The organism is Pseudomonas sp. C8002, assembly GCF_013385765.1.
Taxonomy (GTDB): Bacteria; Pseudomonadota; Gammaproteobacteria; order Pseudomonadales; family Pseudomonadaceae; genus Aquipseudomonas.
In genome coordinates, this window is sequence record NZ_JACAPJ010000041.1 from 1 (window position 1) to 57671 (window position 57671).

The 57671-nt window shown below is 60.5% G+C and carries 47 protein-coding genes (1 of these 47 running past the window's edge); 30 read left to right on the plus strand and 17 right to left on the minus strand.

Features of this window, described 5'->3' with window-relative positions:
- Window positions 1-68 precede the first annotated feature (68 nt).
- Window positions 69-707, minus strand: a complete 639-nt coding sequence (locus HX814_RS29955; protein ID WP_008430503.1) for a TetR/AcrR family transcriptional regulator — start codon at window positions 705-707, stop codon at window positions 69-71.
- 92 nt (window positions 708-799) lie between these two features.
- Between HX814_RS29955 and HX814_RS29960 the strand changes: the two genes are divergently transcribed.
- The 3 genes from HX814_RS29960 (at window position 800) to HX814_RS29970 (ending at window position 5706) form a co-directional block, all read left to right on the plus strand.
- Window positions 800-1900 carry an efflux RND transporter periplasmic adaptor subunit gene (locus tag HX814_RS29960; RefSeq protein WP_177008890.1) on the plus strand — a complete coding sequence of 367 codons (1101 nt, stop codon included), beginning with the start codon at window positions 800-802 and terminating at the stop codon, window positions 1898-1900.
- 6 nt (window positions 1901-1906) lie between these two features.
- On the plus strand, window positions 1907-4972 hold the full coding sequence (locus tag HX814_RS29965) for an efflux RND transporter permease subunit (RefSeq protein WP_134325827.1): 3066 nt from the start codon (window positions 1907-1909) through the stop codon (window positions 4970-4972).
- Window positions 4973-5514: 542 nt separating this feature from the next.
- Window positions 5515-5706 carry a hypothetical protein gene (locus HX814_RS29970; protein ID WP_008430499.1) on the plus strand — a complete coding sequence of 64 codons (192 nt, stop codon included), beginning with the start codon at window positions 5515-5517 and terminating at the stop codon, window positions 5704-5706.
- 48 nt (window positions 5707-5754) lie between these two features.
- On the opposite strand, the gene HX814_RS29975 is transcribed toward HX814_RS29970, so the two are convergent.
- Genes HX814_RS29975 through plsB form a run of 3 tightly spaced genes read right to left on the minus strand, consistent with a single transcriptional unit; the run spans window position 5755 to window position 9430 of the window.
- Window positions 5755-6444 (minus strand): DUF4197 domain-containing protein, encoded by a 690-nt coding sequence (locus HX814_RS29975; RefSeq protein ID WP_003219356.1) that lies wholly within the window; start codon window positions 6442-6444, stop codon window positions 5755-5757.
- Window positions 6445-6472: 28 nt separating this feature from the next.
- Window positions 6473-6874: a YbaY family lipoprotein gene (locus tag HX814_RS29980; protein WP_003219355.1), complete on the minus strand. Its 402-nt coding sequence runs from the start codon at window positions 6872-6874 to the stop codon at window positions 6473-6475.
- Between the two features lie 51 nt (window positions 6875-6925).
- Complete coding sequence (plsB, locus tag HX814_RS29985) at window positions 6926-9430, minus strand: glycerol-3-phosphate 1-O-acyltransferase PlsB (protein WP_177008891.1); 2505 nt, start codon at window positions 9428-9430, stop codon at window positions 6926-6928.
- A 196-nt stretch (window positions 9431-9626) separates the two neighbouring features.
- Between plsB and HX814_RS29990 the strand changes: the two genes are divergently transcribed.
- Window positions 9627-9836, plus strand: coding sequence for a cold-shock protein (locus tag HX814_RS29990; protein WP_003219353.1), 210 nt, complete (start codon window positions 9627-9629; stop codon window positions 9834-9836).
- Window positions 9837-9958: 122 nt separating this feature from the next.
- Here HX814_RS29990 and HX814_RS29995 read toward each other — a convergent pair whose 3' ends face one another.
- From HX814_RS29995 to HX814_RS30010, 4 genes are all read right to left on the minus strand, one after another.
- Window positions 9959-10336 carry a hypothetical protein gene (locus HX814_RS29995; protein WP_008430491.1) on the minus strand — a complete coding sequence of 126 codons (378 nt, stop codon included), beginning with the start codon at window positions 10334-10336 and terminating at the stop codon, window positions 9959-9961.
- A 77-nt stretch (window positions 10337-10413) separates the two neighbouring features.
- Window positions 10414-11223 (minus strand): putative RNA methyltransferase, encoded by an 810-nt coding sequence (locus HX814_RS30000; protein ID WP_102368224.1) that lies wholly within the window; start codon window positions 11221-11223, stop codon window positions 10414-10416.
- Window positions 11223-12374: a succinyl-diaminopimelate desuccinylase gene (gene dapE / locus HX814_RS30005; protein ID WP_008430488.1), complete on the minus strand. Its 1152-nt coding sequence runs from the start codon at window positions 12372-12374 to the stop codon at window positions 11223-11225. Before dapE ends, HX814_RS30000 begins: the two co-directional genes overlap by 1 nt.
- Before the next feature lie 236 nt (window positions 12375-12610).
- Complete coding sequence (locus HX814_RS30010) at window positions 12611-15202, minus strand: glycosyltransferase (RefSeq protein ID WP_003219347.1); 2592 nt, start codon at window positions 15200-15202, stop codon at window positions 12611-12613.
- A 219-nt stretch (window positions 15203-15421) separates the two neighbouring features.
- Between HX814_RS30010 and tcdA the strand changes: the two genes are divergently transcribed.
- The gene (gene tcdA / locus HX814_RS30015; protein ID WP_177008892.1) at window positions 15422-16231 is read left to right on the plus strand and encodes a tRNA cyclic N6-threonylcarbamoyladenosine(37) synthase TcdA; all 810 of its coding nucleotides are present in this window, start codon (window positions 15422-15424) and stop codon (window positions 16229-16231) included.
- A 117-nt stretch (window positions 16232-16348) separates the two neighbouring features.
- On the opposite strand, the gene HX814_RS30020 is transcribed toward tcdA, so the two are convergent.
- The 4 genes from HX814_RS30020 to HX814_RS30035 form a co-directional block, all read right to left on the minus strand.
- Window positions 16349-16762 (minus strand): SufE family protein, encoded by a 414-nt coding sequence (locus HX814_RS30020; RefSeq protein ID WP_003219344.1) that lies wholly within the window; start codon window positions 16760-16762, stop codon window positions 16349-16351.
- A complete protein-coding gene (locus tag HX814_RS30025) occupies window positions 16759-17964 on the minus strand; it encodes an aminotransferase class V-fold PLP-dependent enzyme (protein ID WP_177008893.1) in 1206 nt (401 codons plus the stop codon). The genes HX814_RS30020 and HX814_RS30025 overlap by 4 nt, the downstream gene beginning before the upstream one ends.
- A 69-nt stretch (window positions 17965-18033) precedes the next feature.
- Window positions 18034-19068, minus strand: coding sequence for a 2,3,4,5-tetrahydropyridine-2,6-dicarboxylate N-succinyltransferase (gene dapD / locus HX814_RS30030; RefSeq protein WP_003219342.1), 1035 nt, complete (start codon window positions 19066-19068; stop codon window positions 18034-18036).
- A gap of 33 nt (window positions 19069-19101) precedes the next feature.
- Window positions 19102-19464: an ArsC family reductase gene (locus HX814_RS30035; RefSeq protein WP_003219341.1), complete on the minus strand. Its 363-nt coding sequence runs from the start codon at window positions 19462-19464 to the stop codon at window positions 19102-19104.
- A 213-nt stretch (window positions 19465-19677) separates the two neighbouring features.
- Between HX814_RS30035 and HX814_RS30040 the strand changes: the two genes are divergently transcribed.
- Window positions 19678-21321, plus strand: coding sequence for a Na+/H+ antiporter (locus HX814_RS30040; protein WP_003219338.1), 1644 nt, complete (start codon window positions 19678-19680; stop codon window positions 21319-21321).
- 120 nt (window positions 21322-21441) lie between these two features.
- Here HX814_RS30040 and dapC read toward each other — a convergent pair whose 3' ends face one another.
- The 3 genes from dapC to map all read right to left on the minus strand — a co-directional run bounded on the left by dapC (window position 21442) and on the right by map (window position 26234).
- Window positions 21442-22641, minus strand: a complete 1200-nt coding sequence (gene dapC / locus HX814_RS30045; protein ID WP_008432243.1) for a succinyldiaminopimelate transaminase — start codon at window positions 22639-22641, stop codon at window positions 21442-21444.
- A gap of 46 nt (window positions 22642-22687) precedes the next feature.
- The gene (locus HX814_RS30050; protein WP_003219334.1) at window positions 22688-25390 is read right to left on the minus strand and encodes a [protein-PII] uridylyltransferase; all 2703 of its coding nucleotides are present in this window, start codon (window positions 25388-25390) and stop codon (window positions 22688-22690) included.
- A gap of 61 nt (window positions 25391-25451) precedes the next feature.
- Window positions 25452-26234, minus strand: coding sequence for a type I methionyl aminopeptidase (gene map / locus HX814_RS30055; protein ID WP_008432239.1), 783 nt, complete (start codon window positions 26232-26234; stop codon window positions 25452-25454).
- 385 nt (window positions 26235-26619) lie between these two features.
- Here map and rpsB point away from each other — a divergent pair, with 385 nt between their 5' ends.
- The 23 genes from rpsB to ispD all read left to right on the plus strand — a co-directional run bounded on the left by rpsB (window position 26620) and on the right by ispD (window position 52797).
- Window positions 26620-27357: a 30S ribosomal protein S2 gene (gene rpsB, locus HX814_RS30060; protein WP_003219330.1), complete on the plus strand. Its 738-nt coding sequence runs from the start codon at window positions 26620-26622 to the stop codon at window positions 27355-27357.
- A 192-nt stretch (window positions 27358-27549) separates the two neighbouring features.
- On the plus strand, window positions 27550-28413 hold the full coding sequence (tsf, locus tag HX814_RS30065) for a translation elongation factor Ts (RefSeq protein ID WP_008432237.1): 864 nt from the start codon (window positions 27550-27552) through the stop codon (window positions 28411-28413).
- A gap of 211 nt (window positions 28414-28624) precedes the next feature.
- Window positions 28625-29368 (plus strand): UMP kinase, encoded by a 744-nt coding sequence (pyrH, locus tag HX814_RS30070; protein ID WP_003219327.1) that lies wholly within the window; start codon window positions 28625-28627, stop codon window positions 29366-29368.
- Complete coding sequence (gene frr / locus HX814_RS30075; RefSeq protein ID WP_003219325.1) at window positions 29365-29922, plus strand: ribosome recycling factor; 558 nt, start codon at window positions 29365-29367, stop codon at window positions 29920-29922. The genes pyrH and frr overlap by 4 nt, the downstream gene beginning before the upstream one ends.
- A 17-nt stretch (window positions 29923-29939) precedes the next feature.
- A complete protein-coding gene (gene uppS / locus HX814_RS30080) occupies window positions 29940-30695 on the plus strand; it encodes a polyprenyl diphosphate synthase (protein ID WP_003219323.1) in 756 nt (251 codons plus the stop codon).
- On the plus strand, window positions 30695-31501 hold the full coding sequence (locus tag HX814_RS30085; RefSeq protein ID WP_008432232.1) for a phosphatidate cytidylyltransferase: 807 nt from the start codon (window positions 30695-30697) through the stop codon (window positions 31499-31501). The genes uppS and HX814_RS30085 overlap by 1 nt, the downstream gene beginning before the upstream one ends.
- Entirely contained in the window at window positions 31498-32688 is a 1191-nt protein-coding gene (gene ispC, locus HX814_RS30090) for a 1-deoxy-D-xylulose-5-phosphate reductoisomerase (RefSeq protein ID WP_008432230.1), read from the plus strand. The genes HX814_RS30085 and ispC overlap by 4 nt, the downstream gene beginning before the upstream one ends.
- Window positions 32689-32741: 53 nt before the next feature.
- Window positions 32742-34094 (plus strand): sigma E protease regulator RseP, encoded by a 1353-nt coding sequence (gene rseP, locus HX814_RS30095; RefSeq protein WP_177008894.1) that lies wholly within the window; start codon window positions 32742-32744, stop codon window positions 34092-34094.
- Window positions 34095-34168: 74 nt separating this feature from the next.
- Window positions 34169-36556, plus strand: coding sequence for an outer membrane protein assembly factor BamA (bamA, locus tag HX814_RS30100; protein WP_008432225.1), 2388 nt, complete (start codon window positions 34169-34171; stop codon window positions 36554-36556).
- Window positions 36557-36601: 45 nt separating this feature from the next.
- Entirely contained in the window at window positions 36602-37105 is a 504-nt protein-coding gene (locus HX814_RS30105) for an OmpH family outer membrane protein (protein ID WP_003219314.1), read from the plus strand.
- Between the two features lie 3 nt (window positions 37106-37108).
- Window positions 37109-38164, plus strand: coding sequence for a UDP-3-O-(3-hydroxymyristoyl)glucosamine N-acyltransferase (gene lpxD, locus HX814_RS30110; RefSeq protein WP_008432224.1), 1056 nt, complete (start codon window positions 37109-37111; stop codon window positions 38162-38164).
- 110 nt (window positions 38165-38274) lie between these two features.
- Window positions 38275-38715 (plus strand): 3-hydroxyacyl-ACP dehydratase FabZ, encoded by a 441-nt coding sequence (gene fabZ / locus HX814_RS30115; RefSeq protein WP_003219309.1) that lies wholly within the window; start codon window positions 38275-38277, stop codon window positions 38713-38715.
- Window positions 38712-39488 carry an acyl-ACP--UDP-N-acetylglucosamine O-acyltransferase gene (gene lpxA, locus HX814_RS30120; RefSeq protein ID WP_003219308.1) on the plus strand — a complete coding sequence of 259 codons (777 nt, stop codon included), beginning with the start codon at window positions 38712-38714 and terminating at the stop codon, window positions 39486-39488. Before fabZ ends, lpxA begins: the two co-directional genes overlap by 4 nt.
- Before the next feature lie 2 nt (window positions 39489-39490).
- Entirely contained in the window at window positions 39491-40630 is a 1140-nt protein-coding gene (gene lpxB / locus HX814_RS30125) for a lipid-A-disaccharide synthase (RefSeq protein WP_218175082.1), read from the plus strand.
- Complete coding sequence (rnhB, locus tag HX814_RS30130; RefSeq protein WP_177008895.1) at window positions 40627-41259, plus strand: ribonuclease HII; 633 nt, start codon at window positions 40627-40629, stop codon at window positions 41257-41259. Before lpxB ends, rnhB begins: the two co-directional genes overlap by 4 nt.
- Before the next feature lie 75 nt (window positions 41260-41334).
- Window positions 41335-44856, plus strand: a complete 3522-nt coding sequence (gene dnaE / locus HX814_RS30135; protein WP_177008896.1) for a DNA polymerase III subunit alpha — start codon at window positions 41335-41337, stop codon at window positions 44854-44856.
- Between the two features lie 139 nt (window positions 44857-44995).
- Window positions 44996-45943, plus strand: a complete 948-nt coding sequence (locus HX814_RS30140; RefSeq protein WP_003219302.1) for an acetyl-CoA carboxylase carboxyltransferase subunit alpha — start codon at window positions 44996-44998, stop codon at window positions 45941-45943.
- A 175-nt stretch (window positions 45944-46118) separates the two neighbouring features.
- Entirely contained in the window at window positions 46119-47438 is a 1320-nt protein-coding gene (gene tilS, locus HX814_RS30145; RefSeq protein WP_177008897.1) for a tRNA lysidine(34) synthetase TilS, read from the plus strand.
- A gap of 273 nt (window positions 47439-47711) precedes the next feature.
- Window positions 47712-49343, plus strand: a complete 1632-nt coding sequence (locus HX814_RS30150) for a CTP synthase (RefSeq protein WP_003219298.1) — start codon at window positions 47712-47714, stop codon at window positions 49341-49343.
- A gap of 5 nt (window positions 49344-49348) precedes the next feature.
- Window positions 49349-50194, plus strand: coding sequence for a 3-deoxy-8-phosphooctulonate synthase (gene kdsA, locus HX814_RS30155; RefSeq protein WP_003219295.1), 846 nt, complete (start codon window positions 49349-49351; stop codon window positions 50192-50194).
- Between the two features lie 156 nt (window positions 50195-50350).
- On the plus strand, window positions 50351-51640 hold the full coding sequence (gene eno, locus HX814_RS30160) for a phosphopyruvate hydratase (protein WP_003219294.1): 1290 nt from the start codon (window positions 50351-50353) through the stop codon (window positions 51638-51640).
- A 171-nt stretch (window positions 51641-51811) separates the two neighbouring features.
- Window positions 51812-52090, plus strand: a complete 279-nt coding sequence (ftsB, locus tag HX814_RS30165) for a cell division protein FtsB (protein ID WP_003219292.1) — start codon at window positions 51812-51814, stop codon at window positions 52088-52090.
- Window positions 52087-52797: a 2-C-methyl-D-erythritol 4-phosphate cytidylyltransferase gene (gene ispD / locus HX814_RS30170; RefSeq protein WP_008432218.1), complete on the plus strand. Its 711-nt coding sequence runs from the start codon at window positions 52087-52089 to the stop codon at window positions 52795-52797. The genes ftsB and ispD overlap by 4 nt, the downstream gene beginning before the upstream one ends.
- 3 nt (window positions 52798-52800) lie before the next feature.
- Here the strand turns inward: ispD and HX814_RS30175 are convergent, their stop codons facing one another.
- Both HX814_RS30175 and HX814_RS30180 read right to left on the minus strand, forming a co-directional pair.
- Entirely contained in the window at window positions 52801-55839 is a 3039-nt protein-coding gene (locus HX814_RS30175) for a dermonecrotic toxin domain-containing protein (RefSeq protein WP_177008898.1), read from the minus strand.
- A 69-nt stretch (window positions 55840-55908) separates the two neighbouring features.
- Window positions 55909-56805, minus strand: coding sequence for a LysR substrate-binding domain-containing protein (locus HX814_RS30180; RefSeq protein WP_003219287.1), 897 nt, complete (start codon window positions 56803-56805; stop codon window positions 55909-55911).
- A gap of 109 nt (window positions 56806-56914) precedes the next feature.
- On the opposite strand from HX814_RS30180, the gene HX814_RS30185 reads away from it, so the two are divergent.
- Window positions 56915-57671, plus strand: partial view of an S-(hydroxymethyl)glutathione dehydrogenase/class III alcohol dehydrogenase gene (locus HX814_RS30185; protein ID WP_003219285.1) — the 5' portion only. Its footprint extends 356 nt past the window's final position; 757 of the gene's 1113 nt are visible here — the first part of the coding sequence; it begins with the start codon at window positions 56915-56917; its stop codon lies beyond the right edge, outside the window.

Here is a 57671-nt window from a genome sequence, read left to right on the forward strand (position 1 = left end):
CAAAAGTGAGCCGCTGTAAGAGCGGAACCCTAAGTGGCCGTTACCTAAATAACGGATATGTACTCAGTTCAAAAAGCCCGATAAGCCCGCATAAACAGCCCCACAACCTCCTGCACATGCTCCTCGGCCGCCTCAGCGCTCAGTTGCCCCCCACACCCATACAACAAACAAAAATTCGCCGTCCCCTTGAGCAAGCAAAAAAAATGCTCCGCCGCGGTGAACGGCTTGGCAATACGCAATGCGCCACTCTGGTCGATCTTACCGAGCAGCCGCTCCATCCCCTGCAACATACGCATCGGCCCGGCCTCGAAAAAGATCTGCGACAACTTCGGATCCTGACTCCCGGAAGTCATCATCAACCGATGCAGGTTCACCGACTCCTCGCTATTGATCAGCACATGAAACCCGCGGGCGATATTGAGCAGCACCTTCTCCACCGGCACACCCTCGGGCAGCTCGAAATACATCACCGGTAACTGCTCTTCGCACTTGGCAACCACCGCCGCCGAGAACAGCGTCTCCTTGTCGGTGAAATGGCTGTACACCGTCAGCTTCGACACCCCGGCCTCCACTGCCACGGCATCCATGCTGGTACTGGCATATCCATTACTCAAAAACAGGATCTTCGCCGCATCAAGAATCGCCTGGCGTTTTGCCATGTCCTTGGGACGCCCGGGGCTATTGGTGTTCACAGGATTGTCGGACATTTTCACTTTATTACTGGACTGGTGAGTTTGGTATTAATAACATACTGGCCAGTATAATTATTCCTAGCACCATTAGCGAAAGGTCCTTCAGCATGCGCAGCTATTTCCTGCCACTCGCGTTGCCTGCCAGCTTGTTATTCCTGTTGGCTGCCTGTGGCCATGAAGAAGCGGCGCAAACCACCGTCCGCCCGGCCATGGTGGTTCAGCCAGAGCCTTCGGCGCAGGCTTCCGACAGCTACCCGGGCGAGGTGCGTGCACGCTATGAACCCGACCTGGCCTTTCGCATTGGCGGCAAAGTCAGCCGACGACTGGTGGAGGAGGGCGAGCGCGTCAAGGCCAACCAGCCCCTGGCCGAACTCGACCCTCAGGACGTACGCCTGCAACTGGAAGCCACCCGCGCCCAGGTCGCCGCTGCCGACGCCAACTTGAGCCTGGTGCGCGCCGAGCGTGACCGCTACAAGACCCTGATGGACCGTCAGATGGTCAGCCGCTCCCAGTACGACAACTCCGAAAACCTCTACCGCTCCGGTGAAGCACGCCTCAAGCAGATCAAGGCCGAATTCGACGTGGCCAATAACCAGGCCGGTTACGCCGTGTTGCGCGCACCCCAGGATGGCGTGGTCGCCAAGCGTGCAGTGGAAGTCGGCCAGGTGGTGTCGGCCGGCCAGACCGTATTCAACCTGGCCACCGATGGCGAGCGGGAGGTGTTGATCAGCCTGCCGGAGCAAAGCTTCGGGCGTTTCAAGATTGGCCAGCCGGTGTCCGTGGAACTGTGGAGCCAGCCCGACCAACGCTTCAACGGCCGCATCCGCGAACTGTCGCCGGCTGCCGATCCAAAGTCGCGAACCTTCGCCGCCCGCGTCGCGTTTACCGGCGGCAAAGTGCCTGCGGAACTGGGGCAGAGCGCTCGCGTCTTCATCCAGGCTGACGGGGTGATTCCCCTGGCGGTGCCGCTGTCTGCCCTGAGCGCGGAGAACGGCGCGTCCTACGTCTGGGTGGTGCAGCCCGACAATACCCTCAAGCGCACACCGGTGCGGATCGGCGCCTTTGGCGAGAAAACGGTGCCGGTGCTGGAAGGCTTGAACCCCACTGATTGGGTGATCGCCGCCGGTGTGCATGTACTCCATGAGGGCCAGCAAGTGCGCCCGGTGGATCGCGCCAATCGAGTGGTAAGTCTGGCGGCCAAGGAGTAGTCCCCGATGGGTTTCAATCTTTCCGAATGGGCGTTGCGTAATCGCCAGATCGTACTGTTCCTGATGATCCTGCTGGCAGTGGTCGGCACCTTGTCCTACACCAAGCTGGGACAAAGCGAAGACCCGCCGTTTACCTTCAAGGCCATGGTGATCAAGACCAACTGGCCAGGCGCTACGGCCCAGGAAGTGTCGCGCCAGGTCACCGAGCGTATTGAAAAGAAATTGATGGAGACCGGCGACTACGAGCGCATCGTCTCCTTCTCGCGGCCCGGTGAATCCCAGGTCACCTTCATGGCCCGGGATTCGATGCACTCCGCAGAGATCCCGGACCTCTGGTACCAGGTGCGCAAGAAAATCAGCGATATTCGCCAGACCCTGCCACCGGATATCCAGGGCCCGTTTTTCAACGATGAATTCGGTACGACCTTCGGCAATATCTACGCCCTGACCGGCGATGGCTTTGACTACGCCGTGCTCAAGGATTACGCCGACCGCATCCAGATTCAGCTGCAACGGGTGCCGGATGTCGGCAAGGTCGAACTGCTGGGCTTGCAGGACGAGAAGATCTGGATCGAGCTGTCCAACCTCAAGCTCGCCACCCTCGGCCTGCCGCTGGCGGCCGTGCAGCAGGCGTTGCAGGAACAGAACGCGGTGTCCACCGCCGGCTTCTTTGAAACCCCGAGCGAGCGCGTGCAGTTAAGGGTGTCCGGCAACTTCAAGACCGTTAAGGAGATTCGCGACTTCCCGATCCGCGTCGGTGATCGTACGTTCCGTATCGGTGACGTGGCCGAGATTCATCGTGGCTTCAACGATCCACCGGCACCGCGCATGCGCTACATGGGCGCCGACGCCATCGGGCTGGCCGTGGCCATGCGTGATGGTGGCGACATCCTGGTGCTGGGCAAGGCCCTGGAAGGCGAATTCGCACGCCTGCAGAAGAACCTTCCTGCCGGTATGGAACTGCGCAAGGTGTCGGACCAGCCGGCAGCGGTAAAAACCAGTGTCGGCGAATTCGTCCAGGTGCTCGCCGAGGCCCTGGCGATTGTGTTGCTGGTGAGCTTTTTCTCTCTGGGCGTGCGCACCGGCATGGTGGTCGCCCTGGCGATTCCGCTGGTGTTGGCCATGACGTTTGCCACCATGTATTACCTCGGCATCGGCCTGCACAAAATCTCCCTCGGCGCGCTGGTGCTGGCGCTGGGCTTGCTGGTGGACGATGCGATCATCGCCGTGGAAATGATGGCGATCAAAATGGAGCAAGGGTACGACCGGCTCAAGGCCGCCAGTTTCGCCTGGACCAGCACAGCCTTCCCGATGCTCACCGGCACCCTGATCACGGCCGCGGGTTTCCTGCCGATTGCCACGGCGCAATCGAGCACCGGTGAATACACCCGCTCGATCTTCCAGGTGGTGACCATTGCGCTGCTGGCCTCGTGGGTCGCCGCCGTGATGTTCGTGCCGTACCTGGGGGAAAAACTCCTGCCGGACCTGGCGAAGATTCATGCGGCCAAGCATGGCACCGACGGGCCGGATCCCTACGGCACACCCTTCTATCAGCGCGTAAGACGCCTGGTGGAATGGTGCGTGCGTCGGCGCAAGACGGTGATCGTCCTGACCTTGCTGCTGTTTATCGGCTCGGTGGCGCTGTTCCGCTTTGTGCCCCAGCAGTTCTTCCCGGCTTCCGGGCGACTGGAACTGATGGTCGACCTGAAACTGGCTGAAGGCGCGTCCCTGAGCAATACGGCTGACCAGGTCAAACGCCTTGAAGCCTTGCTCAAGGAACATGCAGGTATTGAAAACTATGTGGCCTATGTCGGTACCGGTTCGCCACGTTTCTACCTGCCGCTGGACCAGCAACTGCCGGCCGCCAGCTTTGCCCAGTTTGTGGTGTTGGCCAAGACCATCGAGGAGCGCGAAAGCTTGCGCACCTGGCTGATCGAAACCCTCAACGAACAATTCCCGGACCTGCGTTCGCGGGTTACGCGGCTTGAAAACGGCCCGCCGGTTGGCTACCCCGTGCAGTTCCGGGTAACGGGCGAGCACATCGAAGAAGTCCGGGCCCTGGCGCGGAAAGTGGCGGCCAAGGTTCGCGAAAATACCCACGTGGTCAACGTGCACCTGGACTGGGAAGAACCGAGCAAGATCGTCTACCTCAACGTTGACCAGGACCGCGCCCGTGCCCTCGGCGTGAGCACCGCCAACCTGTCGAAATTCCTCCAGAGTTCCCTCACGGGCTCCAGCGTCAGCCAGTACCGTGAAGACAACGAGTTGATCGAAATCCTGCTGCGCGGCACGGTGCATGAGCGCACCGAGCTGTCGCTGCTGCCAAGCCTGGCGGTGCCGACCGACAACGGCAAGAGCGTGGCGCTGTCGCAGATCGCGACCCTGGAATACGGCTTTGAGGAAGGCATCATCTGGCACCGTAATCGCCTGCCGACCGTGACCGTTCGCGCCGATATCTACGGCAAGGAACAACCGGCCACCCTGGTGCAGCAGATCCTGCCGACCCTCGAAGGCGTGCGCGCTGAACTGCCGGACGGCTACCTGCTGGAAGTTGGCGGCACGGTCGAGGATTCCGCCCGTGGGCAGAATTCGGTCAAGGCCGGTGTGCCGCTGTTTATCGTGGTGGTGCTGACCTTGCTGATGCTGCAATTGCGCAGCTTCTCCCGCACGGCGATGGTGTTTCTCACGGCGCCCTTGGGCCTGATCGGGGTGACACTGTTCCTGCTGGTGTTCCGCCAGCCCTTTGGGTTCGTGGCGATGCTGGGGACCATCGCGCTGTCGGGGATGATCATGCGTAACTCGGTGATCCTGGTGGACCAGATCGAGCAGGACATCAAGGCCGGCCTGGCTCCCTGGCAGGCGATTATCGAGGCGACCGTGCGGCGCTTCCGGCCGATTGTGCTGACGGCGCTGGCGGCCGTACTGGCGATGATCCCGCTGTCCCGCAGCGTGTTCTTCGGGCCGATGGCCGTGGCGATCATGGGCGGCTTGATTGTTGCGACGGCATTGACGCTGTTGTTCCTGCCCGCGCTGTATGCGGCGTGGTTTCGGGTCCGCAAGGAGGCGGTGTAAGGCTGCGAGTGGCAGGGGTGTCCTGTAAGGAAATGCCTCTGGTCATTCACACATAGACGCAAACTACGACCCTGGGCGACGGAACGTTTGCCCATGGTGCTCCACTCAGAATTGTCTGATTGACAGACGTCGTTGTCGGGGCCGCAAGCCTGCGGTCCCGATGAACAACAATGAGTTCATGGAGTGTCATATGTTTATTTTGTCTGCCCTGGCAGCTTTCAAAGGTGCTTTCCTGGGGTCACTGCTGGGCAATCTGTTGCCTGGTTCCAATAAAGAAGCTGATACGGCGCGACCGCACAAGCCCGGCCATGGACGGCCCGGTTTCAACCACGGCCATCACTCCCGACCAACGGGGCCTGTCCTGCCTGCGCGGCCCAAGCCGTATCACCAGGCGCCGGTGCATGAGGCCCACCAACCCTACCAGAGGTCATCGGCACTCTTTCCGATCCATCGATAGCCGCTGACTCGAGGCAGCCCGGGAACCACTCGGGCTGCCTTGCCACTCAGAGGGGGCTTTTGACCCTAAATATCGAGGAGTGTGTATGATTTTTCCAGTACTGGTTTCACCACTGCACCTGTTGGGGGCTGTATTTGGAATAGGGCCGAATTTCGGTCGGTCCAATGGCAATGGCCAGCCCGAGATCAACATTAATATCAAAACCGAAAACAACACCACCAACAGCAGCAACAGCAATGCCGTGGGTAGTGATTTGCCTTGCAAGTGCCGCTATTAAAAAAAACGCCCTGAATAGTTCAGGGCGTTTTTAGTTGCCGGGTATGGTCTACAGCGCGCCGAACACCTTCTTGGCCAAGCTGGTGGCAGCCGCCGCCGGGTTCTTGCGAATGGTTTCTTCCTGCTGGGCGATCATCTTGAACAGCCCGTCCAGCGCCTGTTCGGTCACGTAGCTTTCGACATTGGCGCTCTTGGCATCAATGGCGCCAAAGGTGGCGGCCTTGCCGGCGAGCGCGTTGTACTGCTGGGCCACGCCGACCTTGTCGGTAGCGGCCTTGACGATCGGCAGGAACTTGGCCCGGATCTCGTCACGGCTGCTTTTGTTCAGGTACTGGGTGGCCGAGTCCTGGCCGCCGGTGAGGATGCCCTTGGCATCGGTCACGCTCATGTTTTTCACCGCGTTTACCAGGATCGGCTGGGCCTGGGTGACAGCAGACTCGGCCGCCTTGTTCATGCTGGTTTCAAGTTGCGTGACCTGGTCACCCATGCCGAACATTTTCAACTTGTCAGCGACTTTGCCCAACTTGCCCGGCAGGCCGATCTTCACTTCGGGGTTGTTGCTGAAACCACCGGGCACACCCAGTTGTTTCACGGCAATCTGTGCGCCTTGGGTCAGTGCATCCTTGAGGCCGCCGGTGGCGTCGCCCTGGGACAGGCTGCCGAGGGACAAGGCCATGGCGTTGGCACCGAGCAGCAAGCCGGCGCACAGGGCAGTGAGGCGAAGGGAGTTACGGAGCATGGGCGCTTCCTTATGTTCGATATTTTAATCAGTGTGCAACCGCATCCACGCGCAGGCGCAGCGGTTGTGGGTCCTGGCCGTTCAACTGCACGGAGTGCCGTTCGGTGGTGATAAACAGTAGCTTGCCCTCCAGTTCGATGCGAGCGCTCACCGAGTAACTGTGGCCAGGCTTGACCTGGGTCGGGTCGTAGCTCAGGTGAAAGGGCAGCGGCACCTGGCCTTTCACCGGGCCTTTCTGCTCGGCCAGGGTCACGGCCGGGGCATCCATCAAGGACACATCCTGCAGGGTCACACTCAAGGTGGCGGCGGGCGGCAGGGCGATGCGTTGCAGGTAGAAGACTTCGCCATCGAGGCTGGCTTTGGGCGCGGGGCTCATGGTCTGGCAGGCTCCCAGCAGGGCGGTCAGGCCCAGGAGGATGATTTTTTTCATGGTGCAGCTCCTTGTCAACGGCGCCAGAAACACCCTGGCGCCTCGGTCACTCTAGTGTGTTTCTTCGGGTACCACAGGCTGGTCTGCCGCCTCTTCGCTGCGATGCAGTGCGACCTGGCGAATCGACAGGCGAATCTCCGCGGGCAATACGCGTTTGGCTGCACCTTCGGCCAGCTCACCCAGCAGCGGGTGATAGCTCAGTTTGCCGGCCTCGTCGCGACGTAGCACATCTTGCTCCAGCAGGGTCTGGATAAAATGTCGGAAAAGGCTCTTGTCGAAGAACTCCGGGGCATTCAGGCCGTGCAGGATCGACAGGCGCTGGGCCATGACCGTGCACAGGTCTTCCAGCTCTTCGGCGCTGATGCTGTTCTGGCCGCTGTTGAGCAGCAGCGAGATCGCCATGTAGAAGCGTTGCAGGGTCTGGGCGATGCTCTTGGACAGCAGGGTCAACAGCACAAACTGCCGTGAGCTCGGCGCCGGGCGCAGGTACACGTCGTTTTCAAAACGCAGCAGGCCTTGTTCGACGAAGGCGTCCAGCCACTGGTCGACCACAGCATCCAGTTCGTCCAGGGACCAGCGGATAAACAGCTCCGATTGCAGGTACGGGTAGAGCGCACGGGTATAGCGCAGGATCTGTTCGCGGCTCATCCGCGAGCTGCTCTGGAAGAAACTCGCCAGCAGCGCCGGCAGGGCAAAAATGTGCAGCACGTTGTTGCGGTAGTAGGTCATCAGGACGGCGTTCTGCTCGTCCAGGTAGAGGATCTTGCCCAGTGCATCGCTCTGTTCCGACAGCAGGTCCATGTCCTTGACGTGCTTGATCAGCGCCAGGCCGTCGCCTTCCGGCAGGGTGGTGTGGGGCGAGTAGGGCACCTTGCGCAGCAGTGCCAGGTACAGATCCAGCTGGCGCGCCATCGCCTGTTCGTCCAGGGCCAGGCGGGTGGTGGACAGCAGCGCGAGGGCCACCAGGTTCACCGGATTGATTGCCGCCGCTTCGTTCAAGTGTTGCGCCACCCGTTCGCCGAGGCGGTTGGTGGTTTCGTTGAGCCACGCCGGCTTGTAGTTCGGGCCCAGCTCCTGGGAGCGCCAGTCGGGCTGCTCGCTGTCGAGGAATTCAGCCAGCTTGATCGGTTCGCCGAAGTTCACGGCGACCTGGCCAAAGCGCTGCTTGAGGGCGCCGACCACTTTGAAAATATCGAAAATCGACTCTTTCTTCTTGCTCGCACCGCGCAGTTCGCCCAGGTAAGTGCGGCCTTCCAGCACCCGCTCATAGCCGATGTACACCGGCACGAACACGATGGGCATGCGCGAGGAACGCAGGAAGCTGCGCAGGGTGATCGCCAGCATCCCGGTCTTCGGTTGCAGCATGCGCCCGGTGCGCGAGCGTCCGCCTTCGACGAAGTATTCCACCGGGAAACCCTTGGTGAACAAGGTGTGCAGGTATTCGTTGAACACCGAGGTGTACAGCGGGTTGCCCTTGAAAGTACGGCGCATGAAAAACGCCCCGCCACGGCGCAACAGGCTGCCGATCACCGGCATGTTCAGGTTGATCCCGGCGGCGATGTGCGGCGGGGTCAAGCCATTCTTGAACAGGAGATAGGAGAGCAGCAGGTAGTCGATATGGCTGCGATGGCACGGTACATAGATCACCTCGTAGCCCTGGGCGACCTTTTGCACACCTTCGATGTTGTTGACCTTGATGCCGTCGTAGATCTTGTTCCAGAACCAGCTCAGCACCACTTCGAGGAAACGGATGGCGGTGTAGGTGTAGTCCGAGGCGATCTCGTTGCCATAGCGCAGAGCCTGGGCCTTGGCTTTCTCGGGGGTGATTTTCTCGCGTTCGGCCTCGTCGAGGATCGCCTGGCGTACCAGTGGCATGTTCACCAGGCCCTTCACCAGGTTGCGCCGGTGGGACAGGTCGGGGCCGATCACTGCGGTTTTCAGGTTGCGAAAGTGCACCCGCAGGATGCGCTGGGCCATGCGCACGGTGCGTTCGTGGCCTTTATTGTGCTCGATCAACTCACGCAGGTTGATGGGCGCGGAGAATTGCACCCGGGTCTTGCGGCCCAGGATCAGGATGCTCAGCAGCCGGCGCAGGCGGCCGGTGACAGCCCAGCTGTCGGCGAACAGCAGTTTCCAGGGGCTGGACTCGCTGTCGGGCGACTGGCCCCAGAACACGCTGACTGGAATGATCTGTGCATTCTCTTCGGCGTGTTCGGTGAGCACATCCACCAGGCGGGTCAGGGTGGGTGGGGCGCCACGCTTGTCCTGGCGCCCCAGCCAGTCGGGGTCGGGCGTCAGGTAGAAGAAGGCTGCCGGCTCCATCAGCGGGCCGACCGACACCGGCAGCACCGGGCGCGGCAGGCCGGCCTTGGTACATTCGGTATCAACCACCGCCAATTCGGTGAGGGATGGAGATTGCAGGACGTAAAACACCGGACGACTGCGGTCGAGGTTCAAGGTAAGGGACGACTGGTTGATCGTCTCTGAGCGAACCCAGAGGTACAACAGCCGGCGCAAGGTGCCAAATACCAGACGGCGAAAGGGAGAACGGGTCATACGGCTTCTGCTTTGAGTGGGGAAAAAAACCGGGCAGGTGCTCGGGGCGCTAGTGTGCAGTATTAGCCGAAAATCGGCAAAAAAGCGGCGAAGTAATCTTGAGTTGAAGCTTTTTGAGCCTGTCTTATACTCGGCAGTTCAACTGCGACGACTCAACAATAAACGTACTTATAAAAAGCATGTGGGAGCAAAACAGATGGCAACGCGCGAAACCGGCAATGTGAAGTGGTTCAACGACGCCAAGGGCTATGGCTTTATCCAGCGGGAAGATGGCAAGGATGTGTTTGTGCACTACCGCGCCATTCGCGGTGAAGGGCATCGTTCATTGGCTGAAGGCCAGCAGGTGGAATACGCCGTGGTGACGGGAGAGAAGGGCTTGCAGGCTGAGGATGTGGTGGGCCTGTAACCTTGGCGTGATCGTTCCCACGCTCTGCGTGGGAATGCTTCTTTGGACGCTCCGCGTCTGCTTTTAATCGTGACGCGGAGCGTCACAGGTTGCATTCCCACGCAGAGCGTGGGAACGATCCCTCAGGTTGTTTTCCAGGTGATCTGCTCTTCACCGTCGGCGCTGATACGAATCCAGGTATCCGCGCTTTCTTCACCTTCTTCCTCTACCCAGCTGCCCGGCGCGCAACGCACTTCGACGTTCAGCGCGGCAAAGGCTGCGCGGGCGCAGGCGATGTCGTCTTCCCACGGGGTCTGGTCGCTTTCCAGGTACAGGCTGTTCCATTTGCCTACGGCTTTCGGCAGCCAGGTGACCGGTACGCTGCCGGCTTTGCACTTGTAGGTCTGGCCGCGCTGGACCCAGTCGGTGCACGGGCCCAGGGCGGCGCCCAACCAGGCGGCGATGGCCTTGTGGTCGACGTCGGCGTCCTTGAGGTAAATCTCGATATCAGGTTGGCGCATGGATGTTCCTCGTTGCGGGATTTTGAAAATCCATTCGCGGATTCGGTGTGGGCCCCGAGGCCCACAAAAATAATGGGTTATTGAAGCACGAAATAGTCGTAGCGCATCGACACAGTGACCAGCAGCGGTTCGGCGGCTTCGATCACCCGGGCCCGGCGTTCGGCACTGGCGCGCCAGCCGTGGGGCGTCATCGCCAGCAGGTTGGCGCGATCCTTGGGATCGGCCAGGCTGAGCTTGAACTCCAGGGTTTCGCTGTGTTGCAGGCTCATGCCCTGCGGCACCAACGCCAGGTGCTTGTCGTCGGTGTACTCGCGCACTTCGTCGTACAAACGCTCACGCAGCTCCATCAGGTGGCCGCGGGTCGGGCCGACTTTCATCAAACCACCACCCGGGCTGAGCAGGCGCTTGGCCTCCAGCCAGTCCAGTGGGCTGAACACGCTGGCCAGGAACTGGCAACTGGCATCGGCCAACGGCACCCGGGCCATGCTGGCGATCAACCAGGTCACCGTGGGGTTGCGCTTGCAGGCGCGCTTGACCGCTTCCCTGGAAATATCCAGGGCATAACCATCGGCGCGCAGCAGGGCGTCGGCGATCTGTGCGGTGTAGTAACCCTCGCCACAGCCGATATCCAGCCAGCGCTGGGGTTTGCGTTCAGCGGCCAGTTCGGCCAGGCGCCTGGCCACCGGGGCGTAATGCCCGGCGTTGAGGAAGTCGCGGCGCGCTTCCACCATCGCCAGGTTGTCGCCCGGGTCACGGCTGTTCTTGTGCTGCACCGGCAACAGGTTCAGGTAACCCTGGCGCGCCCGGTCGAAACGGTGCCCGGCCGGGCAGGCTACGCCGTTGTCCACTTCCTGTAGCGGTGCGCTGCAAATGGGGCAAGCGAGCATCAGGCGAGCAACTTGATCAGGGTCTGGTAGTAGATTTCGGTCAGCACATCGAGGTCGCTGGCGAGGATGCGCTCGTTGACCTGATGGATCGTCGCGTTGACCGGGCCCAGCTCCACCACCTGAGTGCCGAGGGTCGCGATGAAGCGCCCATCGGAGGTGCCGCCGCTGGTGGACGCCTGGGTCTCGCGACCGGTGACGGCCTTGATGCTGGCGGAGACCGCATCGAGCAACGCGCCCGGTTCGGTGAGGAACGGCAGGCCCGACAGCGCCCACTCCACATGCCAGTCCAGGCCATGCTTGTCGAGAATCGCCGCGACCCGCTGCTGCAGGCCTTCGACGGTGGACTCGGTGGAGAAGCGGAAGTTGAACACCGCCGTCAGGTCGCCCGGGATCACGTTGGTGGCGCCGGTGCCGGAGTTGAGGTTGGAAATCTGGAAGCTGGTAGGCGGGAAGAAGGTGTTGCCATCGTCCCAGTGCTCGGCGGCCAGTTCGGCCAGGGCCGGAGCCGCCAGGTGGATCGGGTTCTTCGCCAGGTGCGGGTAGGCCACATGGCCTTGCACGCCGCGCACGGTCAGGGTGGCGCCGAGGGAGCCGCGACGGCCGTTCTTGACCACGTCGCCCACCAGGGTGGTGCTCGACGGTTCGCCGACGATGCACCAGTCCAGGCGCTCCTTGCGGGCTGCCAGGCGTTCGATCACGGCCTTGGTGCCGTGGTGCGCCGGGCCTTCTTCGTCACTGGTGATCAGGAATGCGACCGAACCCTTGTGGTCCGGGTAGTCGGTCACAAAGCGCTCGGAAGCGACCAGCATCGCCGCCAGGCTGCCTTTCATGTCGGCTGCGCCACGGCCGCAGAGCATGCCGTTTTCATCGATCAGCGCGTCGAACGGGTCGTTCTGCCAGGCCTTGACCGGGCCGGTCGGCACCACGTCGGTGTGGCCGGCGAAGCACAATACCGGGCCTTCGTGTTTGCCGTGGGTGGCCCAGAAGTTATCCACATCCTCGATGCGCATCGGCTCAAGCGCAAAACCGGCGTCGCCCAGGCGCTGCATCATCAGCTTCTGGCAATCGGCGTCGACCGGCGTCACCGACGGGCGGCGGATCAGGTCGATAGCGAGTTGGAGGGTCGGCGAAAGGTCGGCGTGGGCCGTCATGTAAAAACTCCAGAAGCATGTCAGGGCGCAAGGCTTATGTGGGAGGGGGCTTGTGTGGGAGCGGGCTTGCTCGCGAATACGGAGTGTCAGTCAACAATGTATGAACTGACCCGGCGCATTCGAGAGCAAGCCCGCTCCCACACAAAGCAATGGCCTGGGCCAAGTCTCACAAAATGGCCGTTATCTTATAGCAAAACGGCGGCCAGAGGCCGCCGTTTAGTGCATTGCGCAGGATTTTAAGCAGCGGCCACAGGCTCTTGCTTCGGTGCCGGTTTCGGCAGCGACGACAGGAACGCCATGATCAGCGCCGCCACATACGGCAGCGACTGCACCAGCAACATCACCACCCAGAAGCGCATGTCATTGCTCGGCAGGCCCTGCACCAGGTAAATCCCCAGTGCCGCACCCCACAACAGCAGCATGATGAACATCTCTTCCCGGGCTTCGGAAATCGCCACCCAGAAACCGTGGTTATCGGCATTCTTCGGTGTACGGAAGAACGGAATGCTGGTGGTGAAGAACCCGTACAGCACCGCCTTGGCGATGGTGTGCGACAACGCCAGCCCGGCCAGTGCCGCGCAGAACGCATCTTTCAGGTTCACACCCACCGCACGACGGTAGAGGAAGATGATCTTGCCGACCTTGAACACGAACAACGCCAGTGGCGGGATCGCGAAAATCAGCAGCGGCGGGTCAACCCGCGTCGGCACGATAATCATCGCCGCCGACCACAACAAGGCGCCCACGGTGAAGAAGATGTTCATGCCGTCGGCCACCCACGGCAACCACCCCGCGAGGAAGTGGTAGCGCTGGCCACGGGTCAGCTCGGTGTCCTTGCCGCGCAAGAGGCTCGCAGTGTGACGCTTGATGATCTGGATCGCGCCGTAGGCCCAGCGGAAACGCTGTTTCTTGAAGTCGATAAAGGTATCGGGCATCAGGCCCTTGCCGTAGCTGTCGTGGTAGTACGCCGCCGACAGGCCCTTCTCGAAGACCCGCAGGCCCAGCTCGGCATCCTCACAGATGCACCAGTCGGCCCAGCCCAGCTCTTCCAGCACCGAGCGACGGGTCATGGTCATGGTGCCGTGCTGGATGATCGCGTCACGGTCGTTGCGGGTGACCATGCCGATATGGAAGAAGCCTTTGTATTCCGCGTAGCAGAGCTTCTTGAAGGTGCTTTCGTTCTGGTCACGATAATCCTGTGGCGACTGCACCACGGCGATTTTCGGGTCGGCGAAGTGCGGCACCATGTGCTTGAGCCAGTTTGGCGACACGCAGTAATCGGAGTCGATCACCGCGATCACTTCGGCATCCTTGGCGGTGTGCGGGATCAGGTAGTTCAGTGCGCCGCCCTTGAAACCGGCCAGGGGCGAGACGTGGAAGAACTTGAAGCGCGGGCCGAGGGTTTCGCAGTAGTCGCGCACCGGCTCCCACACGGCCGGGTCCTTGGTGTTGTTGTCGATGATCAGGACTTCGTAGTCCGGATAATCGAGGGCGGCCAGGGCGTCGAGGGTCTGTTTGACCATCTCCGGCGGCTCGTTGTAGCACGGCACGTGGATCGAGACTTTCGGGCGGTAGTCCGAATCCCCTTCAACCGGCAGGAATTCACGCCGGCGTTTGTGGGTCCAGACTGCTTCGGCCAGCTCATGGGCTTCAGTCAGCAACACGATAAATACGCCCAGGGCGCCGAGTGCCAGCAGGAAGCCCACCGTCAAGCTGAACCAGGTGCTGTATTGCTGGCTGTAGTCATAACCGATCCACACCAATACCGACCCGCACAGGAACGCGATAAAGGTCAGGAACGTACGGCCGCGCTGGCGCAGGGCCGAGCCGTCGATCATCAGCAGGGTCAGGGACAGCAGCGCAAGCACCACCGAGCCGATCGCCAGCACTCGCCATTGCGGAATCGCGACCACCGGGCCATCAAAGTTGAATTTCTGCTGGCGTGCGGCGTTGAACACGCCCCAATAGGCCCCTACAGAGCCTTCGTCGCTGGCTTTCCATGGCTGGTCAAACGCTTCGATCACGAAGTAGTTGTAGCCCTGGCGGTTCAGCGTGTTAACCAGCGTGCGCAGGTAAATCGCTTGGTCGGCGGGGGAGGCGTCAGCACCGCCACGCATCCGGCCGTTGCTCGGCCAGCCAACCTCCGACAGCAACAGCGGCTTTTTCGGGAAGGTCTTCTTCAGGTCCCGTGCGCGATCGAGGACGAACTGGCCGGCCTTGTCCACCGGGATATGTTCCCAGTACGGCAGGATGTGCGCGGCGATCAGGTCGACGTGCTTGGCCAGTTGCGGGTTGTGTTCCCAGATGTGCCATTGCTCGGAGGTGGTTACGGGCACCTTGACGGCGGCCCGTACCCGATCCAGCAGCACGATCAGCGCTTCCGGAGTGATTTCCTCGCGGAACAGCGCCTCGTTGCCCACCACTACCCGCACTACGCTGCGGGAGCTGTTGGCGATTTCGATGGCGCGCTGGATCTCGCGCTCGTTGCGCTCAAGGTCCGGACTGATCCAGATCCCCAGGGTCACCCGCAGGCCGAATTCTTCCGCCAGCTTGGGGATATCCCCCAGGGTGCCGTCGACCGAGTAGGTACGGATGTTGTCCGTCAGCTTGCTCATGATCGCAAGGTCCTGACGCATTTGATCGTCGGTCGGATACTGGTCTTTCTGTGGGTACTGGCCTTGCTGGAACGGCGAGTACGAAAAACCGGAGATCTGCTCGGGCCAGTTAGGGGCATTGACCGGGCGGTTGATCAGCGCCCAGAAGCCGGTGAACAGCGCGGCGATTGCCAGCACCACCACCAGGTTGAGTCCAAATTTACGCGATGACATGGCTATTTCGGGTTCCAAAGGGTGTGGAACGAAAAGAGGTGTCGGCCTGCGCCGAACGGCGCGCATCCTACACTGGCCTTTCACCGACCGTACAGCAAGCCGGGAAAAACCGGACATTGGGCAGTGCAACTCGTCGTAAGTTCTCTTACTTGTAGCTTGTAGTTTAAAACTTGTCGCTGTGTAGCCCTATAATGCGCGCCGGTTTTTGGGGTAATGGTCATGAGTACAGAAGATCCACGGTTTACCGGCGTCGCCCGCTTGTATGGCATTGAAGGCCTGGAGCGCCTGAAGGCGGCCCATGTGGCCATCGTCGGCGTGGGCGGGGTGGGTTCGTGGGCGGCGGAAGCCATCGCTCGCTGCGGCGTGGGCGAGATTTCGCTGTTTGACCTCGATGATGTATGCGTCAGCAACAGCAACCGTCAGTTGCATGCGCTGGACAGCACGGTGGGCAAGGCCAAGGTCGAGGTCATGGCCGAGCGCCTGAAAGGCATCAACCCGGATTGCACCGTGCACGCGGTGGCGGATTTCGTGACCCGCGAGACGATGGCCGAGTACATCACGCCGAACATCGACTGTGTGATCGACTGCATCGACAGTGTGAACGCCAAGGCCGCACTGATTGCCTGGTGCAAGCGGCGCAAGATCCAGATCATCACCACCGGCGGCGCGGGCGGGCAGATTGATCCGACGTTGATTCAGGTGTGTGACTTGAACCGTACGTTCAATGACCCGCTGGCGTCGAAGGTGCGCTCCACGTTGCGTCGCGACTATGGCTTCTCCCGCACTGTGACCCGCCACTACAGCGTGCCCTGCGTGTTCTCCACCGAACAGCTGCGTTACCCGAAGCCGGACGGCAGCATCTGTTTGCAGAAGAGTTTTGTCGGGGATGGCGTGAAGCTGGACTGTGCCGGCGGGTTTGGCGCGGTGATGATGGTGACTGCGACCTTCGGCATGGTGGCCGCGACCAAGGCGGTGGACAAGATAGTGGCCGGGGTGCGCCGGCCTGCTGACAGGGTCAAGGCCCCTTAGATCTCAGTCTGGAATGAAGATCAAAATGTGGGAGCGGGCTTGCTCGCGAAAGCGGTGTATCAGTCGACATCTCCGGTGACTGACACGCCGCCTTCGCGAGCAAGCCCGCTCCCACATTTAGTTTTGTATAAGGCTCAACTCCCGCATCCGCTGAAGCACGGCATTCAACCCATTGCTGCGCGACGGCGATAACTGCCGCGACAGGCCCAGTTGTTCAAACCAGCCGGGCAAGTCGACGGCTTGCAGTTCGGCGGCAGACACACCGTTGACCCGCGCCAGCAACAACGCCACCAGCCCGCGTATCAGCCGTGCATCGCTGCTGGCGGCAAACTGCCAATGCCCATCCTGCAAGCGCCCCACCAGCCACACCAGGCTTTCACAGCCCTGCACCAGGTTGACGTCTACCTTGTCTTCGTCCGGCAAGGCGGGCAGCCGCTCGCCCCATTGCATCAGCAGGCGGGCTCGTTGCTCCCAACTGCCGACCGCCTGGAACGCTTCCAGCGCGACTACGGCCTCAGTCGGCAAGCTCATCGCAACATATCCAGGGCTTGATCCAGCGCTTCAAAAAAGCGCTCCAGGTCATCGGAGTCGTTGTACAGCGCCAATGACACCCGAATCGCCCCCGACAATCCCATCTGCTTGAGCAGCGGCATCGCACAATGATGGCCGGCGCGCACCGCAATCCCTTGTTCGGTCAGCAAGTGGGCGAGGTCGGCGTTGTGCACGCCTTCCACCACGAAGCTGGCCAGGGCGACGTGCGGCGACCCCAGCAAGCGCACGCCATTGCGCGCTTGCAAGCCACGCAACAGGTAGTCGTGCAGGGCGGCTTCGTGAGCCGTCACCGCCTGCTGGTCCAGGGAACTCAGGTAATCCAGGGTTGCCCCCAGGCCGATCACGCTGGCGATCGGCGGAGTCCCGGCTTCGAAACCGAGGGGCGCCGGGCGGAAACTGGCGCTTTGATAATCAGCCTGCTGCACCATCTCGCCCCCAAACTGCCAGTGGCGCAGGTGATGCAGGGCTTCGGTGCGGCCATACAGCACGCCGACGCCGTCCGGCCCATAGAGTTTATGGCTGGAAAACACGTAGAAGTCGCAGCCCAGGGCCTGCATATCATGGCGACCATGCACGATGCCCTGGGCGCCATCGACCACCGTCAGTGCATCGTGGGCCTTGGCCAGCGCCAGCAGTTGCGGCAACGGCTGCCAGGCGCCAAGTACGTTGGACAGTTGGCTCACCGCCAGCAGGCGGGTGCGCGGGCCGATCAGTTGGGCGGCGGCTTGCAGGTCGATCAAGCCGCCAGCGTCAAGCGGCAGTACCACCAGCGCCAGCCCGCGACGCTTGGCCAGTTGCTGCCACGGCAGCAGGTTGGCGTGGTGCTCCAGGGCGCTGATGACAATCTCGTCGCCCGGGTTGAATAGGTGCTCAAGGCCATAAGCCAGGAGGTTCAGCGCCGATGTCGCGCCGTGGGTGAAGATGATTTGCCCCTCGTCACCGACGTTCAGCCACTGTGCCACCTTGCTGCGACTGTCCTCGAAAGCCTGGGTCGCATGGGCGCCCGGCAAGTGCTGTGCACGGTGCACATTGGCTGCGCCATTGGCGTAGTAATGGCTGATGGCGTCCAGCAGGGCTTGAGGTTTTTGCGTGGTGGCGGCGTTGTCCAGATAGGTCTGGTCTTGCCGTTGCAGGGTGGCGATGGCCGGAAAATCGGCGCGCCAGGGAGAGGGCACAAGCATGGTGATCAAGACTCGTATAAACGGCCCGCACCGGTCAGGCGCGGGCCGTTAGTGGCATCGAGTCGCTGCTTAGTTGTGAGCGTGCAGCGCTGCGTTCAGTTCGATGGCCGATTTGTGGGTTTTGCACTCCACGGCACCGGTCTCGGAGTTGCGGCGGAACAGCAGGTCCGGTTGGCCGGCCAGCTCGCGGGCCTTGACCACCTTGACCAGCTGGTTCTGCTCGTCCAGCAGCGCAACCTTGGTGCCGGCGGTCACGTACAGGCCCGACTCCACGGTGTTGCGGTCGCCCAACGGGATACCGATACCGGCGTTGGCGCCGATCAGGCAGCCTTCGCCGACCTTGATCACGATGTTGCCGCCACCCGACAGGGTGCCCATGGTGGAGCAACCGCCGCCCAGGTCCGAGCCCTTGCCGACGAACACGCCAGCCGACACGCGGCCTTCGATCATGCCCGGGCCTTCGGTACCGGCGTTGAAGTTGACGAAACCTTCGTGCATCACGGTGGTGCCTTCGCCTACGTAGGCGCCCAGGCGGATCCGCGCGGCATCAGCGATACGCACGCCGCTCGGCACCACGTAGTCGGTCATCTTCGGGAACTTGTCCACCGAGAACACTTCCAGCAGGTCGCCACGCAGGCGCGCTTCCAGTTGACGCTCGGCCAGCTCATTGATGTCGATTGCGCCCTGGCTGGTCCAGGCCACGTTCGGCAACTGCGGGAACACACCGGCCAGGCTCAGGCCGTGAGGCTTGACCAGGCGATGGGACAGCAGGTGCAGCTTGAGGTAGGCCTCAGGCGTGGAGGTCAGTGCGGCGTCTTCGGCCAGCAGGGTGGCGACCAGCGGCGTGTGGCTTTCAGCCAGGCGGCTCAACAGGGCGGCTTGGGCAGCGTCGACGCCCTTGAGCGCGTCAGCCAGTTGCAGGGCCTGGGTGACGGTGAAAGTGATCGCCTGGTTGCCTTCGGTGTAACCGAGGATCGGCGCGATGGCCGCGATGATTTCAGCCGATGGATTGAGCAGCGGTTGTGCGTAAAACACTTCCAGCCAAGCACCTTGGCGGTTCTGAGTGCCGACGCCGAAGCCCAGGCTGAACAGGGAATTGGACATGCTGTTACCTCTACAAAAATGGAGTGGGCTGGCCTACTTGAGGGCCGCCGAATAGCTATCTGGCTTGAAGCCAATCAGGGTTTTGTCACCGAGATCAAGCACCGGGCGCTTGATCATCGAGGGTTGCGCGAGCATCAATTCAATGGCTTTCGCTTGGTCGAGATCGGCTTTGCGTTCGTCTTCGAGTTTGCGAAAGGTGGTGCCCGCACGGTTCAAAACCACCTGCCAACCGTGCTCATTGCACCATTGGGTCAAGTGTTCGCGGTCGATACCGGCCGTCTTGTAGTCATGAAACTCATACTGGATAGCGTGCTCATCGAGCCAGGTGCGCGCCTTTTTCATGGTGTCGCAGGCTTTGATGCCGAAAAGGTGCAACGTTTTGCTTGAAGCGGTCAAGGAATTGCCCCCCTTTGGGCTCACGCAGATTAAAGGTCACGGATTATGCCATGGCCAGCGGCTTTCGGCGCCGCTCGTCACACTTACGTTTTGCTCGTGTGCGACTTTTGTGCAAAGGCCATCGCGCAGCATAGGCGGCTAATATGGCACTTCAACGGCGAGTTGTTGCCTGATGTGTGTTGTTGCAAGTTGATTGTCTGGGAATCCCGCGTTATGCAAACCGCCTACACCGTACTTATCCTGCTGATGCTGGTCAGCGTTTCGCGCCTTGTCGGGCGTGTGATCCCACTGCCGTTGCCACTGGTGCAGATCGCCGCCGGTGCGTTGCTGGCCTGGCCGACCCTGGGGCTGCATGTCGCCCTGGACCCTGAGTTGTTTCTTTTCCTGTTTCTGCCGCCGCTGCTGTTCTCTGATGGCTGGCGCATGCCCAAGCGTGAATTGTGGCGCCTGCGCGGGCCGATCCTGACGCTGGCGGTGGGGTTGGTGCTGTTTACAGTGGTGGGTGCCGGTTACTTCATTCACTGGTTGTTGCCGAGTATTCCCCTGCCGGTGGCCTTCGCCCTGGCGGCCGTGTTGTCGCCGACGGATGCCGTGGCGGTGTCGGCCATTTCCCAGAACCGCTTGCCGACGCCACTGATGCACATGCTCCAGGGCGAGGCGTTGATGAATGATGCCTCGGGCCTGGTGACCTTCAAGTTCGCCTTGGCGGCGGCGCTGACCGGCGTGTTCTCGCTGGCGGATGCGAGCCTCACCTTTGTGCTGGTGGCCGTGGGTGGGCTGGCGGTCGGTGTGGCGTTGAGCTGGCTGGTCGGCCGCCTGCGTGCCTGGATGATCGCCCGGGGCTGGGACGACCCGGCGACGCACGTGGTGTTCATGTTGTTGCTGCCATTCGCCGCCTACGTGCTGGCGGAACGCCTTGGCGCATCGGGCATCCTGTCGGCGGTGGCTGCGGGCATGATGCAAAGCTGGCTCGACCTGCTGCCGCGCCAGACCAGCACCCGGTTGCTCAACCGCAGCGTCTGGTCGCTGCTGGAGTTTGCGTTCAACGGCTTGATCTTCCTGCTGCTGGGCCTGCAACTGCCGGACATCATCAAGGCGGTGGTCAGCCATGAGCCGACGCTGTGGCCGACCTTGTTGTATCGCTGCCTGGACGTGATCGCGATTTTCCTGGTGCTGGTGGTGTTGCGGTTTATCTGGGTGCAAAGCATCTGGCGACTGTCGGGTTTATTGCGCCGGATTCGTGGGAAAAGTGAGCTGACGCTGGTGCCCACCGCGCGGTCCTGCTGGTTGCTGACCGTCGGTGGCGTACGCGGTGCCGTGACCCTGGCGGGTGTGATGTCGGTACCGTTACTGCTTGCGCCGGGGCAGGATTTTCCCGAGCGCGACCTGCTGATCTTCATCGCCGCCGGTGTGATCCTGCTGTCGTTGGTCGCGGCCTGCATCGCTTTGCCGCTGCTGTTGCGCGGCATCGAGAAGAGCCCGGATGAGAAACGCCACAATGAAGTGCGCGAGGCCTGGAAGAAGACCGCCGTGGCTGCTATCCATGCCCTGGAAGCCGAAGAACCCGCTGAAGCTGCACCCCAGGATGCCGCCCAGGCAGCCTTGGCCACCGAGCTCAAGGCGCGGTTGATGTCGGAGTATCGTCATCAACTGGAAGTGTTCAACGATTCGGCCGAAGCCCAGGCGCTGGCGTTGCAGATGGATCAACTGGAGCGCAAGTTGCGGCTCAAGGCCCTGCGGGCGCAGCGTCTGGAACTGTATAGCCTGAGCCGTCACCATCAGATTGGTGATGATGTGCTACGGGAGGTGTTGGCGGATCTGGATATGAGCGAGGCGAATCTGGGTCATATCAAATAACACCGCGGTGCTTGCTTGTGGCGAGGGAGCTTGCTCCCGCTGGGCTGGGTAGCGGCCCCAAAAAAGCGGGAGCGCTGCGCACTCCAGCGGGAGCAAGCTCCCTCGCCACATTCAGCGCAGTTATTTATTGCGGGTAATAAAGTCGCGAATCCGCGTCGCCGCTTCCACGCACTCCGCCAGCGGCGCGACCAGCGCCAGGCGTACACGCCCGGCGCCCGGGTTGACCCCGTCCACTTCCCGCGACAGGTACGAGCCCGGTACCACGGTCACGTGTTCTTCCACGAACAAGTCCCGGCAGAACGCCGCATCGTCGCCCTTCACATTCGGCCACAGGTAGAAGCCGCCGTCCGGGTTTTGCACGTCCAGCACCGGCTTCAGGATCGCCAGCACCGCATCGAACTTCTCCCGGTACAGGTCACGGTTGGCCTGCACGTGGGCTTCGTCCTGCCAGGCAGCAATGCTCGCCAGTTGGGTTTGCACCGGCATCGCGCAACCGTGGTAGGTGCGGTACAGCAGGAAGCCCTTGAGGATATCGGCATCGCCGGCCACAAAGCCCGAACGCAGGCCCGGCAGGTTGGAGCGCTTGGACAGGCTGTGGAACACCACGCAACGCTTGAAGTCCTGGCGGCCCAGTTCCACGCAGGCGCTGAGCAGGCCTGGCGGCGGGGTTTGTTCGTCGAAGTACAGCTCGCTGTAGCACTCGTCGGCGGCGATCACGAAGTCGTATTCGTCGGCCAGGGCGATCAGCTTTTTCAGGGTGGCGACGGGAATCAGTGCACCGGTGGGGTTGCCTGGCGAGCACAGGAACAGGATCTGGCAGCGTTTCCAGATGTCCGGCGATACGGCGTCGAAATCCGGGTTGAAGCCGTTTTCATCCAGGCACGGCAGGTAATGCGGCTTGGCCCCGGCGAGGAACGCAGCCCCTTCGTAGATCTGGTAGAACGGGTTCGGGCTGACCACCAGCGCGTCGTCGCCGCGGTTTACCACGGTCTGGGTGAAGGCGAACAGCGCTTCACGGGTGCCGTTCACCGGCAGGATGTTGCGCGCCGGGTCAAGCCAGCCCTTGGGCACGCTGAAACGGCGTTCACACCAGGCGCCAATGGCTTCGCGCAGGGCGGGAATGCCCAGGGTGGTGGGGTACACCGCCATCTGGTCCAGGTTGTTGGCCAGCGCCTCGGCGACAAACTGCGGGGATTTGTGCTTCGGCTCACCGATGGACAGGGCGATGGGGCGTTTGTCCGGGTTCGGCGTGACGCTGCCCAGCAGGACGCGCAATTTCTCGAACGGGTAGGGCTGCAGCTGGTTCAGGGCGTTGTTCATCGATAAATCTCGTTCAATTCATTGGAAGCTGAAAATGGGCGGTCGGTCAGATGCTCAAGCGTGACATCTCGACGCCGGTCTCCTGATTGACGCTCAACTGCTGGACGATGGCTTCCTGCAAGCGTCGGCACAGTTCAGGGTCGGAAAGCGGCTGGTTGTCGGCATCGGTAATGAAGAACACGTCTTCCACCCGCTCGCCCAGGGTCGCAATCTTGGCGTTCTGCAACGACAGGTCGAACTCCAGGAATATCGTGCCGATCCGTGCCAGCAGGCCCGGGCGGTCCGGCGCGCTGAGTTCCAGTACCGTCACCGGGCGCTGGGCGTCGTTGTGGATGGTCACCTCGGGGGCAAAAGCAAAGTGCTTGAGCTGGCGCGGCACCCGACGCTGGATGATGGTCGGGTAGTCGTCAGGATTGCGCAGCGCGTCGGTGAGGCCTTTGCGGATCTTTTTCACCCGCTCCGGGTTGTCGCCGATGGACTCGCCTTCTGTGTCGAGCACGATGTAGGTGTCGAGGGTGAACTGGCTGCTGGAGGTGATGACCCGGGCGTCGTGAATGTTCAGGTTGAGCTGGTCCATCGCCGCCACGGTCACGGCGAAGAAGTCGTGCTGGTCGGGCGCGTAGATGAAGATCTGGGTGCCACCCTCGAACTCGCGCTGGGTGGTTTCCTTGATCAGCACCAGTGGGCCGCCATCGGCCGGCTGCTGCAGGATCGCGTCGCTGTGCCAGGCCACGTCGCCGGCGGTGTGGCGCAGGAAGTAGTCGTCTCCCAGTTGCGACCAGAGTTGCTCGACGTCGTCCGGGTCATTGCCGCCACGCACCAGAATATCCAGGGCCGCGCTTTGGGTGCGGCGGATCTGTTCTTCGCGGTCCACCGGGTTCTCGAGGCCGCGACGCAGCGCGCGCTTGGTCTCGGTGTAGAGCTGGCGCAACAGGCTGGCGCGCCAGGAGTTCCACAGCGTCGGGTTGGTGGCGTTGATGTCGGACACGGTGAGCACGTACAGGTAGTCGAGGCGGGTTTCATCGCCGACGGCCTGGGCAAAATCGTGGATCACCTGCGGGTCGGACAAGTCCTTGCGCTGGGCGGTGGTGGACATCACCAGGTGGTTCTGCACCAGCCACACGATCAGGCGGCTGTCCCACAGCGGCAACTGGTGACGCTGGCAGAACGCTTCGGCGTCCACTGCGCCAATTTCCGAGTGATCACCATGCCGGCCCTTGCCGATGTCGTGGTACAGGCCGGCGAGGTAGATCAATTCCGGCTTGGGCAGACGCGCCATGAGCTTGCTGGCCAGCGGGAATTTCTCTGACACCTGGGTGTACTGCAACTTACGCAGGTGCTTGATCAGGTTCAGGGTGTGGGCGTCCACCGTGTAGATGTGGAACAGGTCGTGCTGCATCTGCCCGACGATAAAGCCGAACTCCGGCAGGTAGCGCCCCAGGATCCCGTAGCGGTTCATGCGCCGCAGGTTGCGGTGGATGCCGATCTTGCACTTGAACAGCTCGATAAACAGGCTGGTATTGCGGATGTCGTGGCGGAAATCGTCGTCGATCAGGTGACGGTTTTCCCGCAGCAGGCGAATGGTGTCGGCGCGTACGCCCTTGATTTCCGGCTGCTGGGCCATCAACACGAAGATTTCCAGCATGGCGAACGGCGTGCGTTTGAACACGTTGTCGTTGCGTGCCTCGATATAGCCATCGTGGAGCTGGAAGCGCGCGTTGATCGGCTGCGGCGGTGCTTCGTCTTCCGGGGCCAGGATCACTTCTTCGAAGTGCTGGATGATCAGGTCGCTGAGCTGGGCAATGCTCATCACCACGCGGTAGTACTGCTGCATGAAACTTTCGATGCTGGTCTTCGCGTCTTCGCCTTCAAACCCCAGCAGGGTGGCGATGGAGCGCTGGTGGTCGAACAGCAGGCGGTCTTCGGAGCGCCCGGCCAGCATGTGCAGCGCGTAGCGCACTTTCCAGAGGAATTCCTGGGAGGAGGCCAGCAGGGCGTTTTCGCTCTCCACCAGGAAGCCTTCCCCGGCCAGGGCGCGCAGGTTCAGGGTGCCGTACTGGCGACGGGCGACCCACAAAATCGTCTGGATGTCCCGCAGCCCGCCCGGGGAGCCTTTGACGTTGGGTTCCAAGTTGTATTCGGTGTCGTTGTACTTGTGGTGCCGGGCTTTCTGCTCGGCACGCTTGGCCAGGAAGAAGTCCTTGCTCGGCCACATGTGCGCGGTGCTGGTGACTTCCAGCATGCGCTGGCGCAGGCGCTCGGGGCCGGCGATGGTGCGGCTTTCCATCAGGTTGGTGATCACCGTCAGGTCGGCGCGGGCTTCCTGGGCACACTCGTCCACCGAGCGTACGCTTTGGCCGACTTCCAGGCCGATGTCCCACAACAGCGTCAGAAAACGCTCGATGGAGTCGCGAAAGATCTCGTGATCGGCGCTGTCCAGCAAGATCAGCAGGTCGATGTCGGAGTAGGGGTGCAGTTCGCCACGGCCGTAGCCGCCGACCGCCACCAGGGCGATATCGGCGTCTTCACTCCAGCTGAACTGTTCCCAGGCCTTTTGCAGGATGTTGTCGACGAACCAGGCGCGGTCCTCGATCAGCCGGCGGATATCGCGGCCCGTGCGGAAGCGCCCGTCGAGCACCTCGCGGGCCTGACGAATGGCCTTCTTGAAGGCGGCGATGGGGCTGGCCTTCAGTGCCAGTTCCGCCTGGAACTGGCCACGGTCGAAGAGTTCGGGATCCACCTGGGGCATCGATCGGTTTTCCTTTCTATCTATGGGTCACAGCGTCGCTATTAGAAAACCGGTGCAAACATTACGCCGAAACGCGGGGAATCGTGTCGTCGGCACGCAGGGTGAAGATCTCGTAGCCGGTCTCGGTCACCAGCAGGGTGTGTTCCCACTGCGCCGAGAGCTTGCGGTCCTTGGTGATGGCGGTCCAGCCGTCGCCCAGCACCTTGGTGTCGGCCTTGCCCTGGTTGATCATCGGCTCGATGGTGAAGGTCATGCCTGCCTTGAGCTCCATGCCGGTGCCGGCGCGGCCGTAGTGCAGGATCTGTGGCTCTTCGTGGAACACCTTGCCGATGCCGTGGCCGCAGAACTCGCGCACCACCGAGAAGCCGTTCTTTTCAGCGTGCTTCTGGATGATTTCACCGATGTCACCCAGGCGGCAGCCAGGCTTGACGATCTCAATGGCCTTGTACATGCATTCCTGGGTGACTTGCGACAGGCGCTCGGCCCAGACCGGCACGGTGCCGACGTGGAACATGCGGCTGGTGTCGCCGTGGTAGCCGTCCTTGATGACGGTGACGTCGATGTTCAGGGTGTCGCCGTCCTTCAGCGGCTTGTCGCCGGGAATCCCGTGGCACACCACGTGGTTGATCGAGGTGCAGATCGACTTGGGGAAACCCTTGTAGTTCAGCGGCGCAGGGATGGCCTTTTGCACGTCGACGATATAGTCGTGGCAAATGCGGTCCAGCGCTTCGGTGGTGACGCCGGGCTTGACGTGTTCGGCAATCATTTCCAGGACGTCGGCAGCCAGTTTGCCGGCAACACGCATGCCAGCGATATCTTCGGCGGTTTTGAGGGTTACGGTCATACAGGCTCTCTCTAGCGCGACGCGCTGAAATCAATACGGTTTACGGGTGTGCGACAAAAGGTTGCAGAATTCGCACAAGCCCAAAAAACGCGATTCTAGCAGACGCAAGGGTGAAACCATGAGCGTCTGGCGATCGCTTCTGTCTATAAGGATGGGGGCATTCTGGCTCTATTCAAAGGCTTAGGCAAAAGCGACTGACGGCAAATGTGATTGCGGGTTTCGTTTTTGCAAGCTCTGTGGTATAAAATGCGCCGCTTTCCGGGGATACCCCGCAAAGCTTAAATCCACACACGTGTCGACACGATGACCTGGGTGCCGGAGGCGAATGCCGCTGGTTGGTCATTGGGATACGTGGAGGCCAAACCCGACTTATTAAGGAACTATCATGTCCCAAGTCAACATGCGCGATATGCTGAAGGCCGGTGTGCACTTCGGTCACCAGACCCGTTACTGGAACCCGAAAATGGGTAAATACATTTTCGGCGCGCGTAACAAGATCCACATCATCAACCTTGAAAAAACCCTGCCAATGTTCAACGAAGCTCTGACTTTCGTAGAGCGCCTGGCCCAGGGCAAAAACAAGATTCTGTTCGTCGGCACCAAGCGTTCCGCTGGCAAGATCGTTGCTGAAGAAGCAGCACGTTGCGGTTCGCCGTACGTCGATCACCGCTGGTTGGGCGGCATGCTGACCAACTTCAAAACCATCCGTGCTTCCATCAAGCGTCTGCGTGACCTTGAAGTGCAAGCCGAAGACGGTACTTTCGCCAAGCTGACCAAGAAAGAGGCGCTGATGCGCACTCGCGACCTGGAAAAGCTCGATCGTTCCCTGGGTGGTATCAAGGACATGGGCGGTCTGCCTGACGCACTGTTCGTTATCGACGTTGATCACGAGCGCATCGCGATCACCGAAGCCAACAAGCTGGGCATCCCGGTTATCGGCGTAGTCGATACCAACAGCAGCCCGGAAGGCGTTGACTACATCATCCCAGGCAACGATGACGCAATCCGCGCTATCCAGCTGTACATGGGTTCGATGGCTGACGCTGTAATCCGTGGTCGCAACCACGTTGCTGGCGGTACCGAGCAGTTCGTTGAAGAAGCTCCGGTAGCTGCAGCTGAGTAACTGACGCCTTGGCGTTGACTCAGTAAGCAAAAAGGGGGCTTGGCCCCCTTTTTGCCACCTCGAAAACCATTTGTCGGCAGCGCAGCTACAACATTTGTAACGTGCAGCGGCCTACAAGGGTGGTTCGGGAAGAATTGATCGCCCGTTCAATCGGGTGGAATGGTTGAAAACCTATCCAAGAGGATTTTGAAAATGGCAGAGATTACTGCAGCGTTGGTTAAAGAACTGCGTGAGCGTACCGGCGAAGGCATGATGGATTGCAAAAAGGCCTTGACCAAGGCCGGCGGCGACATCGAAAAAGCCATTGACGACATGCGTGCTTCGGGCGCCATCAAGGCTGCCAAGAAAGCAGGCAACGTCGCTGCTGAAGGCGCCATCGCAATCAAGGAAGACGGCAAATCGGCCGTTATCCTGGAAGTTAACTCGCAGACCGACTTCCTGGCCCTGCAAGACGACTTCAAGAACTTCGTCGCTGCCAGCGTTGAAAAAGCATTCGCTGACAAGCTGACCGACGCCGCTCCGCTGATCGAAGCTCAAGAAGCTGATCGTCTGGTTCTGGTGGGTAAAGTAGGCGAGAACGTTAACATTCGTCGCCTGACCCGCGTTGAAGGTGACGTTGTGGGTGCTTACCTGCACGGCAACAAGATCGGTGTTGTGGTTGCCCTGAAAGGCGGCAACGTTGAACTGGCCAAAGACATCGCTATGCACGTAGCGGCCAGCAACCCTGAATTCCTGCTGCCATCGGAAGTTTCTGCTGAAGCCATCGAACGCGAGAAAGCCGTGTTCCTGCAGCTGAACGAAGAGAAAATCAAAGGCAAGCCTGAAAACATCGTTGAAAACATGGTCAAGGGCCGTATCAGCAAGTTCCTGGCTGAGGCTTCCCTGGTTGAGCAGGCGTTCGTCAAGAACCCTGAAATCAAGGTTGGCGAACTGGCCAAGAAAGCCGGTGCTGAAATCGTTTCCTTCACCTACTACAAAGTAGGCGACGGCATCGAGAAGCCGGTCGACAACTTCGCTGAAGAAGTTGCTGCCCAGCTGGCTGCCACCAAGAAGTAAGACAGTTTTTAACTGTCGCCCAAAAGAGGCTGCCCGCTTACGCGCGCAGCCTCTTTTCAAATGGGGTGATCGATTTTTATTGGTTTCCCTTTGGAACTGGCTTACAAAGCCGTGTTCCGATGGCGCTGTGACAGCGTCAAGCTAGAGTGAACGCAGGCCGTAAACGGCTTGCCAAGAATTTTCAAAAAATACGCCGCAGGAGAGATTCGCAATGGCTCAGCAGGGCAGTGGTCATCAGGCTCGCTATAAACGCATTCTACTCAAGCTTAGCGGCGAGGCCCTGATGGGCTCGGAAGAGTTTGGGATCGATCCCAAAGTACTCGATCGCATGGCGCTGGAAGTCGGCCAACTGGTCGGTATCGGTGTCCAGGTCGGTCTGGTGATCGGCGGCGGCAACCTGTTCCGTGGCGCGGCACTCAGCGCTGCCGGCATGGATCGGGTGACAGGCGACCACATGGGCATGCTGGCCACTGTGATGAACGCCCTGGCCATGCGTGATGCGCTGGAGCGCGCCAATATCACCGCGATCGTGATGTCGGCTATTTCCATGGTTGGCGTAACGGATCACTATGATCGTCGCAAGGCCATGCGTCACCTGGATGCCAAGGAAGTCGTGATTTTTGCGGCCGGTACCGGCAACCCATTCTTTACCACCGATTCGGCAGCTTGCCTGCGTGGTATCGAGATCAACGCGGACGTGGTACTCAAGGCCACCAAGGTTGACGGTGTCTACACCGCAGACCCATTCAAAGACCCGCATGCCGAGAAGTTCGATCATCTGACTTATGATGAAGTACTGGATCGCAAGCTGGGCGTGATGGACCTGACGGCAATTTGCTTGTGCCGCGACCACAAGATGCCGCTGCGCGTATTTAACATGAACAAGCCCGGCGCCCTGCTGAACATCGTACACGGCGGCGCGGAAGGGACTCTGATCGAGGAAATCGAACAATGATCAACGAAATCAAAAAAGACGCTCAAGAGCGCATGCAAAAATCCCTGGAATCCCTGAACCATGCGTTTGGCCAGATTCGTACCGGCAAGGCCCACCCAAGCATCCTGGGCAGCGTGATGGTGCCTTACTACGGCGCTGATACCTCGATCACCCAAGTGGCCAACATCACTGTAAAAGATTCGCGCACCCTGCAAGTCGTTGCTTTCGAGCGCAACATGCTCGGCGCCGTCGACAAGGCCATCCAGAGCGCCGGTTTGAACCTCAATCCGACCAACCTGGGCGAATTGCTGCTGATCTCCATGCCTGCCCTGACCGAAGAAACCCGCAAGGGCTTCACCAAGCAGGCGCGCAGTGCAGCGGAAGACGCACGTGTTGCCGTGCGCAACATCCGTCGTGATGCCTTGGGTGACCTGAAGAAGCTGGTCAAGGACAAGGAAATCAGCGAAGACGAAGAGCGCCGTGCCGTTGCTGATATCGACAAGCTGACTAAAGATGCCGAGGCCCAGATCACCAAGGCCACGGAAGATAAAGAAAAGGACCTGATGGCCGTATAAGGGGTCAGGACGCCTTCATGGAAAAGACCAAGCAGACTGTGCCCTCCGTGGTGCCGCGCCATGTCGCGATCATCATGGACGGGAATAATCGCTGGGCGAAGAAGCGCTTTATGCCGGGCGTTGCCGGGCATAAGGCGGGTGTCGACGCTGTACGAGCCGTGATCGAGGTGTGCGCCGAGGCCAAGGTCGAAGTATTGACCCTGTTCGCGTTCTCCAGTGAAAACTGGCAGCGCCCGGCCGAGGAGGTCAGTGCCTTGATGGACCTGTTCTTCAAGGCCCTGCGCCGCGAGGCCAAGCGCCTGAACGAGAACAACATCAGCCTGCGTATCATCGGTGACCGTTCGCGGTTTCATCCGGAGCTGCAGGCGGCCATGCGCGAAGCCGAGGCGATCACTGCCGGCAGCAACCGTTTTGTGCTGCAGATCGCAGCCAACTACGGCGGCCAGTGGGATATTGCCCAGGCCGCGCAGCGTCTGGCGCGGGAAGTGCAGGCCGGCCATCTGCGCCCGGAAGACATCACCCCCGAACTCTTGCAAACCTGCCTGGTGACCGGCGACCTGCCGTTGCCGGACCTGTGCATTCGTACCGGTGGCGACCATCGCATCAGCAACTTCCTGTTGTGGCAGTTGGCCTATACCGAACTGTACTTCTCCGACCTGTTCTGGCCGGACTTCAAACACGATGCCATGCGCAATGCGCTGGCCGATTTCGCTTCCCGTCAGCGTCGCTTCGGTAAAACGAGCGAGCAGATCGAAGCTGGAGCCCGGGTTTAATGCTTAAACAACGAATCATCACGGCGCTGATCCTGCTGCCTATTGCCCTGTGCGGGTTTTTCCTGCTTGAAGGTGCGAACTTCGCGCTGTTCATCGGCCTGGTTGTGACCCTGGGTGCCTGGGAATGGGCGCGCCTGGCGGGTTTCGCCGCGCAGTTGCCTCGTGTGGTGTATGCCGCTGTCGTGGCGTTGTTGATGTTCCTGATGTACATCCTGCCGGACGTGGCGCCCTGGGTGCTGGGTGCGGCGGTGTTGTGGTGGGCGTTGGCGACCTATCTGGTGCTGACCTATCCGGGCACCAGCAGTCATTGGTCCAGTGTCGCCTGCAAGCTGGTGATTGGCCTTTTGATTCTGTTGCCTGCCTGGCAGGGCCTGGTCTACATCAAGCACATGCAACTGGGTAACTGGCTGATCATGGCGGTGATGGTTCTGGTGTGGGGTGCCGATATCGGCGCCTATTTCTCCGGGCGTGCCTTCGGCAAGCGCAAGCTGGCGCCGGCGGTCAGTCCGGGCAAAAGCTGGGAAGGCGTATATGGCGGCCTGGCGTTGACCCTGGTGATTACCGTGGTGGTCGGTGTGGTGCGTGGCTGGACCGTCAAGGAAATGCTCCTGGGCCTGGTGGGCGCAGCCGTGGTGGTGTTCATCTCGGTGGTCGGTGACCTGACCGAAAGCATGTTCAAGCGCCAGGCCGGGATCAAGGACAGCAGTAACCTGCTGCCGGGTCACGGTGGCGTGCTGGACCGTATCGACAGCCTGACGGCCGCGATCCCGATCTTTGCCGTACTGCTGTGGATGGCTGCCTCGTGAGCCGCCTGCAACAGGTAACCGTGCTGGGCGCTACCGGCTCGGTGGGGCTAAGCACCCTGGATGTGATTGCCCGTCATCCCGAGCGTTATCAAGTATTCGCCTTGACCGGTTTCAGTCGCCTGAGTGAACTGCTGGCACTGTGTGTGCGGCACGCGCCGCAATACGCAGTAGTGCCCGAAGCGGCAGTTGCACGTGGTTTGCAGGATGACTTGCGCGCTGCGGGCCTGGCGACTCAGGTATTGGTGGGGGAGGAGGGGTTGTGCCAGGTTTCGGCAGACCCTGAGGTCGACACCGTGGTTGCGGCGATTGTCGGCGCTGCCGGCTTGCGCCCGACCCTGGCGGCCGTTGATGCGGGCAAGAAGATTCTGCTGGCCAACAAAGAAGCCCTGGTGATGTCCGGGGCACTCTTCATGCAGGCGGTGCGCAAGAGCGGCGCCGTGCTGTTGCCGCTCGACAGCGAGCACAACGCGATTTTCCAATGCATGCCTGGTGATTTCGCCCGCGGGTTGAGCCAGGTCGGCGTGCGCCGGATTCTGCTGACAGCCTCCGGTGGTCCGTTCCGGCAGGCGCCGCTGGCCGATCTGGAGCATGTTTCTCCCGATCAGGCGTGCGCTCACCCGAACTGGTCCATGGGGCGCAAGATCTCGGTGGATTCAGCGAGCATGATGAACAAGGGCCTGGAGCTGATTGAGGCCTGCTGGTTGTTCGATGCCCGGCCGGACCAGGTCGAGGTGGTGATCCACCCGCAAAGTGTGATTCATTCCCTGGTGGACTATGTGGATGGCTCGGTATTGGCCCAACTGGGCAATCCGGACATGCGTACGCCGATCGCCAATGCCCTGGCATGGCCTGAGCGGATTGACTCGGGTGTTGCGCCGTTGGATCTGTTTGCCATTGCCCGTCTGGACTTCGAAGCGCCCGACGAGCAACGCTTCCCTTGCCTGCGTCTTGCGCGGCAAGCTGCGGAGGCGGGTAACAGTGCCCCGGCGATGCTGAATGCGGCCAATGAAGTGGCTGTGGCGGCGTTTCTGGACCGGCGCATCCGCTTTCCGCAGATCGCGGGTATCATCGAGGACGTTTTGAGCCTTGAGCCCGTCGTCCCGGTGAATGATCTGGGCGCGGTGTTCGAAGCGGATGCAAAGGCCCGGGCCTTGACCGAGCAGTGGTTGAGCCGCAATACGCGTTAGCCTCTGGGTGTGTTCAAGCCTTCAGGCACTGGATTGAAATGCGGAGAAATTAGATGAGTGCGCTCTACATGATTGTCGGCACCCTGGTTGCTCTGGGTGTGCTGGTTACCTTCCACGAGTTCGGCCATTTCTGGGTCGCGCGTCGTTGCGGCGTCAAGGTACTGCGCTTTTCCGTAGGCTTCGGCATGCCGTTGCTGCGCTGGCACGACCGTCGTGGCACCGAGTTCGTAATTGCGGCCATTCCATTGGGCGGCTACGTCAAGATGCTCGACGAGCGCGAAGGCGAAGTGCCGGCTGATCAGTTGGATCAATCCTTCAACCGCAAGACCGTTCGTCAGCGCATCGCCATCGTCGCGGCAGGCCCGATCGCGAATTTCCTGTTGGCGATGGTGTTCTTCTGGGTCCTGGCCATGTTGGGTAGCCAGCAGGTGCGTCCGGTGATCGGTGCCGTCGAGGCCGACAGCATGGCGGCGAAGGCCGGCCTGACTGCCGGGCAAGAAATTGTTGCAGTTGATGGCGAACCAACCACCGGCTGGGGTGCCGTCAATTTGCAGTTAGTGCGTCGCCTGGGTGAAAGCGGCATCGTGAAACTGGTGGTGCGCGATCAGGATTCCACCACCGAAACCTCGCGCGAGCTGGCCCTGGACCACTGGCTGAAAGGCTCCGATGAGCCTGACCCGATCAAATCCCTGGGCATTCGCCCATGGCGTCCGGCCTTGCCACCGGTGCTGGCGGAGCTGGATCCGAAGGGGCCAGCCCAGGCCGCGGGTCTGAAAACCGGCGATCGCCTGCTGGCCCTCGATGGCCAGGCGCTGGGTGACTGGCAGCAGGTGGTCGACCTGGTGCGTGTACGCCCTGATACCAAAATTGTGCTGAAAGTTGAGCGCGATGGTGCTCAAATCGACGTCCCTGTGACCCTGGCGGTTCGTGGGGAGGCCAAGGCAGCCGGGGGTTACCTGGGGGCCGGCGTCAAAGGTGTCGATTGGCCACCCTCGATGGTTCGAGAGGTCAGCTTCGGGCCGTTGGCAGCGATTGGCGAGGGTGCGAGACGCACCTGGACCATGAGTGTGCTGACCCTCGATTCCCTCAAGAAAATGTTGTTCGGCGAGCTCTCGGTAAAAAACTTGAGTGGACCGATAACCATTGCTAAAGTGGCGGGCGCTTCTGCCCAGTCGGGCGTTGTAGATTTCCTGAATTTCCTGGCTTATCTGAGTATTAGCCTTGGGGTTCTGAATTTGTTGCCCATTCCAGTATTGGATGGGGGGCATCTGTTGTTTTATCTGGTCGAGTGGGCGCGTGGTCGCCCCTTGTCGGATCGGGTGCAGGGTTGGGGGATACAGATCGGTATCAGTTTGGTGGTCGGGGTGATGTTATTAGCCCTGGTCAACGATCTGGGACGACTGTAACGCTTCGCTGAATTGCGAATCTGCCGCATTTTGCGGCAGTTTGTTTATTGCCAGTTGGAATAAGAAAGGACTTCATGAAACGTCTGCTGCTAACTGCGGTTCTCACCGTATTGATGATCGCCGAAGTTCACGCCGAGTCCTTCACCATCTCCGATATTCGCGTCAACGGCCTCCAGCGGGTTTCCGCGGGTAGCGTCTTTGGTGCCTTGCCGTTGAACGTCGGGGAACAGGCTGATGACCGTCGCCTGGTGGAATCCACTCGTGCGCTGTTCAAAACCGGGTTCTTTCAAGATATCCAACTGGGTCGCGAAGGTAACGTCCTCGTCATCACTGTCGTCGAGCGACCTTCTGTCGCCAGTATCGAGATCGAAGGCAACAAGGCGATCTCCACTGAAGACTTGATGAAAGGCCTCAAGCAATCCGGCCTTGCCGAAGGCGAGATCTTCCAGCGTGCCACCCTCGAAGGCGTGCGTAACGAACTGCAACGCCAGTACGTTGCCCAGGGTCGTTACTCGGCTACCGTCGAGACCGAAGTGGTGCCGCAACCGCGTAACCGCGTCGGCCTGAAGGTCAACATCAACGAAGGCACCGTGGCGGCCATCCAGCACATCAACGTGGTGGGTAACACCAAGTTTGCTGATGACGACCTGATCGACCTGTTCGAACTCAAGACCACCAACTGGCTGTCGTTCTTCAAGAACGATGACAAGTATGCCCGTGAAAAACTCTCCGGTGACCTGGAGCGCCTGCGTTCCTACTACCTGGACCGCGGCTATATCAACATGGATATCGCTTCGACCCAGGTGTCCATCACCCCGGACAAGAAGCACGTCTATATCACTGTCAACGTCAACGAAGGCGAGAAGTACAAGGTTCGTGACGTCAAGCTCAGCGGCGACTTGAAAGTGCCTGAAGACCAGGTCAAGTCCCTGTTGCTGGTGCAGAAGGACCAGGTGTTCTCGCGCAAGCTGATGACCACCACCTCCGAGCTGATCACCCGCCGCCTGGGTAACGAAGGCTATACCTTCGCCAACGTCAACGGCGTACCGACCCCGCACGACGAAGACCACACCGTGGACATCACCTTCGTTGTAGACCCGGGCAAGCGTGCCTACGTGAACCGCATCAACTTCCGTGGCAACACCAAGTCTGCCGACGAAGTGCTGCGCCGCGAAATGCGTCAGATGGAAGGTGGCTGGGCGTCGACTTACCTGATCGACCAGTCCAAGGTTCGCCTCGAGCGCCTGGGCTTCTTTAAGGAAGTCAACGTTGAAACCCCGGCTGTACCGGGTGTGGATGACCAGGTTGACGTGAACTACGCCGTAGAAGAGCAAGCCTCCGGTTCGATTACCGCCAGTGTCGGTTTCGCCCAGAGTGCCGGCCTGATCCTCGGTGGTTCGATCACCCAGAACAACTTCCTCGGTACCGGTAACAAGGTTTCCATCGGCCTGACCCGAAGCGAATACCAGAGCCGCTATAACTTCGGTTATGTCGACCCCTACTGGACTGCTGACGGCGTGAGCCTGGGCTACAACGCCTTCTATCGTACAACCGACTACAAAGACCTCGACGTTGACGTTGCAAGCTATGCAATCGACAGCTTCGGTGTTGGTGCCAACATTGGTTACCCGATCAGTGAGACCTCGCGTCTGACCTTCGGCCTGACCGCGCAGCAGGACAAGATCAAGACCGGTGTGTACACCGTGGATGAGATCTTCAACTTCGTGCGTAAAGAAGGCGACCAGTTCCTGAACTTCAAGGCTTCGGCCGGTTGGTCGGAATCGACCCTGAACAAAGGCGTACTCGCGACCCGCGGCCATTCCCAGAGCCTGACCCTGGAAGCCACCACGCCGGGCAGCGACCTGTCGTTCTTCAAACTCGACTACCGTGGCCAGTTGTTCCAGCCTTTGAGCGAAAACTACACCATGCGCCTGCACACCGAGCTGGGTTATGGCGACGGTTACGGTTCGACCAGCGGCTTGCCGTTCTATGAGAACTACTATGCGGGTGGTTTCAACTCGGTACGTGGTTTCAAAGACAGCACCTTGGGTCCTCGTGGTACCCCAAGCCGTGGCGTGGGTGTGACCGGTAACCAGGGGACTGTGGCTGACTCGGACAACGACCCGCTGCCATTCGGTGGTAACGTGCTGATCCAGGGTGGTGCTGAGATTCTGTTCCCGCTGCCATTCGTTAAAGATCAACGTTCCCTGCGTACTTCGGTCTTCTGGGATGTGGGTAACGTATTCGACTCCAAGTGCGAACAGGTCACCAACCCGAATGGCTCGAAGTCCAACACGCAGTGCAACGACGTGAGCTTCAGCAACCTGGCAAGCTCTGTCGGTGTCGGTGTGACCTGGGTTACCGCGCTTGGCCCATTGAGCTTTGCTCTGGCCATGCCGGTCAAGAAACCGGATAACGCTGAAACCCAGATTTTCCAATTCTCCCTCGGCCAGACGTTCTAAGCGTCTGACCCAAGATAACGACAACGGATTCTGTAGGAGTGCATCGTGCGTAAGTTGACTCAATTGGTTCTCCTGGCGACTGTCCTGGTAGCGACCCCGGCCTTTGCCGAAATGAAAATTGCCGTTCTGAACTATCAGATGGCGCTGCTGGAATCCGATGCGGCCAAGAAATATGCCGTAGATGCCGAGAAGAAATTCGGTCCTCAACTGACCAAGCTCAAGACGCTGGAAAGCAGCGCCAAGGGCATCCAGGATCGTCTGGTAGCCGGTGGCGACAAGATGCAGCAAGGCGAGCGCGAGCGTCTGGAGCTTGAATTCAAGCAAAAGGCCCGTGACTACCAGTTCCAGTCCAAGGAGCTGAACGAAGCCAAGGCTGTTGCCGACCGCGAAATGCTCAAGCAGCTGAAGCCGAAACTCGACAGCGCTGTGGAAGAAGTCATCAAGAAAGGTGCCTTTGACCTGGTATTCGAACGCGGTGCAGTCATCGACGTTAAACCTCAGTACGACATCACCCGTCAGGTGATCGAGCGCATGAATCAGCTGAAGTAAGCCATGACTGCGACTATCAAGCTCGGCCAATTGGCCGAGTTCCTGGGAGCCACCTTGCGTGGCTCCGCAGAGAAGGAAATCACTGGGCTAGCCACCTTGCAGGAGGCTGGCCCAGCTCAGTTGAGCTTCCTGGCAAACCCCCAATACCGTAAATACCTGGGCGAAAGCCGCGCCGCAGCCGTGCTGCTGAAGGCCGCTGACGCCGAAGGTTTTGCCGGGGACGCGCTGGTTGTTGCCGATCCGTACCTGGCGTATGCCCGGGTGTCGCACCTGTTCGATCCGAAACCCAAGGCCCCCGCCGGTATCCATCCGACGGCGGTGATCGCCGATGACGCTCAGGTTGACCCTGCCGCGAGCATCGGTGCTTTTGTGGTGATTGAAAGCGGTGCACGCATCGGGGCGGGTGTAACGCTGGGTGCCCAGTGTTTTATCGGCGCGCGCAGCGAGATTGGTGCCGGTGGCTGGCTGGCTCCGCGTGTGACCCTGTACCACGATGTGCGTATCGGTGAGCGTGTGGTGATTCAGTCCGGTGCCGTGATTGGCGGCGAGGGCTTCGGCTTCGCCAACTCGAAGGGTGTCTGGCACAAGATTGCCCAAGTGGGCGGCGTGTTGATTGGCGATGACGTTGAAATTGGCGTCAACACTGCCGTTGACCGCGGGGCCCTGGCCGATACCGTCATTGGTAACGGCGTGAAACTGGATAACCAGATTCAGATCGCCCACAACGTGCAGATTGGCGATCACACCGCCATGGCCGCCTGCGTGGGGATCTCCGGCAGCACCAGGATCGGCAAGCATTGCATGCTCGCCGGGGGTGTTGGCCTGGTGGGCCATATCGAAGTGTGCGACAACGTATTCATCACCGGCATGACCATGGTGACCCATTCGATTACCGAGCCTGGGTCCTATTCATCCGGTACGGCCATGCAGCCTGCGGCCGAATGGCGCAAGAGCGCGGCGCGTCTGAGGCAGCTCGACGATATCGCTCGGCGCCTGAAACATCTGGAAAAGCGTGTTGGGGACGTGACCCCTGACGGTAATGCTTCATCAGATGGCTGATACCATTTCCATATCAAGTGTGCACAGCCGCTAGACTGCCTCCTTGATTTGCTAGAGGGGCGTGCCTTAGTCCGCACGCTCCCAATCTTTATTACAGGCTTCCCCCCGAAATGATGGACATCAACGAGATTCGCGAATACCTGCCTCACCGTTACCCGTTCCTGCTGGTGGACCGGGTCACGGACCTCAATGTTGAGGAAAAGCGCATTCGTGCCTACAAGAATGTCAGCATCAACGAACCGTTCTTCAACGGTCACTTCCCTGCGCATCCCATCATGCCAGGCGTATTGATCATCGAAGCGATGGCCCAGGCTGCCGGTATCCTTGGTTTCAAAATGCTCGACCTGAAGCCTGCCGATGGCACGCTCTACTATTTCGTGGGCTCTGACAAACTGCGCTTCCGCAACCCGGTAACTCCGGGTGACCAGTTGATCCTTGAAGCCAAGTTCATCAGCTGCAAGCGCCAGATCTGGAAGTTCGAATGCCAGGCCTCGGTCGACGGCAAGCCGGTGTGCTCGGCTGAAATCATCTGTGCGGAACGCAAACTATGAGTTTGATTGACCCTCGCGCAATCATCGATCCGACGGCCGTACTGGCCGCCGACGTTGAGGTCGGCCCTTGGTCGATCGTCGGCGCAGGTGTGGAAATCGGCGAGGGGACAGTCATCGGGCCGCATGTGATCCTCAAAGGCCCGACGAGGATTGGCAAACACAATCGTATCTATCAGTTCTCATCGATAGGCGAAGACACCCCGGACATGAAGTACAAGGGTGAAGAAACACGTCTGGTAATCGGTGATCACAACATCATCCGTGAAGGCGTGACCATTCACCGCGGTACTGTCCAGGACCGTGCCGAGACCACCCTGGGTGACCACAACCTGGTGATGGCTTATGCGCATATCGGTCATGACAGCGTAATCGGCAACCATTGCATCCTGGTCAACAACACTGCGTTGGCCGGCCATGTGCACGTTGACGATTGGGCGATCCTGTCCGGCTTTACCCTGGTGCATCAGTACTGCCATATCGGCGCCCACAGCTTTTCCGGCATGGGTACCGCCATCGGCAAGGACGTTCCGGCGTTCGTCACCGTGTTCGGCAACCCGGCCGAGGCCCGCAGCATGAACTTCGAAGGCATGCGCCGTCGGGGCTTCAGCGAAGACGCGATCCACGCCCTGCGCCGCGCCTACAAGGTGGTTTACCGCCAGGGGCTGACGGTCGACCAGGCCTTGATCGAACTGACGGAGCCAGCCGCATTGTTTCCGGAAGTCGCGATATTCCGTGACTCTATCCAGTCGTCGACTCGCGGCATCACCCGCTGATCATGGCCAGGCTGCGTATAGCGTTGGTGGCCGGAGAAGCTTCCGGCGATATTCTCGGTGCAGGCCTGATGCGGGCCCTCAAGCTCCAGCATCCTGCGGTTGAATTCATCGGTGTCGGCGGTCCGCTGATGCAGGCTGAAGGCCTCATGTCCTACTTTCCCATGGAGCGCTTGTCGGTCATGGGGCTGGTGGAAGTGTTGGGTCGGTTGCGTGAGCTGCTGGCCCGTCGCAAAAAGCTGATCCAGACCCTGATCGAAGAAAAGCCCGACGTCTTTATCGGAATCGACGCGCCGGACTTCACCCTCAATATCGAACTCAAATTGCGTCAGGCCGGGATCAAGACCGTGCATTACGTCAGCCCGTCCGTGTGGGCGTGGCGGCAAAAGCGCGTGCTCAAGATTCGCGAAGGCTGCGACCTGATGCTGACCCTGCTGCCCTTCGAGGCCCGGTTCTACGAAGAGAAGGGCGTGCCGGTGCGGTTTGTCGGGCACACCCTGGCCGATACCATTCCTCTGCAGGCCGACCGTGCTGCCGCGCGTGCCGAACTGGGTTTGCCCGAAGGTCCGCTGGTGGCCTTGATGCCGGGGAGCCGTGGCGGCGAAGTCGGTCGTCTCGGCGCGCTGTTTTTTGATGCAGCCGAACGCCTGCAGGCGCTGAAGCCGGGTGTGCGCTTCGTATTGCCATGCGCCAGTCCTCAGCGCCGTGCACAAATTGAAGAATTGCTGGTAGGGCGCAACTTGCCGTTGACCCTGCTCGACGGCGGCTCGCACCTGGCACTGGCGGCGTGCGATGCGGTGCTGATCGCCTCCGGCACTGCGACCCTGGAGGCCTTGCTCTACAAGCGCCCGATGGTCGTGGCCTATCGCCTGGCGCCGCTGACCTACTGGATTCTCAAGCGTATGGTCAAAAGCCCCTACATCTCCCTGCCGAATTTGCTGGCCCAGCGTCTGTTGGTGCCCGAGTTGTTGCAGGACGATGCGACGCCTGAAGCCCTGGCGCAAACCCTTTTCCCGTTGATCGATGGCGGCGAAGAGCAGACCCGTGGTTTCGACGAAATCCACCGCACCTTGCGCCGTGATGCGTCGAACCAGGCGGCGGACGCTGTGCTGACCTTGATCGGCCATAAACAGGAAACCCTATGAAGACGCAAATGGGCCTGGATTTCAGCCTGGTCGCCGATGCCCTTGATCTGGTTGCCGGTGTTGACGAAGTCGGTCGCGGCCCGCTGTGCGGCGCAGTCGTCACCGCCGCGGTGATTCTCGATCCAAACCGTCCGATCCTTGGCCTCAACGATTCGAAGAAACTCACCGAAGCCCGTCGCGAAAAACTCTACGACGAGATCTGTGAGAAAGCCCTGAGCTGGCACATCGCCCGGGCTGAGGTCGAAGAAATCGACGAACTGAACATCCTGCACGCCACCATGCTGGCCATGCAGCGCGCTATTGAAGGCCTGCACATCACGCCCAAAATGGCGATGATCGACGGCAACCGCTGCCCGAAGCTGACGATGCCGGCTGAAGCGGTGGTCAAGGGTGATAGCAAAGTGCCGGCGATTGCCGCTGCATCGATCCTGGCCAAGGTCAGCCGTGACCGTGAAATGGCGGCTTTCGAATTGATCTATCCCGGCTACGGCATCGGCGGGCACAAAGGCTATCCAACGCCCGTTCATCTGGAAGCTTTGGCTCGCCTGGGCCCGACCCCGATCCACCGCCGCTCGTTTGCCCCGGTTCGCCAGGCTTTCGAGGCTCGGGAAAGCCTGATCGAGGTTTAGCAGCAAGGCTGATGTTTTTGCCAAGGCCCGGTACAATCCGGGCCTTGTTGTCTCCACGTTTTGTACAGGATCACTATGCCGGCTTCATTCGTTCACCTGCGCCTGCACACTGAATACTCCCTGGTCGACGGCCTGGTACGGATCAAACCCCTGGTCAAAACGCTGGTGGGCATGAACATGCCTGCCGTGGCGGTGACCGACCAGAACAACATGTGTTCCCTGGTCAAGTTCTACAAGGCCGCCATGGGCGCCGGCATCAAGCCGATCTGCGGTGCCGACCTGTGGCTGTCGAACAAGGACCCGGATAACCCACTGAGCCGCATCAGCCTGTTGGCGATGAACGGCGTGGGTTATCGCAACCTCACCGAACTGATTTCCCGTGGCTTTATCGATGGCCAGCGCAATGGCTCGATCATCATCGAGCGCGAGTGGGTGGCCGAAGCCAGCGAAGGGCTGATCATGCTCTCGGCGGCCAAAGAGGGTGAAATCGGTATCGCGCTGTTGGGCGGTAATCCTCATGAGGCTGAAGTGCTCGCCCGTGAGTGGATGGAGGTGTTCCCCAACCGTTTCTACCTGGAAATCCAGCGCACCAACCGCCCCAACGATGAAGAGCAGTTGCACGCCGCTGTGGCCCTGGCTGAAAAGCTTGGCGCGCCGCTGGTGGCGACCAACGATGTGCGCTTTATCAAGAAGGAAGACTTCGAGGCCCACGAAACCCGCGTATGCATCGGCGAAGGCCGGGCGCTGGACGATCCGCGCCGCTCGAAAAACTACAGCGAAGAGCAGTACCTCAAAAGCGCCGATGAAATGGCCGAGCTGTTCAGTGACCTGCCCGAGGCCCTGGAAAACTCCGTCGAAATTGCCAAGCGCTGCAATATTGAAGTGAAGCTGGGCAAGCACTTCCTGCCCAACTTCCCGATTCCCGATGGCATGACCATCGACGAGTATTTCCGCAAGGTCTCGTTCGACGGTTTGGAGGAACGCCTGAGCGTCCTGCTGCCCAAGGACACCACTGAAGATTATGAAGCCAAGCGCCAGGTCTACGTCGACCGGCTGAATTTCGAGCTGGATATCATTATCCAGATGGGGTTCCCCGGTTACTTCCTGATCGTAATGGACTTTATCCAGTGGGCCAAAAGCAACGGCGTGCCAGTGGGCCCAGGCCGTGGATCGGGTGCCGGGTCGCTGGTGGCCTATGTGCAGAAGATCACCGACCTCGACCCGCTGGAATACGACCTGCTGTTCGAACGTTTCCTTAACCCGGAACGGGTATCGATGCCCGACTTCGACGTCGACTTCTGCATGGATGGTCGCGACCGGGTTATTGAGTACGTGGCCGAGAAATACGGCCGTAACGCGGTAAGCCAGATCATCACCTTCGGTTCCATGGCGGCGAAAGCGGTAATTCGCGACGTGGCCCGGGTGCAGGGCAAGTCCTACGGCCTGGCTGACCGCCTGTCGAAGATGATTCCGTTTGAAGTCGGCATGACCCTGGAAAAAGCCTACGAGCAGGAAGAAATCCTGCGGGACTTCATCAAGGTCGATGAAGAAGCGGCTGAAATCTGGGACATGGCGCGCAAGCTCGAAGGCGTGGTGCGTAACGTCGGTAAACACGCCGGTGGTGTAGTAATCGCGCCTACCAAGCTGACCGACTTTTCGCCGATCTATTGCGACGAAGAAGGCGACGGCCTGGTAACCCAGTTCGACAAGGACGACGTGGAGGCGGCCGGCCTGGTGAAGTTCGACTTCCTCGGCCTGCGTACCCTGACGATCATCGACTGGGCGCTGAAGACCATCAACCGCGACCGCGCCAAGGTCAATGAGCCACCGCTGGATATCGCGTTTATCCCGCTGGATGACAAGCCGACCTACAGCCTGCTGCAAAAAGCCGAAACCACGGCCGTGTTCCAGCTTGAATCCCGCGGCATGAAAGAGCTGATCAAAAAGCTCAAGCCCGACTGCCTGGAAGACTTGATCGCACTGGTGGCCCTGTTCCGTCCGGGCCCGCTGCAGTCAGGCATGGTGGATGACTTCATCAATCGTAAGCACGGGCGTGCCGAGCTGGCTTACCCGCACTCCGACTACCAGTACGAAGGCCTCAAGCCGGTACTGGCACCGACCTACGGCATCATCCTGTATCAAGAACAGGTGATGCAGATTGCCCAGGTCATGGCCGGCTATACCCTCGGCGGCGCGGACATGCTGCGTCGAGCCATGGGTAAGAAAAAGCCCGAGGAAATGGCCAAGCAGCGCGGTGGCTTCATTGAAGGTTGCGCCACCAACAACATCGATGCCGACCTGGCCGGTAACATCTTCGACCTGGTGGAAAAGTTCGCCGGTTACGGCTTCAACAAATCCCACTCTGCCGCCTATGGCCTGGTGTCTTACCAGACTGCGTGGCTGAAGGCTCACTACCCGGCGCCGTTCATGGCGGCGGTACTGTCTGCGGATATGCACAACACCGACAAGGTCGTGACCTTGATCGAGGAAGTGCGCACCATGAAGCTGCGCCTCGACGCGCCGGACGTGAACACTTCCGAGTTCAAGTTCACGGTAAACGACGAAGGCCGCATCATTTATGGCCTCGGCGCGATCAAGGGCGTGGGCGAAGGCCCGGTGGAGGCGATTACCGAAGCGCGTCAGGACGGGCCGTTCAAGGACCTGTTCGATTTCTGCGCCCGGGTCGACCTCAAGCGCATCAACAAACGTACTCTGGATGGCTTGATCCGCAGCGGCGCCCTGGATCGCCTGGGCCCGTACTTCCATGACGAGCCGAAGGCGTACCAGGCCAATATCGACCGCAACCGCGCGGTATTGCTGACCGCCATGGAAGAAGCGATCAAGGCCGCCGAGCAGACCGCACGCACCCACGACAGCGGCCACGCCGACCTGTTTGGCGGGCTGTTCGTCGAAGAAGATGCCGACGTCTACGCCAACCATCGCAAGGCCAAGGACCTGACCCTCAAGGAGCGCCTCAAGGGTGAGAAAGACACCCTGGGCCTGTACCTCACCGGTCACCCGATTGACGAATATGAAGGTGAAATCCGGCGTTTCGCCCGCCAGCGCATCATCGACCTGAAGCCGGCGCGGGATACCCAGACCGTCGCAGGCATGATCATCGCGCTGCGGGTGATGAAGAATAAAAAAGGCGACAAGATGGGTTTCATCACCCTAGACGACCGCTCGGGCCGGATCGAAGCCTCGCTGTTTGCCGATGCCTTCCATTCCGCCCAGTCGCTGTTGCAGACCGACGCGATGGTGGTGGTGGAAGGGGAGGTCAGCAACGACGACTTCTCCGGCGGCCTGCGCCTGCGGATCAAGCGCGTGATGAGCATGGAAGATGCTCGCACCAACCTGGCCGAAAGCCTGCGCCTGAAGGTCAAGACCGATGCGCTCAAAGGTGATCAGCTACGCTGGTTGGGTGACTTGCTTAAACGCCACCGTGGCGCCTGCCCGGTGACCATGGAGTACACCGGCAACGACGCCAAGGCGATGTTGCAGTTTGGCGAGACGTGGCGAATTGACCCCGCCGATGGCTTGATTCAAGCATTGCGTGACCAGTTCGGGCGTGACAACGTCTTCCTCCAATACCGTTGACGGTCAGGCAGTACGAAGATCGCCTGATCTCGACCGAACATTTAATCTCGACCTAACCGCGCCTCTCCCTTAAGGTAGGGCGCGAATAGACAACCGGCTGGCCAGGCACTCCTTGGCCGTCGACCCAAGACGGACGCTTATGAACCCGAATTTTCTTGATTTCGAACAGCCGATCGCTGACCTGCAAGCCAAGATCGAAGAGCTGCGCCTGGTCGGCAATGACAATTCGCTGAATATCGGCGATGAAATCGCTCGCCTGCAAGACAAGAGCAGCACGCTTACCGAAGACATCTTCGGCAAGCTGACCAGCTGGCAGATCGCGCGCCTGGCCCGCCACCCGCGCCGTCCGTACACCCTGGACTACATCGACCATATCTTTACCGAGTTCGATGAGCTGCACGGCGACCGTCACTTCTCCGACGATGCCGCCATCGTGGGCGGTATCGCTCGCCTGGACGACCAGCCAGTGATGGTCATCGGTCACCAGAAAGGCCGTGAAGTGCGCGAGAAAGTCCGCCGCAACTTCGGCATGCCGCGCCCTGAAGGCTACCGCAAGGCCTGTCGCCTGATGGAAATGGCCGAGCGCTTCAAGATGCCGATCCTGACCTTCATCGACACCCCGGGCGCCTACCCGGGTATCGACGCTGAAGAGCGCAACCAGAGCGAAGCGATTGCCTGGAACCTGCGGGTGATGGCTCGCCTGAAGACGCCAATCATCGCTACCGTGATCGGCGAAGGCGGTTCCGGCGGCGCATTGGCGATTGGCGTCTGCGACCAGCTGAACATGCTGCAATATTCCACCTACGCGGTGATCTCGCCGGAAGGTTGCGCCTCGATCCTGTGGAAAACCGCCGAGAAGGCACCGGATGCCGCGGAAGCCATGGGCATCACTGCCGATCGCCTGAAAGGCCTGGGTATCGTGGATAAAGTGATCGCCGAGCCATTGGGCGGCGCCCACCGTGACCCGGCTGCCGCTGCCGCGACCATTCGTGCCGAACTCAGCTCGCAGCTGGCGATGCTCAAGAAGTTCGACAACGAGGCGCTGCTGGCCCGTCGTTACGAGCGCCTGATGAGCTACGGTCTCTAAGCCGACGCGTTACTAAATGCGGGAGCTGGCTTGTGTGGGAGCGGGCTTGCTCGCGAAGGCGGTGATTCAGTCAAGATAGTTGGCGACTGACACACTGCATTCGCGAGCAAGCCCGCTCCCGCATTTGCCTTGTGTATGCTGGTTACCGCATTCCAGTTTGATGGCGTACTTTGCTATGAAGCCCACCTTAACCGCCAAGCTCCTGCAAATCCTCGCCCCCTGGCGCAACGCCCCGGCCTGGCACATCGCCTTCTCCGGCGGCCTCGACTCCACCGTCCTGCTGCACCTCCTGGCCACTCTGGCCAAAACCGACAAGCTTCCGCCACTCAGCGTTATTCATGTTCATCATGGGCTGCAAGCTGCGGCGGATGCGTGGCCGGCCCATTGCCAGTCCGTGTGCGACGCCTTGTGCGTGCCTCTGCGGGTGATCCGCGTGCAAGTGCAACAAGGTGCAAGCCTGGAGCGCGCGGCCCGTGACGCGCGGTATCAGGCGTTTGCCGAGGTCACCGGGGCAGGGGAGTTGCTGGTCACGGGCCAGCACCGTGACGATCAGGCAGAAACCTTACTGTTTCGGCTGTTGCGTGGGGCTGGCGTGCGTGGCCTGGCGGCAATGCCCGCGCAGCGCCCTTTGGCAGATGGCTATCTGGTGCGACCCTTGCTGGATGTGTCTCGCGCCGAGCTTGAAGCCTACGCCCGTGAACATCAATTGACCTGGATCGAAGACCCGTCGAACGCTGATCCGCGTTTCTCCCGCAATTACCTGCGCCACCATGTTTTCCCGCAGTTGACCGAGCGGTGGCCCCAGGCCGTCAGCACCATGGCCCGTGGCGCTGAACATTTGAGCGAAGCCCAGGGGCTGCTCGACGAACTGGCGCAGATGGACCTGCTGGCCGCCAGCCAGCACCCGGTGTTTCCCTGGCTGGCATTGCCTTCGCTGACCCTTGAACCGCTTGCCGCGCTCTCCGAGGCCCGCCAGCGCAACGCACTTAGGCACTGGCTGACACCGCTGACACGCTTGCCCGACAGCGACCACTGGACCGGCTGGGCGACCTTGCGCGACGCCAAACACGATGCACAGCCACTGTGGCGCCTGGCCGACGGTCAATTGCACCGTTGTGGTGGACTTATCTGGTGGTTACCTGCCAGTTGGTCGGAATTTTCTGACGCATCGGTGAGCTGGCCGCGCCCGCAAAACCCACTACAGTTACCCGGTAACGGCCAAGTGCGCTTCAGCGGCAGTGCACCCGAAGGCCCCCTGAGCATCCGTTATCGCCAGGGCGGTGAAATCATGGAATTGCCAGGCCGGGGCCGGCGCGACCTGAAGCGCTTGCTTAACGAAAGTGCGGTGCCAGGCTTCATCCGTGGCAGATTGCCGCTGCTGTATCAGGGCCAGCAATTGCTGGCTGTGGCCAACCTGCCGGGGCTTGCGGCGGGTGGCGGTACCGGCTGGCAATTACATTGGATGCCACCAACCTGCGATCAAGGTTTGAGCTGATAGAGCCTTTCCGGTAGACTACGCTCCCTTCTTGATACAACTTCTGTGGATTCGCCTGAATCGCAGCAGTTGCCGATTACCAAGCAGTCTTTGCTGGGCGATTCCAAAAAATGTGTAGCGATCAACGTACCGGTGTTTCATTGCTGGTCTGTCACAACGCGGCGGTTTTTTTGAAAGGTGCACTGTGATTAATGCAGGTGATCGGGGGCTTCGGCCTTCCTTCGCTTTCCCCGGCGGCTCGGACCGCTTTAACGCAGACTTCTAGGGTTTTTCATGACGCGCTACATATTCGTCACGGGCGGTGTTGTTTCTTCATTGGGGAAAGGCATTGCCTCCGCTTCATTGGCGGCCATCCTGGAGGCGCGGGGACTTAAGGTCACCATGCTCAAGCTGGACCCGTACATCAACGTTGACCCGGGCACCATGAGCCCGTTCCAGCACGGTGAAGTGTTCGTCACCCACGACGGCGCCGAGACCGACCTGGACCTGGGCCACTACGAGCGGTTCATCCGCACGACCATGACCCAGAACAACAACTTCACCACCGGCCGTGTCTACGAGCACGTGCTGCGCAAGGAGCGCCGTGGTGACTACCTGGGTGCAACCATCCAGGTGATCCCGCACATCACCGACGAAATCAAGCGCCGCATCATCAAGGGTGCAGGCGATGCCGACGTGGCGATGGTCGAGATCGGTGGCACCGTGGGTGACATCGAATCCCAACCGTTCCTCGAAGCCATCCGCCAGTTGCGTTTCGAAGTCGGCGCCAAGCGCGCGATGCTGATGCACCTGACGCTGGTGCCGTACATCGCCACCGCCGGCGAAACCAAAACCAAGCCTACCCAGCACTCGGTCAAGGAACTGCGTTCCATCGGCCTGCAGCCGGACGTGCTGGTGTGCCGCTCCGACCACGCGATCGACATCGCGTCCCGTCGCAAGATCGCCCAGTTCACCAACGTTGAAGAACGTGCGGTAATCGCCCTGGAAGACGCCGACACCATCTACAAGATCCCGGGCATCCTGCATTCCCAGGGCCTGGATGATTTTGTCGTCGAGCGCTTCGGCCTGCAGTGTGGCGGCGCCGATCTGTCCGAGTGGGAAGCCGTGGTCGACGCCAAGCTCAACCCTGAGCATGAAGTCACCATCGCCATGGTCGGCAAGTACATGGAACTGCTGGACGCCTACAAGTCGCTGATCGAAGCGATGAGCCACGCGGGCATCAGCAACCGTACCAAGGTCAACCTGCGCTACATCGACTCCGAAGACATCGAGAACCAGGGCACCGCGTTGCTGGAAGGCGTTGACGCCATCCTGGTTCCGGGCGGCTTCGGTCTGCGTGGCGTGGAAGGCAAGATCACTGCCGTCCAGTACGCTCGTGAGAACAAGGTGCCGTACCTGGGTATCTGCCTGGGCATGCAAGTGGCGGTCATCGAGTTCGCCCGTAACGTAATGGGCTGGAAAGACGCCAACTCCACCGAGTTCGATCGCACCAGCGGCCATCCGGTCGTGGGCCTGATCACCGAGTGGGAAGATGCCACCGGCGCCGTCGAAACCCGTACCGAAGCCTCCGACCTGGGCGGCACCATGCGCCTCGGCGCGCAGGATTGCCTGCTGGAGCCGGGGTCCCTGGTTCACGATTGCTACGGCAAGGACGTGATTGTCGAGCGTCACCGTCACCGCTACGAAGTGAACAACAACCTGCTGCCGAAAATCATGGAAGCCGGCCTGAAAATCTCCGGTCGTTCCGGTGATGGCGCGCTGGTTGAAGTGGTTGAAGCACCGGATCATCCATGGTTCGTGGCTTGCCAGTTCCACCCGGAGTTCACCTCGACCCCGCGCGACGGTCACCCGTTGTTCAGCGGCTTCGTTAAAGCAGCACTGACGCAACATCAGAAGAAGGCGTAAACCTGATGGCCCAGAAGATCATTCGCGTAGGCGACATCGAGATTGCCAACGACAAGCCCATGGTGCTGTTCGGCGGCATGAACGTGCTGGAAAGCCGCGACATGGCGATGCAGGTCTGTGAAGAGTACGTGAAGGTGACCGAGAAACTCGGTATCCCCTACGTATTCAAGGCCAGCTTCGACAAGGCCAACCGTTCGTCCGTGACCTCCTACCGCGGCCCGGGCCTTGAAGAAGGCATGCGGATCTTCCAGGACATCAAGCAAGCCTTCGGCGTGCCGATCATCACCGACGTCCACGAGCCTGAGCAGGCTGCCGTGGTTGCCGAGGTGTGCGACATCATCCAGTTGCCGGCCTTCCTGTCGCGCCAGACCGACCTCGTGGTCGCGATGGCCAAGACCGGCGCTGTGATCAATATCAAGAAAGCCCAGTTCCTCGCGCCTCAGGAAATGAAACATATCCTGAACAAGTGCGTGGAAGCGGGTAACGACCAGTTGATCCTCTGCGAGCGTGGTTCGAGCTTCGGCTACAACAACCTCGTGGTGGACATGCTCGGTTTCGGCATCATGAAACAGTTCGAATACCCAGTGTTCTTCGACGTGACCCACGCGCTGCAAATGCCCGGTGGTCGCGCCGATTCCGCTGGCGGGCGCCGTGCCCAGGTACTGGACCTGGCCAAGGCCGGCATCAGCCAGTCCCTGGCAGGTTTGTTCCTGGAAGCCCACCCGGACCCGGACAACGCCAAGTGCGACGGCCCATGCGCCCTGCGCCTGGACAAGCTGGAGCCATTCCTGGCCCAGTTGAAGCAGTTGGACGACCTGGTCAAGAGTTTTCCGACGGTAGAGACCGCGTAAGCGCCATTTCTCCGGTAGACTTTCCCTCGCTTTACGCTCAGGCCCGCAGGCCTGAGCCTTGTCGCCTGCAAGCCTGCCCGTTGTTCCACCCTTGCGGTCGGTCAAAAGATTTCCTTCAGCTGCGTCGTTTTCGTCAACTTTGGAGTGTTTACAACAATGGCAAAAATCGTCGACATCAAAGGTCGTGAAGTTCTCGACTCCCGTGGCAACCCTACCGTCGAAGCCGACGTGCTTCTCGATAACGGCATCATCGGCAGCGCCTGCGCGCCGTCCGGTGCTTCCACAGGTTCCCGCGAAGCACTGGAACTGCGTGATGGCGACAAGAGCCGTTACCTGGGCAAGGGTGTACTCAAGGCGGTGGCCAACATCAATGGCCCGATCCGCGACCTGCTGCTGGGCAAGGATCCACTTGACCAGAAAGCCCTCGATCACGCGATGATCAAGCTCGACGGTACCGAAAACAAAGGCAGCCTGGGCGCCAACGCCATCCTCGCCGTGTCCCTGGCCGCTGCCAAGGCTGCTGCACAGGACCAGGACCTGCCGCTGTACGCCCACATCGCCAACCTGAACGGCACTCCGGGTGTCTACTCGATGCCGGTTCCGATGATGAACATCATCAACGGTGGCGAGCACGCTGATAACAACGTCGACATCCAGGAATTCATGGTGCAGCCGGTTGGCGCCAAGACTTTCTCCGAAGGCCTGCGCATGGGCACCGAGATTTTCCATCACCTCAAGGCTGTGCTGAAGGCCCGTGGCCTGAGCACTGCAGTGGGTGACGAAGGTGGTTTCGCGCCGAACCTGGCGTCCAACGAAGACGCACTGAAAGTGATCTCCGAAGCCGTGGCCAACGCTGGCTACAAGCTGGGCACCGACGTGACCCTGGCCCTGGACTGCGCGGCCAGCGAATTCTACGAAGACGGCAAGTACAACCTGTCCGGCGAAGGCCACGTCTTCACCTCGGAAGGTTTTGCTGACTACCTCAAGGGCCTGACCGAGCGCTACCCGATCATCTCGATCGAAGACGGCCTGGACGAGTCCGACTGGGCTGGCTGGAAAGTGTTGACCGACAAGATCGGCGAGAAGATCCAGCTGGTGGGCGACGACCTGTTCGTGACCAACACCAAGATCCTGAAAGAAGGCATCGACAAAAAGATCGCCAACTCGATCCTGATCAAGTTCAACCAGATCGGCACCCTGACCGAAACCCTGGAAGCCATCCAGATGGCCAAGGCTGCGGGCTACACCGCCGTGATCTCCCACCGCTCCGGCGAAACCGAAGACTCGACCATTGCCGACCTGGCCGTGGGCACTTCGGCTGGGCAGATCAAGACCGGTTCCCTGTGCCGTTCCGACCGCGTTTCCAAGTACAACCAATTGCTGCGTATCGAAGAGCAACTGGGCGGCAAAGCCAAGTACAACGGTCGCAGCGAGTTTCGCGGCTGATTGTTAAATGGTAAAAGGTCAGCGGATTACGTCGGAAAAATCACGGCAGCGTGAATTTCGGCGCTAATCTCATGACTAACAAGCACAAGCCTGGTTTTTCCAGGCTTCGTGCTATCAGTTGCTGCAAAAGTTTTGCATGGCTGTCTTTTTTCACTGGATACCCGATATTCGATGCGCAGTCCCAATTGGTTGTTCCTCGTCTTGCTCTTGCTGCTGGCTGGCCTGCAGTACCGCCTTTGGGTGGGGAATGGCAGCTTGGCGCAGGTCACCGAACTGACCCAGCAAATTGCCGCACAGCACGCCGAAAACGAGGTGTTGCTGGAGCGCAATCGCGTGCTCGATGCCGAAGTACTTGAATTGAAGAAAGGCATGGAGACCGTTGAAGAGCGGGCTCGCCATGAGTTGGGCATGGTCAAGGAGGGCGAAACCCTCTACCAGTTGGCCCAATGAGCATTTCGTCACCGGCCTTCTGGGCCGTGATTCCTGCCGCGGGCGTGGGTGCCCGTATGGCCGCGGACCGTCCCAAGCAGTACTTGCAATTGGGTGGGCGCACTATTCTCGAACACAGCCTTGGCTGTTTCCTCGATCATCCGGGCCTCAAGGGGCTGGTGGTCAGCGTTGCGATGGATGACCCTTACTGGCCGACCCTGGCTTGCGCCACCGACCCACGCATTGTGCGCGTTGACGGCGGCGAAGAGCGCTCGGGTTCGGTCCTCAATGCCTTGCTTTACCTGCACGGCCAGGGCGCGAGCGATGACGATTGGGTGCTGGTGCATGACGCCGCCCGGCCGAACCTCAGCCGCGATGACCTGGACAAGTTGCTCTTTGAACTGGCCGACGACAGCGTGGGTGGGCTGCTGGCCGTGCCGGCGCGGGACACCCTCAAGCGCGCCGACAAGCACGGGCGTGTGTTGGAAACGGTTGATCGCACGCCGATCTGGCAGGCCTACACCCCGCAGATGTTCCACCTTGGCGCGCTGCACCGGGCCTTGGCCGACAGCCTGGTCTCGGACGTGGTCATCACCGACGAAGCCTCGGCCATGGAATGGGCCGGGCATGCGCCTCGCCTGATCGAAGGCCGTTCCGACAACCTCAAGGTCACCCGCCCGGAAGACCTTGAATGGCTGCGCCAGCGCCGGGCTTTCCAGTCTTCCTGACGGTCACCCCGTCACTTGTTCAAGCCCGGCCGGGGCCTTGAACTCATCCACCAGCGCCTGAATGCTGTCGAACGGTTTACCGTCCACGGCCCAACCGGGTGCGCTGATGGCGTACCGGCTGCCCTGCTGATCGATCCTGAAATGGCGTACGTCGCCTCGGCGTGAACGGTAGTGAACGCGTGCGGGGGTCGTAGCGGTGGCTGAGGTCAACATGAATTGGCCGGGTTTGGTCAACTGCGTCTGTGGCGTTTTGGCCGGGGGCTGGGAGGGGCCAGGCACCGGTTGCGCCAGGCGCTGCAAAGTGGCGTTGTCCACCCGCAGGACCAGATGGGCCTTGACCGTTCCCTCACCCTTGCCAATGCCCAGGCTGGCGGTGCGCCCGGTGTCCACTTCGATGCCCAGGTGTCCGCCAGCCGCTGCATCTTCGATCCGCAGGCCAATGCTACCGGTGAGTTCGGCGATTCCAGGAATGCCGTTGTAGGTATTGGTATGGCTGTCACCCACCAGTGCAACCCATTTGCCGGGGCGCGCCTTGGTGGTCTGTGTCCATTGAATCACTTCGGTGGCGTAGTAGTTCATCATGCGTTGGCGCATGTTGTCGGCGGTGTCCGGCAGGTCGCGGAGCATATAGCTGACGGTGCAGTCGATCGGCTGGATTTTTATCCTGGCGTCACGAGCTTTGGTGACGATGTTGACGAACGAGTAGTGCTGGTCGCGCAAAGGCGGGTAGATATTGTTGAGGAAGCCCTTGAGTTCCTCGGGCATCACCGCGCTTCGGGTACGGTAGAACGCCTTGAGCAAGGGCATGTGTACGTCCGTCAGCAGGTGCTCGAAATAGATGCGTTTGACGCCTTGGCTGGCCAGCAGCTGCATGTTGTCGATCAGAAACGCCTTGCTCGACAGCGCTCCGTGGCTTTCGCCGATCACCAGGCCGTCGCTGGCGTGCAGCAGTTTTTGGATGATGCTCGGCTGCGATTCATTCAGGCTGAACCGTGGAAGCACGGGCCGCATCGGTGAAAACGGCAGGTTGGCAAAGAACACCGTGGCGTCTTCAGACAGTTTGGTTCTTTTCTCGAAAAACAACTTGCGGGTGTCTTTGATTGGCTGGGCGCCACTACCCGTAGGTTCAAGGTTTTCCGAAAACGAACTGGTATCGGTGAGCATCTCCGAAACGGTCTCGCGAGCAAGTGGTGGCATCTCGTAGGCACTGTAGAACGTCGCGTGTTCCGGGCCGCCGAACAGTGTGTAGACCCGTTGCCAGGCATTGCGAAATGCGCCTCCGCCAGCCAGCCCGGCCGTGCGCCATTTCAGATCGGCGCTCTGGATGGCATACAGGCCGGTGGATTGCAGAGTGTTCGGCGCGTTTGGGGCCATCACGAACAGTTCGAAGAAGCCGGATTCATTGGGAGTCTTGAAAGTCAGGTACAGGTCGCCGTGAATCCGGAGGGTCTGCATCCCGTTGGGGCTTATCCGTGGGCTCAGGGTGCGGGTCTCAGTGCTGCCCGCAACGGAGGTCTCGTTGATGGCGGTGACGCTGATCCGGCCCGCATCCTGGCGGACTGCCGGGCCCAGGGTGGGGCGCAGGTTTTCGAGGCCCTTGAGGCCCTTGGCAACACCATGGGCGACCACCGGCAGCGCGTTAAGCGCGCCAAATACAATGCGCGCCTTCCCCTGGGGTTTGCCGCGCAGCAGGTCGTCGGTACCTACCACCATTTCGGTCGCGCCGGAGGTCAAGAAGCAAAATTCCGCCAGTAACGCATTGCCCATGGCCAGTGCCACGGGAATCGCCAGGATGCAGGCTTTTTCCAGGGCATCCAGGGTGTCGGCCTTCAGCGTATCCAGGGGTGAAATAAAGCTTCGTGCCGCCATTTTTGCGAGGCGAACCCTGATCTGCCGGGCGATGAACTCAAACGGATTACTGCCCAGTGCCGGGTACATCGGGTTATTAATGTATTGCTCAGGATCCCAGTAGTTATCTGCCCGCAGGCTGTTGAACAAGCCCGGGGAGGTTGCCGGCTTCGGAAACACTGCCATCCCCACCAGAGCCTCTTCCACGCCGCTGTAGATCAGGCCGGAATCGATGGCGTCCTCATCGAAGTGTTGGGTCAGTACCTTGCGTTGAGTGGCGTCCCTTGCCGTTTCCACCAGCCAACTGCGCATGTCTGCCGGGTTATTGAACCCATGGAAGGGCGAGGAGTTGCCCGGGATATAGAGCAGGGTCACCTGGCTTTGGTTATCGGTGATGGTCAGGATGTCGGTGGATTCGCTGTTGTGAACGCGCAATAGCCGCAGGGACAGGTTTGGGTCGAGGCGATAGGGCTCCTGGAAATCCTCCAGGGTGAGGTTGTCGTGGTTCTTGTCGATGCCGATTCCCGCCGCCCGTGCCGCCAGCTGTCTCTCTGCCACGGTCAGGGTGAACTCATGGAACTGTTCCAGATAGGCTTTGGTGAACGCGATGCGCATCAGGGTGTTGTAGTTTTCCCGGTGGCTGCTCCAGAACTTGCCGATCGCCTCGTCGTAGGTTTGTTCGAAATGGCTTGAGTTAACGATGTGCCTGAAGGTTTTTGGTGAAATCTGCAGCTGCGTGCTCGGGTCGTAAACCTGGGGCTGGCTTTGCAGATACAGCGCCTCATAACGCCTTGGCGGGATCCAGCCCGAGACGATGAACTCTTCGTTGAACATTGCCGGAATCCGGTTATCCATCAAGCGCGGCAGCTCGCTGACAATATTGAAATAAGGTGCAGTGGTGGAAAACCCGGTGGTATTGAGCATGCCGCCCGGGGGCTGGGGCGCATTGCAGACCATGGCCTCGGTCAGCGACATCGACTGGATCACCACGGCGGTGAAGGCCGCATTGGGATTGTCGGTGTTGTATTCGAGGGTGGCGAGGAGGGTGGTATCCGGGTCGAACTCGACCTGGCTGAGGGGCTGTACCCGCTCGCGGATCAACTGGGCGGCGATTTGCGAAGGTACGGGGAAATCCGCCAGGACCTTGCGAACGAAATGACTGATGCGCTGGAGTTGCGGGCCGTTGGTTATCATGGGGGTGCCTGGTTACGCAGTAAAAAAGGCTATTTACCGGCACTCAGGCGCTGCATGGGCGGTAGCTGTCTATCGCAGGTAGACGGGATGGTTGCCCAGGCCCTCCTTGAGAAAGTCCACCAGTTTTCGCACCTTGGGCGAAAGGTGGCGTTGTTGCGGGTACAGCGCCCAAACCGCGGTGTTGGGCGGTTGATGGGCTTCGAGTAACGACACCAGTGCGCCGCTGTGCAAATGCTCCAGCACGTAATAGTCCGGCAACTGGCAAAGACCGACACCTTGCAGGGCCGCATCCAGCACCGCTTGCCCGCTGTTGCAGCGCCAGTTTCCCTGTACCCGCTGGGAAAATTCGCGCCCGTCCTGGGCCAGTTGCCAAATATCCGAGCTGCCGATCAGGCAGTTATGCCGGCTTAACTCCGACAAGCTATGTGGCCGCCCGTACCTGGCCAGGTAGGACGGTGACGCGCACAGGTACATACGCCGCGGCGCGAGGCGGCTGGCAACCATGCGCGAATCCGCCAGGCGCCCGAGGCGAATCGCCAGGTCCAGGCCTTCGTGCACCAGGTCCAGCTGGCGGTTGGTCAATTCCACGTCCACGCGCAATTGCGGATAAAGCGCCATGAACCGCGTCACCAGCGGCACGATAAAACGCTCGCCGTAAGCCACTGCGCAGGTCATGCGCAACATTCCCTTGGGCTCGCTGGCCAGGTCGCCCACGGCGCGCAAGGCTTCTTCGCGACCGTCCTGCAATCGCTGGCAATGTTGCAGGAAGGTCTGGCCGGCTTCGGTCAGTGTCACCTTGCGCGTGCTGCGATACAGCAAGCGTGTTTGCAGGCGCTCTTCCAGTCGCGCGACCTGGCGGCTGATATGGGACGACGACACGCCCAGGCGCTCGGCGGCCGCGGTGAATTGGCTGCATTCGGCCACGGCGACGAACTCGTCGATGCCCTCCCAGCGGTTTTCCAGCATGCTGATTGTCCCTGTGCGGCAATAATGTTTTGCTTTTGTCTGGATTATTAATCAGATGAGCATGTTTTACACTGCCGGTCTTACGTTTTTAACCCGATGGAGAAACCGGATGATCAAGTCCCGCGCGGCCGTAGCCTTCGAAGCCAAGAAACCCCTCGAGATCGTTGAAGTGGATGTGGCCATGCCCAAGGCGGGCGAGGTGCTGTTGCGGGTGGTGGCGTCCGGTGTGTGCCATACCGATGCCTACACCCTGTCGGGCGCGGACCCGGAAGGCATTTTCCCGTCGATCCTCGGCCACGAGGGCGGCGCCGTGGTTGAAGCCATCGGCGAAGGCGTGACCTCGGTGGCGGTGGGCGACCACGTGATCCCGCTGTACACCCCGGAATGCGGCAAGTGCAAATTCTGCCTGTCGGGCAAGACCAACCTCTGCCAGGCGATTCGCGCCACCCAGGGCAAAGGCCTGATGCCCGACGGTACTTCGCGCTTTTCCTACAAGGGCCAGCCGATTTTCCACTACATGGGCACTTCGACCTTCTCCGAATACACCGTGCTGCCGGAAATCTCCGTAGCGAAGATTCCCAAAGAAGCGCCGCTGGAAAAAGTCTGCCTGCTGGGCTGTGGCGTCACAACCGGTATCGGTGCAGTGATCAACACCGCCAAGGTCAAGCCAGGCGACACCGTGGCCATCTTCGGCCTGGGCGGCATCGGCCTGTCGGCGGTGATCGGCGCGGTGAAAGCCAAGGCCGGCCGCATCATTGCCATCGACATCAACCCGGCCAAGTTTGAAATCGCCAGGCAGCTGGGTGCCACCGACTGCATCAACCCGAAAGACTACGACCGCCCGATCCAGGACGTGATCGTCGATT

Coding starts and splice junctions, on each gene's coding strand:
- lpxD (WP_008432224.1), top strand. CDS start 37,109: ATGACTGCGACTATCAAGCTCGGCCAATTGGCCGAGTTCCTGGGAGCC.
- ispD (WP_008432218.1), top strand. CDS start 52,087: ATGAGCATTTCGTCACCGGCCTTCTGGGCCGTGATTCCTGCCGCGGGC.
- ftsB (WP_003219292.1), top strand. CDS start 51,812: ATGCGCAGTCCCAATTGGTTGTTCCTCGTCTTGCTCTTGCTGCTGGCT.
- rseP (WP_177008894.1), top strand. CDS start 32,742: ATGAGTGCGCTCTACATGATTGTCGGCACCCTGGTTGCTCTGGGTGTG.
- HX814_RS30000 (WP_102368224.1), bottom strand. CDS start 11,223: ATGCTCGCTTGCCCCATTTGCAGCGCACCGCTACAGGAAGTGGACAAC.
- rpsB (WP_003219330.1), top strand. CDS start 26,620: ATGTCCCAAGTCAACATGCGCGATATGCTGAAGGCCGGTGTGCACTTC.
- map (WP_008432239.1), bottom strand. CDS start 26,234: ATGACCGTAACCCTCAAAACCGCCGAAGATATCGCTGGCATGCGTGTT.
- pyrH (WP_003219327.1), top strand. CDS start 28,625: ATGGCTCAGCAGGGCAGTGGTCATCAGGCTCGCTATAAACGCATTCTA.
- frr (WP_003219325.1), top strand. CDS start 29,365: ATGATCAACGAAATCAAAAAAGACGCTCAAGAGCGCATGCAAAAATCC.
- HX814_RS30085 (WP_008432232.1), top strand. CDS start 30,695: ATGCTTAAACAACGAATCATCACGGCGCTGATCCTGCTGCCTATTGCC.
- lpxA (WP_003219308.1), top strand. CDS start 38,712: ATGAGTTTGATTGACCCTCGCGCAATCATCGATCCGACGGCCGTACTG.
- HX814_RS29995 (WP_008430491.1), bottom strand. CDS start 10,336: ATGCGCCAACCTGATATCGAGATTTACCTCAAGGACGCCGACGTCGAC.
- tcdA (WP_177008892.1), top strand. CDS start 15,422: ATGAGTACAGAAGATCCACGGTTTACCGGCGTCGCCCGCTTGTATGGC.
- dapC (WP_008432243.1), bottom strand. CDS start 22,641: ATGAACAACGCCCTGAACCAGCTGCAGCCCTACCCGTTCGAGAAATTG.
- plsB (WP_177008891.1), bottom strand. CDS start 9,430: ATGACCCGTTCTCCCTTTCGCCGTCTGGTATTTGGCACCTTGCGCCGG.
- kdsA (WP_003219295.1), top strand. CDS start 49,349: ATGGCCCAGAAGATCATTCGCGTAGGCGACATCGAGATTGCCAACGAC.
- fabZ (WP_003219309.1), top strand. CDS start 38,275: ATGATGGACATCAACGAGATTCGCGAATACCTGCCTCACCGTTACCCG.
- uppS (WP_003219323.1), top strand. CDS start 29,940: ATGGAAAAGACCAAGCAGACTGTGCCCTCCGTGGTGCCGCGCCATGTC.
- HX814_RS30025 (WP_177008893.1), bottom strand. CDS start 17,964: ATGCTTGTGCCCTCTCCCTGGCGCGCCGATTTTCCGGCCATCGCCACC.
- eno (WP_003219294.1), top strand. CDS start 50,351: ATGGCAAAAATCGTCGACATCAAAGGTCGTGAAGTTCTCGACTCCCGT.
- HX814_RS30175 (WP_177008898.1), bottom strand. CDS start 55,839: ATGATAACCAACGGCCCGCAACTCCAGCGCATCAGTCATTTCGTTCGC.
- tilS (WP_177008897.1), top strand. CDS start 46,119: ATGAAGCCCACCTTAACCGCCAAGCTCCTGCAAATCCTCGCCCCCTGG.
- HX814_RS29990 (WP_003219353.1), top strand. CDS start 9,627: ATGGCAACGCGCGAAACCGGCAATGTGAAGTGGTTCAACGACGCCAAG.
- HX814_RS30020 (WP_003219344.1), bottom strand. CDS start 16,762: ATGAGCTTGCCGACTGAGGCCGTAGTCGCGCTGGAAGCGTTCCAGGCG.
- rnhB (WP_177008895.1), top strand. CDS start 40,627: ATGAAGACGCAAATGGGCCTGGATTTCAGCCTGGTCGCCGATGCCCTT.
- tsf (WP_008432237.1), top strand. CDS start 27,550: ATGGCAGAGATTACTGCAGCGTTGGTTAAAGAACTGCGTGAGCGTACC.
- HX814_RS30010 (WP_003219347.1), bottom strand. CDS start 15,202: ATGTCATCGCGTAAATTTGGACTCAACCTGGTGGTGGTGCTGGCAATC.
- bamA (WP_008432225.1), top strand. CDS start 34,169: ATGAAACGTCTGCTGCTAACTGCGGTTCTCACCGTATTGATGATCGCC.
- HX814_RS29955 (WP_008430503.1), bottom strand. CDS start 707: ATGTCCGACAATCCTGTGAACACCAATAGCCCCGGGCGTCCCAAGGAC.
- HX814_RS29975 (WP_003219356.1), bottom strand. CDS start 6,444: ATGCTCCGTAACTCCCTTCGCCTCACTGCCCTGTGCGCCGGCTTGCTG.
- HX814_RS30150 (WP_003219298.1), top strand. CDS start 47,712: ATGACGCGCTACATATTCGTCACGGGCGGTGTTGTTTCTTCATTGGGG.
- dnaE (WP_177008896.1), top strand. CDS start 41,335: ATGCCGGCTTCATTCGTTCACCTGCGCCTGCACACTGAATACTCCCTG.
- HX814_RS29965 (WP_134325827.1), top strand. CDS start 1,907: ATGGGTTTCAATCTTTCCGAATGGGCGTTGCGTAATCGCCAGATCGTA.
- HX814_RS29980 (WP_003219355.1), bottom strand. CDS start 6,874: ATGAAAAAAATCATCCTCCTGGGCCTGACCGCCCTGCTGGGAGCCTGC.
- HX814_RS29970 (WP_008430499.1), top strand. CDS start 5,515: ATGATTTTTCCAGTACTGGTTTCACCACTGCACCTGTTGGGGGCTGTA.
- lpxB (WP_218175082.1), top strand. CDS start 39,491: ATGGCCAGGCTGCGTATAGCGTTGGTGGCCGGAGAAGCTTCCGGCGAT.
- HX814_RS30140 (WP_003219302.1), top strand. CDS start 44,996: ATGAACCCGAATTTTCTTGATTTCGAACAGCCGATCGCTGACCTGCAA.
- dapE (WP_008430488.1), bottom strand. CDS start 12,374: ATGACGGCCCACGCCGACCTTTCGCCGACCCTCCAACTCGCTATCGAC.
- HX814_RS30040 (WP_003219338.1), top strand. CDS start 19,678: ATGCAAACCGCCTACACCGTACTTATCCTGCTGATGCTGGTCAGCGTT.
- HX814_RS30050 (WP_003219334.1), bottom strand. CDS start 25,390: ATGCCCCAGGTGGATCCCGAACTCTTCGACCGTGGCCAGTTCCAGGCG.
- HX814_RS30180 (WP_003219287.1), bottom strand. CDS start 56,805: ATGCTGGAAAACCGCTGGGAGGGCATCGACGAGTTCGTCGCCGTGGCC.
- dapD (WP_003219342.1), bottom strand. CDS start 19,068: ATGTCCAATTCCCTGTTCAGCCTGGGCTTCGGCGTCGGCACTCAGAAC.
- HX814_RS29960 (WP_177008890.1), top strand. CDS start 800: ATGCGCAGCTATTTCCTGCCACTCGCGTTGCCTGCCAGCTTGTTATTC.